This is a genomic window from Streptomyces sp. NPDC036822 (assembly GCF_055609145.1).
This window is the reverse complement of record NZ_JBVJPY010000012.1, coordinates 1-57,017: the sequence shown is the minus strand read 5'-3', so window position 1 is coordinate 57,017 and position 57,017 is coordinate 1. Positions and strand designations below refer to the sequence as shown.

Below are 57,017 nucleotides of genomic sequence, written 5' to 3'. Positions count from 1 at the left end.
GCTCGCACCCGCCTCGACGCTCAAGATGCTCTTCGCGGACACGCTCCTGCCGAAGTTCCCGAGCACGTCGAGCCACACCGTCCTGCCCACCGATCTGGCGGGCATCGGCGCCGGCTCCAGCCTCGTGGGCGTCAAGGAGAAGCAGACCTACACGGTCCACGACCTGTGGCTGGGCGTCTTCCTTCGCTCGGGCAACGACGCCGTGCGGGTCCTGAGCGCGATGAACAACGGCATCCCGCAGACCGTGCGGGACATGAACGACCGCGCCGCCGAGCTCCAGGCCCTCGACACCACCGTCGTCTCCCCCGACGGCTACGACGCCCCGGGCCAGCTCTCCTCCGCGTACGACCTCACCCTGATCGCCCGCAGCGGCATGCAGAAGCCCGCGTTCCGCGAGTACGCCGCGACGGCCCGCGCGAAGTTCCCGGGCGAGCTGAAGCCGGGCAAGAAGCGGGAGACCTTCGAGATCCAGAACACCAACCGGCTGCTCACCGGCGACTTCGGCGTCCCGCCGTACCAGGGCATCGCCGGGGTGAAGAACGGCAACACCACGCACGCCGGCGCCACCTTCACCGGCGTTGCGGAACGCAACGGCAAAGTGCTGCTCGTGACGGTGATGAACCCGTCCTCGAAGGAGCAGCACGCCGTCTACAAGGAGACCGCCCGCCTGCTGGACTGGGGCTTCGCGGCGTCCGGCAAGGTGACGCCGGTGGGCGAACTGGTCCCGCCGAAGTCCGCCCGTACCGACACCGGAACGGTCGAGGACATCGACACCGGCTCGGACGCGACGCACGGCACGCCGCCTCCGGGCGGGGTCGGAAAGGCCGCCGTGGCCGAGAAGACCGGCGGGGTCGGAACGGCCCTCGCGGTGGCCGGCAGCGCCCTGGCGCTGCTCGTGGGCGCGGTCTTCCTCGTCAACCGTCGCTGGCCGGTGCCGGAGCTGGTCGGTCGCCGTTCCGCTCCTCGGGACGAGGACGCGACCCCGGAGCCGACTCCGGATCCGGAGCCGATCCCGTAGCCGTCCAGGCCGCGCAGAACAGCAGGAGCTTCGCGGTGAAGTTGATCCACAGCAGCAGGGCGACCGGAACGCCGAACGCGCCGTACATCGACTTCCCCGCGACGCCGCTCATGTAGCCGCCGAGCAGCAGTTTCAGCAGCTCGAAGCCGATCGCGCCGATCACCGCGGCCACCACCAGGCGGCGGCGCGGCGGCTCGACGCCCGGCAGCAGGGTCAGCACGTACAGCAGGATGAGGAAGTCGGCGACGGCGGCGACGGCGACCGCGGCCGTCTGGAGCAGCACGCCGCCCACCCCGCCGCCGGAGATCCCGAGCTGCTCCGCGCTCCAGCCGACGGCGGTGGAGCCGAGCGAGGAGGCCGCGAGGGAGCTGAGTCCCACCCCGCCGAGGCCGAGCAGGACGACGGCGTCCTTGGCCTTCCGCGCGAACGGGTTGCCCTCGTCCTCGTCGTCCCTGCCCCACACCGCGCGCAGGCAGTCCCGCATCGAGCCGACCCAGCCGATGCCGGTGAACAGCAGCAGCGCGCCGGCCACCAGGCCGATCGTCCCGGCGTTGTCGACCAGCGCGTCGATGTTCAGCTGCTCGGAGATGCCCGGGACCTGTTCGGAGATCTTCGCCTCGATCGTGTCGAGCTGCTCGTCGCTGAGCAGCGCGGCGCCGATCGCCGCGCCGACGGTGATCAGCGGGAAGAGGGCGAGGAAACTGATGAAGGTGACGGCGGCGGCGAGCCGCGTCCAGTGGGCCGCGTCGAGGGTCTCGTACGAACGCCAGGCGTGCGTCCGCATGAGCCGGGTCGCCCAGGGGCCGATGACGGGGAGTTTGGTCAGCCAGTCCATGCCGTACGCCTACCCCCTGTTCGGCCGTCGGGCCGGGCGACGCGCGTCCTGGTTTCGCCGGACTCCCGGGGAGGGGGCGGAGAGACCGGCCGGGGGCCGAAGCGGGCGCGCGGGCAGGCGCCGGGGCCGGGCCCGAGGACCGGTCACAGGTCGGTGACCGCCATCCCGTACATCGCCGCCCACGCCAGGCCGATGACCGCGAGCGGCCGGTCGCGCAGCACCACGTCCTCGGGGGCGCCCGCCGCGCCCCGGTCGGCGAAGACGGCGTAGCGCAGCACCGCGAGGATGAAGGCGATCATGGAGAGCTGGCGCCAGGGCAGGAGCGAGCCGTTGGCGACGCCGCCGCTCTCCAGTGCCCAGAGGCAGTAGCCGAGCACGGCGACCCCGGCCGCCAGCTGCCAGACGAAGCGCAGGTAGCCGGTCGTGTACTGGGTGAGCAGCGCCCGGGTCGCCCCTCGGGCGCTCTCCATCTGCACGGCCTCGGAGTACCGCTTTGCGGCGACCATGAACAGCGCGCCGAAGCCGGTGGTGATGAGGAACCAGCGGGAGAGCGGGATGCCGAGCGCGACGCCGCCGATCATGGCCCGCATCAGGAAGCCGGTGGTGACGACGGCCAGGTCGACGACGAGGACGTGCTTCAGCCGGAGGCAGTACGCGCACTGCATGACGAGGTACGCGATGAGCAGCGCGGCGGTCATGGGGTTGCACAGGGCGGCGCTCGCGAGAGCGGCCCCGAGCCCGAGCGCGCCTCCGGCGGTGTACGCGAGCGGTACGGGGACGAGTCCGACGGCCACGGGGCGGCGGCACTTGACGGGGTGCGCGCGGTCGGCGTCGGCGTCGCGGGCGTCGTTGACCAGGTAGACGGCGGACGCGGCGGCCGTGAAGAGGCCGAAGACGAGGGCGAGCCGGGCGGCGGTGTGCCAGGAGACGAGCTGCCCGGCGGCGACGGGCGCGGCGACGACGAGGAGGTTCTTGACCCACTGCCGGGGGCGGGCGGTCCGCAGCAGCCCGAGCGGGACGGCGAGCGCCCGCGGGCCTTCGGCGTACCTCCGGTGCCGTACGACGGCGGGCTTGTCGAGCAGGGCGGCTCCGGCTCCGCCGGTGTGTTCCGTCACGGTGTCCGCCGGGCGGCGGCGTGACGCGGACCTGTGAGGCCGGCCACGGGGGCGTGGCGCGTGGCGGCTGGGCCGGCGGCCCGGCGCTCCGCGAGGCCGTCCACCGTCCCGTGGCGCGAGCCCGCGGGGCCGTCCGCGGTGGTGGTGGCCGCGGTGGCCAGCCAGCGGCGGCCGGCCGTCGCCGTCGCCGCGCCCAGCAGGGCGCCCGCCGCCACGTCCGTCGGGTAGTGGACGCCGACGACCAGGCGGGACAGACACATCGCGGCGGCCGCCGGGACCAGCAGACGCCGGGCCGGTGGGCGCAGGGCGCCGAGGGCGACGGCCGCGGCGGCGGCCGAGGTCGCGTGGGAGCTGGGGAAGGAGTGCCGGCCCGCCGTGCGGACGAGCGGCGCGTACGCCTCCGCTCCGGGCCGCGGCCGGCGTACCACCCGCTTGACGCCCATGCTGGCCAGATGGGCCGCGCCGATCAGTGCCGTACCGCGCAGCCAGGCGGCCCGGCGCTCCCGGTCCGCGGCCGCGCCGGCGAGCCCGGCGGCGAGCCACAGCACGCCGTGCTCGCCGGCGGACGACAGCGCGCGGGCGGCCGTCGCCACCGGCGCGCGCCGCCCGCAGCCGCGCAGGACGGCCAGGAGTCTCCTCTCGGCCCCGGCCCAGTCCGCGTATCGCATCGAACTCCGCCTCCCCGGTCGTCGGTCAACCAGGGGCGACTCTGGCCCGGCCCGCGGCCGACCGCACGGCAATCTTTCCTGACACTCCTTTAATCACCCATTCGGCGAACCGAAGGGCAAACCAGGCATAAGCGATAGTCGGGGCGATACGGTCGCCGCATGGTTGCCGAGACCGACACCGAGACCCTGCCGGACGACGCCGAGCCCCTGACCGGCTGGGGCCGTACCGCGCCCACCCTCGCGCGCGTGTACCGGCCGCGCACCCCCGAGGAGGCGTCCGCCGCCGTCCGCGCCTGCGGTGCCCGTGGCTCCATCGCCCGCGGTCTGGGCCGCGCGTACGGCGACGCCGCCCAGAACGCCGGCGGCTCGGTCCTCGACATGACCGGGCTGGCCCGCGTCCGTACCGTCGACGCCGCCGGCGGCCTCGTCGTCTGCGACGCCGGTGTCAGCCTGCACCGCCTGATGGAGGTGCTGCTGCCGCTGGGCTGGTTCGTCCCCGTCACCCCCGGGACCCGTTACGTCACCGTCGGCGGCGCGATCGGCGCCGACATCCACGGCAAGAACCACCACGTCTCCGGCTCCTTCACCCGCCATGTGGTCTCGCTCGAACTCCTCACCGCCGACGGGGAGATCCGTACCGTCGTCCCCGGCACCGACCTCTTCGACGCCACCGCCGGCGGCATGGGCCTGACCGGGGTGATCCTCTCCGCGACCCTCCGGCTCCTCCCCGTCGAGACCACGCTCATGGCCGTCGACACCGAACGCGCCACCGATCTCGACGACCTGATGGCCCGGCTCACCGCCGACGACCACCGCTACCGCTACTCCGTCGCCTGGATCGACCTGCTCGCGCGCGGCGCCGCGACCGGCCGCTCCGTCCTCACCCGGGGCGACCACGCCCCGTACACCGCGCTGCCGCGCCGCGCCCGGCGCGCGCCCCTGGTCTTCCGGCCCGGCCGGCTCCCGGCGGCGCCCGCGTACGTCCCCGAAGGCGTCCTCGGCCACACCACCGTCGGCCTCTTCAACGAGCTCTGGTACCGCCGGGCCCCCCGCCGCCGGACCGGCGAGCTCCAGCGGCTCTCCGCCTTCTTCCACCCCCTGGACGGCGTCCCGCACTGGAACCGGATCTACGGCCGCGGCGGCTTCGTCCAGTACCAGTTCGTCGTCGGGTACGGGCACGAGGAGACACTGCGCCGGATCGTGCGGCGGATCGCCCGCCGGGGCTGCCCGTCCTTCCTCGCCGTACTGAAACGCTTCGGCGAGGGCGACCCCGGGTGGCTGTCGTTCCCGATGCCCGGCTGGACCCTCGCGCTCGACATCCCGACCGGGCTCTCCGGGCTCGGCGCCTTCCTCGACGAGCTGGACGAGGAGGTCGCGCACGCCGGCGGCCGGGTCTACCTCGCCAAGGACTCCCGGCTGCGGCCGGACGTGCTGCACACGATGTACCCACGGCTCGCCGACTTCCAGGATCTTCGCGCGCGGATCGATCCCCGCTCCGTCTTCACCTCGGACCTCTCCCGCCGTCTCGCCCTGTGACGGTCACCCCGCCGCCGGGGTCCGGGGGCCGTCCCCCGGGCCACGCGGCACCTCGGACCCGTCCCGTCGTCCCGCCCCCTGAGGAGCTTGATCGCCATGAAGGACGCCTTCGGCACCCCGCAGTCCCTGCTCGTACTCGGCGGCACGTCCGAGATCGCTCTCGCCACCGCCCGCCGGCTGATCGCCCGCCGCACCAGGACCGTCTGGCTGGCCGGGCGGCCCTCCCCCGCCCTGACGGCCGCCGCCGCGTCGCTGCGCGCGCTGGGCGCGGACGTCCGCACCGTGCCCTTCGACGCCCTCGACACCGAGTCGCACGAGGAACGGCTCGGCAAGATCTTCACCGAGGGCGACATCGACATGGTGCTGCTCGCCTTCGGCGTCCTCGGCGACCAGGCCCGTGACGAGTCCGACCCGCTCGCGGCCGTCCGGGTCGCCCAGACCAACTACACGGGCGCGGTCTCCGCCGGTCTGGTCTGCGCACGGGCCCTGCAGTCCCAGGGCCACGGCTCGCTGGTCGTGCTGTCGTCGGTGGCGGGCGAGCGCGCCCGGCGCGCGAACTTCATCTACGGATCGTCCAAGGCCGGTCTCGACGCGTTCGCGCAGGGGCTCGGGGACGCGCTGTACGGGACCGGGGTGCACGTGATGGTCGTCCGGCCCGGGTTCGTCCGCTCGAAGATGACGGCGGGCCTTGAGGAGGCGCCGCTGGCGACCACTCCGGAGGCGGTGGCGACGGCGATCGAGCTGGGCCTGCGGCGCCGCTCGGAGACGGTGTGGGTGCCCGGGGCCCTGCGGGTGGTGATGTCGGCGCTGCGGCACGTCCCGCGGCCGCTGTTCCGGCGGCTGCCGATGTAGCGCGGAAGGACCGCCCCCGGCCGGCGCGGACGGGGGACGGGCTGCCGTCAGCCGGCCGCCGGCGTGGGGGTGTCCAGCGGGGAGCCCTGGGCCGGGACGGCGGAGGCGGGCCGGCCGCCGAAGCCGTACTCGTGGAGCTTGCGCCACACGCCGTCCGCGCCCTGCTCGTAGAGCGCGAAGGAGGAGCACGTCCACGCCGCCTCGAAGTCGGCCAGCTCCGCGTACGCCCGGTCCATCGCCTCCTCGGAGATGCCGTGCGCCACCGTGACGTGCGGGTGGTACGGGAACTGCAGCTCGCGCACCAGCGGGCCGGACGCGTCCCGGACCCGCTGCTGGAGCCAGGCACAGGCCGAGACGCCCTCGGCCAGCTGGACGTAGACCACCGGGGACAGCGGGCGGAACGTGCCCGTCCCGCCGAGCCGCATCGGGAAGGGCCGGACGCCTGCGGCGACCTCGGTGAGGTGCGCCTCGACGGCGGGGAGCCGGGAGGAGTCCACCTCGGTCGGCGGGAGGAGGGTGACGTGCGTCGGGATGCCGTGCGCGGCGGGATCCCCGAAGCCCGCGCGCAGCTCCTGGAGCAGGCTGCCGAAGGGCTCCGGGACCGCGATCGAAACGCCGAGCGTTACGGTCCCCACGTCGTCTCTCCTCAATCGTCCGTGACGATGGTGCAGTCGCCAGTGTGCGGCCTGCACCACCTCTGTGGCCAGGGTCCCCGGACCCGGTCCTCGGTCAGTGCTTGGCGGGCAGGAAACCCATCCGCTCGTACGTCCGGGCCAGGGTCTCGGCGGCGACCGCGCGGGCCTTCTCCGCGCCCTTGGCCAGGATGGAGTCCAGCGTCTCCGGGTCGTCCAGGTATTCCTGCGTACGGGTCCGGAACGGCGTGACGAAGTCCACCATGACCTCGGCCAGGTCGGTCTTCAGCGCGCCGTACATCTTGCCCTCGTACCCCTGTTCCAGCTCCGGCACCGGCGTCCCGGTCAGGGTCGAGAGGATCGTGAGGAGGTTGGAGACGCCCGGCTTCCCCGCGGGGTCGAAGCGGATCACCGTGTCGGTGTCCGTGACCGCGCTCTTGACCTTCTTCGCCGTCGTCTTCGGGTCGTCGAGGAGGTTGATCAGGCCCTTCGGCGTCGAGGCCGACTTGCTCATCTTGATCGCCGGGTCCTGCAGATCGAAGATCTTCGCCGTCTCCTTGAGGATGTACGGCGCCGGGATCGTGAACGTCTCGCCGAAGCGGCCGTTGAAGCGCTCCGCCAGGTCGCGCGTGAGCTCGATGTGCTGGCGCTGGTCCTCGCCGACCGGGACCTGGTGGGCCTGGTAGAGCAGGATGTCGGCGACCTGGAGGATCGGGTACGTGAAGAGGCCGACGGTGGCCCGGTCGGCGCCCTGCTTGGCGGACTTGTCCTTGAACTGCGTCATGCGGGAGGCCTCGCCGAAGCCGGTGAGGCAGTTCATGACCCAGCCGAGCTGGGCGTGCTCGGGGACGTGGCTCTGGACGAAGAGCGTGCAGCGCTCGGGGTCGAGCCCGGCGGCCAGGAGCTGGGCGACGGCGAGCCGGGTGTTCGCGCGCAGCTCGGCGGGGTCCTGCGGGACCGTGATCGCGTGCAGGTCCACCACCATGTAGAACGCGTCGTGGGACTCCTGCAGCGCGACCCACTGACGCACCGCACCGAGGTAGTTGCCGAGGTGGAACGAGCCTGCGGTGGGCTGGATTCCGGAGAGCACACGGGGAGGAACAGAGGCCATGCCCCACATTCTCTCAGGTGTCGGAACCGATCCCGGACTACCGGTGCGCCAAAGCCGCGAGGACGAGGACCGGGGCCGATGAGAGCTTGGACACACCCCCCGCGCCCCGGTCCCGCCGGCCCCGCCGTGCCGCTGTCCGGGGCCGGCGGGCGAGGGGTCCCGCCGGCCGGCCCCGGCGGCGGTCAGACCGGCAGGCCGGGGGCGGGGTGGGCCGCCATCAGCTCGGCGACCTCGGCCCTGATCGTCCGCAGGGCGTCCTCGTCACCCTTGCCCGCCGCCGCGACCCCGCGGTCGATCCACTCGGCGACCCGCGCCATGTGCTCCGTCCCGAGGCCCCGGGAGGTGAGGGAAGGAGTACCGATGCGGACACCGGAGGGGTCGAAGGGCTTCCTGGGGTCGTAGGGGACGGTGTTGTAGTTGACGACGATCCCCGCCCGGTCCAGGGCCTTGGCGGCGACCTTGCCCGAGACGTCCTTGGGGGTCAGGTCCATCAGGATCAGGTGGTTGTCGGTGCCGCCGGAGACCAGGTCGAAGCCCCGGGCGAGCAGCGCCTCGGCGAGGGCGCGGGCGTTGGCGACGACCGCGTGGGCGTAGTCGCGGAAGGAGGGCTGCGCGGCCTCGCGCAGCGCGACGGCGATGGCGGCGGTGGTCTGGTTGTGCGGGCCGCCCTGGAGGCCGGGGAAGACGGCCTTGTCGAGGGCCCTGGCGTGCTCCTCGCGGGACATCAGCATGGCGCCGCGCGGGCCGCGCAGCGTCTTGTGGGTGGTCGTGGAGATCACGTCGACGTGCGGCACCGGGGACGGGTGCGCGCCGCCCGCGATCAGGCCGGCGATGTGGGCGACGTCGGCGACGAGGACGGCGCCGGCCTCGCGGGCGATCTCGCCGAAGGCGGCGAAGTCGATGGTGCGGGGCAGCGCCGTGCCGCCGCAGAAGATCACCTTGGGGTGCTCCTTGAGGGCGAGCTCGCGGACCTCGTCGAAGTCGATGAGTCCGGTGTCCTGGCGTACGCCGTACTGCACGCCGCGGAACCACTTGCCGGTCGCGGAGACGCCCCAGCCGTGGGTGAGGTGGCCGCCCATCGGCAGGGCCATGCCCATGACGGTGTCGCCGGGTTCGGCGAAGGCGAGGTAGACGGCGAGGTTGGCCGGGGAGCCGGAGTAGGGCTGCACGTTGGCGTGCTCGACGCCGAAGACGGCCTTGGCGCGCTCGACGGCGAGGGTCTCGACCTGGTCGATGTTCTGCTGGCCCTCGTAGTAGCGGCGGCCGGGATAGCCCTCGCTGTACTTGTTCTGCAGGACGGTGCCCGACGCTTCGAGCACGGCCCGGGAGACGTAGTTCTCACTGGGGATGAGCCGCAGGGTCTCGGCCTGGAGCCGCTCCTCGGCGCCGACGAGCGCGGCGAGTTCGGGGTCGGCGGCGGCGAGAGCGGGGTGCGGGGAGTGGTCGGTCATGGCGTTCCTCCGGGCGTTCGGTGGTCCCGGGGTACGGCTCAGTCCTGCTGGGCGGCACCACACGGGAGGTTCGGTTCCCGAAGATGCCCAGGCGGGCGGCATCTCGTGTGTCTGCCGCGCGCGGCTCCCCCGGGGTCGCTTCCCCGTACGCCAGTCGCCGCGCGTGTCGTCAGCGTAGCGGGCGCGCCGTCGCCGAGGTTTCCTCGTCCGGCATCCGAGCGACGATAAGAAAGGGGGCCACACCCACCCCCGGGCCGCAGGACGAACGGAGACCCCGTGTCGAGGACGCAAGACGCGATCGCTGCCGCGGAGGCGCGCAGCGCGCACAACTACCACCCCCTGCCCATCGTCGTCGCCTCGGCGGACGGGGCCTGGATGACCGACGTGGAGGGACGCCGCTATCTCGACATGCTCGCCGGGTACTCGGCGCTGAACTTCGGGCACGGCAACCGGCGGCTGATCGACGCCGCGCGGGCCCAGCTGGAGCGGGTGACGCTCACGTCCCGGGCGTTCCACCACGACCGGTTCGCGGAGTTCTGTACGCGGCTGGCCGAGCTGTGCGGCAAGGAGATGGTCCTGCCGATGAACACGGGCGCGGAGGCGGTCGAGACGGCCGTGAAGACCGCGCGGAAGTGGGGGTACGAGGTCAAGGGCGTGCCGGACGGGCACGCGAAGATCGTGGTCGCGGCGAACAACTTCCACGGCCGGACGACAACAATCGTGAGCTTCTCGACGGATCACGAGGCGCGGGACCACTACGGCCCCTACACCCCGGGATTCGAGATCGTCCCGTACGGCGACCTCACGGCGCTGGAGAGCGCGGTCACCGAGAACACCGTCGCCGTGCTCCTGGAGCCGATCCAGGGCGAGGCGGGGGTGCTGGTGCCCCCGGCGGGGTATCTGCGCGGGGTGCGGGAGTTGACCCGGGCGCGGAACGTCCTGTTCATGGCGGACGAGATCCAGTCCGGGCTCGGCAGGACCGGGAAGACCTTCGCCTGCGAGCACGAGGGCGTGGTGCCGGACGTGTACCTCCTGGGCAAGGCGCTCGGCGGCGGCGTCGTGCCGGTCTCGGCGGTGGTGGCGGACCGCTCGGTGCTCGGGGTGTTCCGGCCGGGTGAGCACGGCTCGACGTTCGGCGGCAATCCGCTGGCCTGCGCGGTGGCCCTGGAGGTGATCGCGATGCTGCGGACCGGTGAGTACCAGCAGCGCGCGGCCGAGCTGGGCGAGCACCTCCACGCCGAGCTGGGTCTGCTGGTGGGCGGCGGGTCGGTGGACGCGGTGCGCGGGCGCGGGCTGTGGGCGGGGGTGGACGTCACCCCGTCCCTGGGCACGGGCCGGGAGATCTCCGAGAAGCTGATGGACCGGGGTGTGCTGGTGAAGGACACCCACGGGTCGACGATCCGGATCGCTCCCCCGCTGGTGATCAGCAAGGAGGACCTGGACTGGGGCCTGGAGCAGCTGCGGGCGGTGCTGTCGGGCTGAGGCGGACAGGGACGACACCGGGGCGCGACGGCCGTCGCCACGCGCCCCGGCGGGTCGCTCCGTCACTGGCCATTCCGTCGCTCCGGCGCTCCGGCGCTCCGGCGACGGAATCTCAGGTCACAGGATGACGTGCGGCAGGAAGCGGGCGTACTCGTCCGTCACCAGGCCCGCCGACTCGCGGATGCCGAGCCCCGCCGACTCGTCCTCGACGACCCACGCCCCGAGCACGACCCGGTTGCCGTCGAAGTCGGGCAGCGGGGCCAGTTCCTGGTAGCAGCAGGGCTCCTCGCGTACGACGGCCGGGGCGCCGGGCTCGTGGATCGTGACGCCCGCGCCCTCCCGGCCGAGGAGCGGCTTGGCGACGTAGCCGCCGCGCCCGGCCAGCTCCCGGGGGCCGTCGAGGTAGGCCGGCAGCAGGTTCGGGTGCCCCGGGTACAGCTCCCACAACACCGCGAGCAGCGCCTTGTTGGACAGCAGCATCTTCCAGACGGGCTCGATCCAGCAGGTGGTGCCGGTGCCGCCGCCGTTGTCGAGGGTGTCGAGGACGTACGGGCCGAAGCGGTCGGTGGTCAGCCACTCCCACGGATAGAGCTTGAAGCAGCTGCGGATGAAGCGGAGCCGGTCGTCGACGAAGCGGCCCGACAGGCGGTCCCAGCCGATGCGTTCGACCGAGAGGGCCTCCGTGTCGAGTCCGGCCTGCTGGGCGGTCTCGCGCAGGTACGCGACCGTCATCAGGTCCTCGCCCAGCTCGTCACCGTCGGAGTGGACGAAGTGGACCGGGCTGCCGGGCGGCAGCAGGGGTGCCTGTCGCTTCCAGGCGTCGACGAGCCGCTCGTGGAGGGAGTTCCACTGGTCGGCGCCGGGGAAGCGCTCCTCCATCCAGAACCACTGCGGGCTCGCGGCCTCGACCAGGGAGGTGGGGGTGTCGGCGTTGTACTCCAGCATCTTGGCCGGACCCGTGCCGTCGTAGCGCAGGTCGAACCGGCCGTACAGGGAAGGCTGTTCGGCACGGCGGCGCCAGGACTCGGCGACGAGGGCGACCAGGCGCGGATCGGTCATCCCCAGATCGGCGAAACGGTTCTTCTCGACGATGTGGGCCGCCGCCGCCAGGCACATCGCGTGCAGCTCCTCGACGACCTCCTCCAGGGCCTCGACCTCGGGGAGGGTGAAGGAGTAATACGCGCTCTCGTCCCAGTAGGGGCGCAGGGAGCCGTCGGGGTAGCGGGTCAGGGGGTAGACGAGCCCCTGCTCCTCCACGGTCTCCTGCCAGCCGGGCCGGGGCTCGATCGTGTGCCGTTCCACGGGGCCGGTCAGCCGCCGCCCGAGCCGGAGCAGCCGAAGCCGCCGGTGTCGACGGCGGTCTTGTCGAAGCTGCCGCCGCTGACCTTGTTGTCACTGACGCTGCCGCCGTAGTAGTACGAGCCGCGGGTGGTGCTCCCGCTGCCTCCGCACTCGTAGCTGGGCAGCTTCTCCCGGGTCAGCGGGTCCACACACCGCTTGTCCGGTTCCGATCCACAGGAGGTGATCGTCGCCGCGAGCACCCCCATACCGCCGAGCACCACGGTGCTCGACCTCAGCCTGCGCATGTCCGTCCTCCCCGTCGCGTGGTCGCGACCGCACAGTCTAGGGCGTGGCCGAAACCCTCCACACCCGCTCCACCCACCCCCTACGACACCTCCTACGGCTTGTCCGTGATGTCCCGCCCGGGCAGCACCCGGCACAGCGCCGCCAGCGAGCCCGCCCAACCGCTGTCCGGCGGGGTCGCGTAGCCCACGACCAGGCCGTCCAGGGCGGGGGCGACCGCGGGGTGGCGGAAGCGGTCGAGGCCCAGGAGGGCCAGGCCCTGCCAGGCGGCGGAGCGCAGGACGTCGGACTCGGTGCCCGGGGGGAGTTCGAGGACCGCGTGGAGGCCGGCCGCGATGCCGCTCACCCGCGTGACCGGGGAGTGCGCGGCCACCGCCTCCACCAGCTGGTCGCGCCGCCGCCGGTAGCGCAGCCGCATCGCCCGGACATGGCGGTCGTACGCCCCCGAGCCCAGGAACTCCGCGAAGGTCAGCTGCTCCAGCGCGCTGGACATCCAGTCCACCGTCCCCTTGGCGGCCACCACCTCGTCGACCAGGCCCACCGGCAGCACCATCCAGGCCAGGCGCAGCCCCGGCGCGAGGGACTTGCTCGCCGTTCCCATGTAGACGACCCGCTCGGGGTCCAGGCCCTGGAGGGCGCCGACGGGCTGGCGGTCGTAGCGGAACTCGCCGTCGTAGTCGTCCTCCAGGACGAGACCGCCCGACGCCCGCGCCCAGTCGACGACGGCCGCCCGCCGGTCGGGGTGGAGCGCGCCGCCGAGCGGGAACTGGTGGGCGGCGGTCAGCAGGACCGCCCCGACGTCCTCCATCGCCGCCAGCCCCTCGGTCCTGGTGCCCCGCTCGTCGAAGGACAGGGGCGCGAGCCGCAGCCCCGCGCCGGTCAGCAGGTCCGTGTGCACGCCGAGTCCGTACGACTCGACCGCGACCTCCCGTACCCGCCGCGCCCGCAGCACCTGCCCGACGAGCATCAGCCCGTGCGCGAACCCGGAGCAGAGCACGATCCGTTCGGGCCGCGCGTACACTCCCCGGGCCCGGGCGAGGTAGTCGGCGAGCACGGTGCGCAGCTCGATCCGTCCGCGCGGGTCGCCGTAGCCGAACGCCTCGTGCGGCGCGGCCGTCAGCGCCCGCCGGGACGCCTTCAGCCACTCGGCGCGGGGGAAGGAGGCCAGGTCGGGCACGCCGGGCTTCAGGTCGTACGCCGGCCGGGCGGTGGGCGGGCGTGCGGTGGCGGTCCGGCCCCCGGCCGGGGGGCGCGTGCCGGTCCCGGCCGGCCGGCGCGGCACGGCACGGCGGGCGACCCTCGTGCCGGATCCCTGCCGGGCGGTGAGCCAGCCCTCGGCGACGAGTTCGGCGTACGCGTCGGCGACGGTGTTGCGGGCCACGCCGAGGTCGGTCGCGAGCGAACGCGACGAGGGCAGCCGTACGCCCTCCGCCAGACGGCCGCTGCGGATCGCCTCCCGCAGGGCGTCCATCAGCCCCGTGCGCAGCGTCGCGCCCCGGAGTTCCAGATGGAGGTCGACACCGAAAGTGGCCCGGTCGTTCGCCATGGAAATGGACCATACTCCCCGGCCACCCGGCTCGTACGGTGGGCGGCATGACCACGATGTCGCACGACTCCGCGCAGACCGAGTACGCCCACGAGCACGCTCCCCGGCTCTCGCTCGCCGAGCGGGCCCCGGAGTTCCACAAGGCGATGGTGCGCCTCGACGCCGTCGCCGCGAAGGGCGTCGACCCCGTCCTCTTCCATCTGATCAAGATCCGCGCCTCGCAGATCAACCACTGCGCGTTCTGCGTCGACATGCACTCCAAGGACGCCCTCGCCGCGGGCGAGTCGGTCGAGCGGATCGTCCAGCTGCCGGCCTGGGAGGAGTCGCGCCACTTCTACACCGAGCGCGAACTCGCCGCGCTCGCGCTGACCGAGGCCGTCACCGTCCTCACCGACGGCTTCGTGCCCGACGAGGTGTACGCGCGGGCCGCGGCCCGGTTCGACGAGACCGAACTCGCCGGGATCATCGCGGCGATCACCGTCATCAACGCCTGGAACCGGATCGGTGTGACCACCCGTATGACGCCCGGTCACTACACCCCGGGGCAGTACGGGAAGTGAGGGCGGGCGCCGGGGCGGCGCGAACGGCACGGCGCCCCCGGCCGTGAGGGCCGGGGGCGCCGTGGTGTCGCGAGGGGTGAGCCGTGGCTCAGATGAGGCCCAGCTCGCGCACCGCGTCGCGCTCCTCGGCCAGCTCCTGGACCGAGGCGTCGATGCGGGTGCGGGAGAACTCGTTGACGTCCAGGCCCTGGACGATCTCGTACGAGCCGTTCGCGCAGGTGACGGGGAAGGAGGAGATGAGGCCCTCCGGGACGCCGTAGGAGCCGTCCGACGGGATACCCATGGAGGTCCAGTCGCCCGCGGCGGTGCCGTTGACCCAGGTGTGGACGTGGTCGATGGCGGCGTTGGCGGCCGAGGCGGCCGAGGACGCGCCACGGGCCTCGATGATCGCGGCGCCGCGCTTGGCGACGGTCGGGATGAAGGTGTCGGCCAGCCACTGCTCGTCGTTCACGACCTCGGCGGCGTTCTTGCCGGCGATCTCCGCGTGGAAGATGTCCGGGTACTGGGTCGCCGAGTGGTTGCCCCAGATGGTGAGGCGCTTGATGTCCTCGACGGACGCGCCGGTCTTCGCCGCCAGCTGCGAGAGCGCGCGGTTGTGGTCCAGGCGGGTCATCGCGGTGAAGCGCTCGGCCGGGACGTCCGGGGCGGCGGCCTGGGCGATCAGGGCGTTGGTGTTGGCCGGGTTGCCGACGACGAGGACCTTGATGTCGTCCGCGGCGTGGTCGTTGATGGCCTTGCCCTGCGGCTTGAAGATGCCGCCGTTGGCGGCGAGCAGGTCGCCGCGCTCCATGCCCTTGGTGCGCGGGCGGGCGCCGACGAGCAGGGCGACGTTCGCGCCCTCGAAGCCCTGGTTCGGGTCGTCGAAGATGTCGATGCCCTTGAGCAGCGGGAAGGCACAGTCGTCGAGCTCCATGGCGGTGCCCTCGGCGGCCTTGACGCCCTGCGGAATCTCGAGGAGGCGCAGCTTGACCGGCACGTCCGCGCCGAGCAGGTGGCCGGAGGCGATGCGGAAGAGCAGCGCGTAGCCGATCTGGCCGGCCGCGCCGGTCACGGTGACATTCACGGGAGTGCGGGTCATGGCGATCTCCGTAAGACAGCTGGCGGTGGGGGTCCCTGCCCCTGGGGTCGGATACCCCTCCTGATCGATCGATGTCTCGACGTGAAGAGATATCCAGCGGTCAGGCTATCCGACCCGGGCCCCGGCCAACCCCCAACCCCTTGTGGTCCGGCTCACTGCCACCCGAACTGACTGCGTACGCACGGCCGACGGCCCGCGGAGGGCCGGTGCCCGTCTGGTGCCCGGCTTGCGGAGGGCTCGTGCCCGCGCTGTCCGGTTCATGCGTCGATCCGGTTCACGAGCTCATGCGGTTCGCGTACCGGACGTACCGGAATGGTCACCTCCATGCCACAGGGACCTGGCGGCCCTTGAAGCCCTCTTGGCACGTACATGACCCTTGATCGCAGACGGCGCCCGTCCTCCCTCGGGGGAGAGGACGGGCGCCGTCGCGTTTGCTTCCGATGCTCCTAGGTGATCGTGAGGCCGGCGGCCCTAGGTGATCGTGAGGTGGAGGACGTCCTCCAGGAACGGGATCCGCAGCCAGGGGCCCGGCTGCGCCATGAGCGCCAGCAGCACGATGAGGGTGCCCATCAGTCCGTACGTGACCATGTCGGTGAAACGCGAGCGGACGGCGAGCATCCCGACGGAGGGCAGCGCGCGACGCAGGGCAGCGCCCGTCAGCAGGGCGACCCCGACGAGGACGGTGCCCACCCGGAACGACTGCGGGAACAGGTCGGTCCCGACGACAAGCAGGCCGAGCGCGGCGAGGCCCAGGACCGAGAGCAGCGGCCACTGACGGGCCGGCGCGGGCGCGTCACCGGGCGCGGCGCGGCCGCCGCCCTCGGGGCGGGCGGTGTCGGTGGTCATGGCCGGCGGCCGCCGGGTCCTGCCCGCGGCGGGGACGCCCTCCGCGCCCTCGCCGGGGGTGGCCGTCTCCGGCGCTGCGGCCGTCTCGGTCGCGCCGGCCCCGGGGGCGGCCGTCTCCGGGCTCCCCGGGGAGGCGACGGCCGGGCTCTCGGAGGCGGCCGTCTCCGGCCCCGCTGGAGCCTTCGGGTCCGCGTCCCCGGGAGGGGCCGTCTCCTCGTCACCGTGCCCCGACTGATCCGGTGTGCCGGGCGCGTCCGCGCCCTGGGCGCCTGCCGGCCCGGACCGTGCGTCGGCACCCCGGTCCGGCCCGGACGGCCCGGCCACGCCCTGGGCGTCCGGCGCACCCTGGACGCCCGGCGCGGACGGCGCCGTCGTGGAGCCGTCCGGGCCGGTGGAGGCGTGCTCCGGGTCCGGGGCCGGGGGCCCGTCCTGGGCGGGGGTCCGGGCGGTCATCGTCAGAGCGCCGCGGCCGCGCGCTCGGCGGCCTCGACGACGTTGACCAGGAGCAGCGCCCGGGTCATCGGGCCCACGCCGCCGGGGTTCGGGGAGATCCAGGCGGCGACCTCGGCCACACCCGGGTGCACGTCGCCGACGATCTTCCCCTCGCCGTCGCGGGACACGCCGACGTCCAGGACGGCCGCGCCCGGCTTCACGTCCTCCGGCCGGATCAGGTGCCCCACACCGGCGGCGGCGATCACGATGTCGGCCCGCCGCAGGTGCGCGGCGAGGTCCTTGGTGCCGGTGTGGCACTGCGTCACGGTCGCGTTCTCCGAGCGGCGGGTCAGCAGCAGCGGCATCGGGCGCCCGATGGTGACCCCGCGCCCGACGACCACGACCTCGGCGCCCTTGATCTCCACGCCGTGGCTGCGCAGCAGCGTGAGGATGCCGTTCGGGGTGCACGGCAGCGGCGCGGGCTCGTTCAGGACGAGGCGGCCGAGGTTCATCGGGTGCAGACCGTCCGCGTCCTTCGCCGGGTCCATCAGCTCCAGGACGCGGTTCTCGTCGATGCCCTTGGGCAGCGGGAGCTGGACGATGTAGCCCGTGCACTCCGGGTCGTCGTTGAGCTCCCGTACGACCGCCTCGATCTCCTCCTGGGTGGCGGTGGCGGGCAGTTCGCGCTGGATGGAGGCGATGCCGACCTGCGCGCAGTCGCGGTGCTTGCCCGCGACGTACTTCTGGCTGCCCGGGTCGTCGCCGACCAGGATGGTGCCGAGTCCGGGAGTGACCCCCTTCTCCTTCAGCACCGCCACACGGGCGGTCAGATCGGACTTGATCGCGGCTGCGGTGGCCTTGCCATCGAGAATCTGGGCGCTCATGCGGCCATCCTCCCGGATGACCCCCGCCTTCTTCCAATTCGCCCCTGACGGGCCCCGCCGCCCCGCCTCCCGTAACGGATCTTGAGGTTGCATTCGCACAACTCCCGTGCAATCCGACTGGACAAAAAGTCGACGTTGCGACAACGATGATCCGCGCAGTGCCGCGGCAGCGCAGGGGGGCGGACCGCTCAGCTTTGTGATGTTCCTCCGCTCGGACCGCACCGTCCCCGCATCACCCCCACGGAGGAACCCCGTCATGAGCTTCGGCGACCCGAACAACCCGTACGGCCAGCAGCCCCAGCAGCCGCCCCAGGGCCAGCCGGGCTACGGCTACCCGCAGCAGGCCCCGCAGGGCGTTCCGCCGCAGGGTGTGCCGCCGCAGTACGGCTACCCGCAGCAGCCCGCCCAGCCGTCGCCGTACGGCGCGTACCCGCAGGCTCCGCAGATGTCGCAGGCTCCGATGGGCTACGGCGGCATGCCGCCGCTGGCGCACTGGGGCTGGCGCGTGCTGTCCCGGCTCATCGACAGCGCCGTCCTGCTCGGACCCTTCTACCTCGTGACCGGCATCGGTGCCGCGATGGGCGGCGGCGAGTCCAGCGGCCTGGCCACGGTCCTCGGGCTGATCTCGTTCGTCTACCTGATCGGCATGTTCTTCTTCCAGATCTACAAGGAAGGCTCCACGGGCCAGACGATCGGCAAGCGCGCCGTCGGCACCCGTACGCTGCGCGAGGCCGACGGCCGTCCGCTCGGCTTCGGCATGGCGTTCGTCCGGCAGCTGGCGCACTTCCTCGACGGCATCGCCTGCTACATCGGCTACCTGTGGCCGATCTGGGACGCGAAGAAGCAGACCTTCGCCGACAAGGTGTGCAGCACGGTGGTCATCAAGGAGAACGGCTGACAGCCGCCGCTCCCGACGACGGAAGGGCCCCCGGTTCGACGAACCGGGGGCCCTTCCTCGTTCTTCCGCCGCTTCTTCACCGTTCCTCGTCGCAAACCTGACGAAGGGGGCTCAGGTCCGACGCAGCACCACGAACCGTCCCGCCTGGAACGACACCTCGTAGCGCGCCCCCGGATGGAGCGAGGACGCCAGGCCGACCGGGTCCGACACCGGCTGCGACCAGCCCGAGTCGAGGTCGAAGGCGAGGTAGTCGGGGGTGACCCCCTGCGCACCGCCGACCCAGTAGACCGTGTGGTCCCCGGTGAGATGCGCCATCAGCGGCACGTTGGTCTCCACGCTCGACCCCTCGGGCACCGCGTCCACCGCCTTGCGGGCCTCCGTCGTCCGGGTGTCCGTGCGGTACGTCTCCGGGCGCAGCAGCTCCCGCAGCGGCAGGTCGAGGGCGAGCACGATCGAGACGGCCGTGACGACGGGGACGACGACCCTGCCGTACGAGACGAGCCAGCCGCGCGGCGAGCTGCGGACGGCCCGGACGGCGTCGACCAGGGCGAGGAAGACGATGGGCATCAGGATGGCGCTGTAGTGCCAGAGCATCCCCCAGTGGTTCGGGTCCTGGGAGAGGAAGCGCCAGCCGAGCGTGGGCAGCACCAGCAGCATCAGCGGGGAGCGCAGGGCGAGGAAGCCCGTGATGCCGACGAGGAAGAAGAGCATCTCCCACTTCTCGCCGGCGCCGAGGGACGTGAGGAGCGCCTGCGCGAAGGAGACGTCCGCGCCCTCGCTGGACTTCTCGATCTTGGCCCAGTAGTCGTACTGGCCGACGCGGCTCGCGGCGGGGATCAGGACCAGTACCGTCAGGGCGAAGGCGGCGACGCCGAAACCGGCCAGGGCGGCGCCGAGCCGGCGGCCGCCGCGCAGGAAGAGGACCGCGCCGACCATGGCGACGGTGAGCCCCATATCCTCCTTGACCAGGACCAGCGGGGCGGACCAGGCGACGGCGGCGGTCCACCGCCCGAGGAGCAGGGCCCGGCAGGTCAGGGCGAGCAGCGGGACGGCGAAGGCGATCTCGTGGAAGTCGGACTTGACCGCTTCCTGCAGACCCCAGGAGAGGCCGCAGGCGACGGTGAGGCCGATGCCGGCGGCACGGCTGCCGAGCACCTCCTGGGCGGTGCGGCCCACGATCGCGGCGGAGGCGGCGAAGAGCGCGGCCTGGGCGAGGAGGAGCGCGAGGGGGGAGGACCAGATCCAGTACAGGGGCGCCAGGAGGGCGGTGACCGGACTGAAGTGGTCCCCGAGTATGAGGAAGCCGGGGCCCTTGATGTCGACTATGGGCGCGCGGAACTCGGCGTAGGCGCGGACGGACTGCTCGAAGATCCCGAGGTCCCACGAGGGCGTGCGGAACCGCTCGTACTGCACCCAGGAGTAGAGGAAGTAGAGGGCGCACAGCACTCCGGCGAGGAGCGCGTACGGGCGGATCGGGACCCCGGGGGCGGGGGCGGGGGGCCCGGCGCCGGTCTCCGGCGCGGACGTCTCCGGGGCGGTGGTCTCCGCCACAGCCCCGTTCCGTACATCCAACACCGCGCCCCCTGAACCAGCCGCCGACAAAAGAGCAACCCATTAGACCAGAGACCCACCGGGGGCGGAATCGCCGAGCGCACACGGGCCGCGACCCGTACGGCGGACGGCCCGCCCGGTACCGAGGGGTACCGGGCGGGCCGTCCGTGGCATGGCGGTGGCAGGGGCCCCGTCAGTGGAAGAAGTGGCGCGTGCCGGTGAAGTACATCGTCACGCCCGCCTTCCGCGCGGCCTCGATCACCAGCTCGTCGCGGACCGACCCGCCCGGCTGCACGACCGCCTTGACGCCCGCCTCCGTGAGGATCTCCAGGCCGTCGGGGAAGGGGAAGAACGCGTCCGAGGCTGCGTACGCGCCGCGCGCCCGCTCCTCGCCCGCGCGCTCGACCGCGAGCTTCGCGGAGTCGACGCGGTTGACCTGGCCCATGCCGACGCCGACCGAGGCGCCGTCCTTGGCGAGGAGGATCGCGTTGGACTTGACCGCGCGGCACGCCTTCCAGGCGAACGCCAGCTCGGCGAGCTCCTCCGCGGAGAGCGCCTCGCCGGTCGCCAGCGTCCAGTTCTCCGGCTTGTCGCCGTCGGCCTGGAGGCGGTCGGTGACCTGCAGCAGCGCGCCGCCGTCGATCGGCTTGACCTCGACCGGAGCGGCCGGGGCGCCCTCGGCGCGCAGGACGCGGATGTTCTTCTTCTTGGCCAGCACCTCGACGGCGCCGTCCTCGTAGCCGGGGGCGACGATGACCTCGGTGAAGATCTCGGCGACCTGCTCGGCCATCGCCACGGAGACCGGACGGTTCACTGCGATCACGCCGCCGAACGCCGACAGCGGGTCGCAGGCGTGGGCCTTGCGGTGGGCCTCGGCGACGTCGGCGCCGATCGCGATGCCGCACGGGTTGGCGTGCTTGATGATCGCGACGCAGGGCTCGGAGTGGTCGTACGCGGCCCGGCGCGCGGCATCGGTGTCCGTGTAGTTGTTGTACGACATCTCCTTGCCGTGCAGCTGCTCGGCCTGGGCGAGGCCGCCGGTGCCGTCGACGTAGAGCGCGGCGCCCTGGTGCGGGTTCTCGCCGTAGCGCAGCACGTTGTTCCGCTCGTACGTGGCCCCCAGGAAGTCGGGGAAACCGCTGTCGTCGGCAGCGGCGTACTCGTCGGCGAACCAGGAGGCGACGGCCACGTCGTACGCGGCGGTGTGCTGGAAGGCCCTGGCGGCGAACAGCTTGCGCAGGCCCAGCGTGGTGCCCCCGGTCTCCTTGACCGCGAGGAGGACCGCGTCGTACGCGCCCGGGTCGGTGACGACCAGCACCGACGGGTGGTTCTTGGCGGCCGCGCGGACCATCGAGGGGCCACCGATGTCGATCTGCTCGACGCACTCGTCGGGGGTGGCGCCGGAGGCGACGGTCTCCTTGAACGGGTACAGGTTCACGACGACCAGGTCGAAGGGCTCGACGCCCAGCTCGGCGAGCTGGTTGCGGTGGCCCTCCAGGCGCAGGTCGGCGAGGATGCCGGCGTGCACGCGCGGGTGCAGCGTCTTGACGCGGCCGTCCAGGCACTCGGGGAAGCCGGTGAGCTCCTCGACCTTGGTGACCGGGATGCCGGCGGCGGCGATCTTGGCGGCGGTGGAACCGGTGGAGACGAGGGCGACACCCGCCTCGTGCAGGCCGCGGGCCAGCTTCTCCAGGCCGGTCTTGTCGTAGACGCTGACGAGTGCGCGGCGGATGGGGCGCGTCGTACCTTCGGCGGTCACGGGATTGTTACCTTTCGTCCCTCAATGCGGTAGCCGTGCCGGGCCAGACGCCCCACGACCTCGACGAGCAGCGAACGCTCGACTTCCTTGATCCGCTCATGGAGAGCGGCTTCATCGTCCTCGTCCCGGACTTCGACCACGCCCTGGGCGATGATCGGGCCGGTGTCGACACCGTCGTCGACGAAGTGAACGGTGCATCCGGTGACCTTCGCGCCGTACGCGAGGGCGTCCCGCACCCCGTGGGCACCGGGAAAGCTGGGGAGGAGCGCCGGGTGGGTGTTGACGACCCGGCCGCCGAAGCGGGCGAGGAACTCCTTGCCGACGATCTTCATGAAACCGGCCGAGACGACGAGATCGGGCGCGTACGCGGCGGTGGCCTCGGTGAGCGCGCGGTCCCACTCGTCCCGGGAGGCGTGGTCCTTGACCCGGCAGACGAACGTGGGCAGCCCGGCGCGCTCGGCGCGTTCCAGACCCGCGATGCCGTCACGGTCGGCGCCCACGGCCACGATCTCGGCGCCGTACCCCTCGGGGTCGGCGGCGATGGCGTCGAGCAGGGCCTGGAGGTTGGTGCCGGACCCGGAGACCAGGACGACGAGACGGGCGGCGGCCACTGAGTCACTCTTTCCGTGGTGTTTGTACGGTCGTACGAACGAATCGTGGCCCTCGATACGGGGAACCCTACGAACGGCCCGACCGTCAGCAACGATACCGGCACACCGGACGGCCCCCACGGGACGGGGGCGTGGCCGCGGGGTAGCGTCAGGGTTCGACGCCAGATGAGACACCCGTTGAGACAGCACGTGAGACCGCAGTTGCGACGACAGAGGGAAGACGTTCAGCAGATGCCGGAACGCCAGTCCACGGACGACAACAATCCGTTCGCGCCGCCGCCCGAGGGGCAGCCGGACCAGCCGTGGCAGCCGCGGCGGCCGGAGGGCTCGGACGACGACTCGTCGTCCGAGTCGTCCGGATCCTCCTCAGGCCGCTGGAGCAGCCGCCAGCCCGGCCGCTCCACCGACGGCTGGGGCCGCCGCCCCGAGCGCCCGTCGGGCGAGGGCGGCCCCGACCAGGGCAAGGGTCCCGGCATGAAGTGGGACCCGACGGATCCGGCGCAGCGGAGGGCGCGGTACGCGCTCCTCGCGGGTATGTGGGCGTTCTTCTTCGCGATCTTCGAGATCCGGGAGCTCGCCCTGCTCCTGGGCGCGCTGGCCCTGTACTGGGCCGTCAGCGCCCTGCGCACCAAGCCGAAGGCCGCGACGGGCGGCCCGTCCTCCCCGGCGGCCGCCTCCGTCGTGCGGGGGGCCACCGCGGCTCCGGGCGCCGACGACGGCGCCGGCGCGGCCGGTGGCCCTGGCGCGAGCGGCGCGGGAGCCCGGCCGGGACCCGCCAGGGCCCAGCGCACCGCCGCGATCAGCGGCCTGGTCGCGGGAGTGCTGTCCCTGCTGATCGTCGCGGGCGGCTTCACCCTCCAGCTCGTCTACCGCGACTTCTACACCTGCGCCGACGACGCCTTGACCAAGTCGGGCCAGCTCGCCTGCAACGACCTGCTGCCGGAACCGCTGCGCGACGTCTTCGGCGTGCGCGAGTAGCCACCGCCGGAGCCGGACTGCCGTACCGCGCCACCGAGCCTCTCCCCGACCGCCGGTCGGGGGGAGGCTCGGTGCGTACGGCGGTGCGTACGGCGGTGCGTACGGCGGTGCGTACGGCTGGGTGTTTTCGGCTCGGCGGGGCGGGGTGCGTCACGGGTCCGTGCGCTCGGCGGGGCGGGGCGCGGTGGGCGGCGGGGCGGGGTGCGTCACGGGTCCGTGCGCTCGGCGGGGCAGGGCGGGGTGCGTCACGGGTCCGTGCGCTCGGCGGGGCGGGGTGCGTCACGGGTCCGTGCGCTCGGCGGGGCGGGGCGCGGTGGGCGGCGGGGGGACGGCGGGCTCGACAGGGCCGACGGGCTCGGTCGGCACCGGCCGCGAGGCCGGTGGCGCGGCGGGCGCCGGGGGCGACGGCGGCGGGAAGGGCGGCAGCGGGGGCAAGGGCTGCGGCAGGCGCGCTGTCGGCGGCAGGGCCGGGGCCGGCTCCCAGGCCGCCGTGAGGAAGTCGTACGCGTCGAAGCCGAGGTCGTCCTCGTCCTCCGCCGGCCCGGCGAGCGGGTCGGCGAGCGGGTCGGCGTCCAGGACGTCCGGTGCCGCGGCGGTCGCGGACGTGCCGGACACCGGCGCCGCGACGGGCAGGGGTACGGGAACGGGCGGCGACTTCAGACCGCGCCGCGCCCAGGCCCGTACCGCCAACGCCGTCGGCAGGCCCAGCGCCGTGCTCCACAGCACCGCCGCGGCCCCCGTCTGCCACCACACCGGGCCGAACGCCGACAGCCGGCCGGACCCCAGCGGGCCGCCGGCGGCCGCCGCGAGCAGCGCCATCGCCGCCCCACACGCCCCGGCGGCGGCCAGCGCCGTCAGCACCGTCTCCCGGACCGTCCACAGCCGCGCGTTCCGCCCCGCGCACCACCCCAGCGCGAGCGCCGCCACCAGGGGGACGGCCGCCACGGCGCGGTGCTGCCAGCCACCGGGGCCCTCGGCGGGCAGCGCGGCGAGCAGGGGAAAGGCCGGAACGGCCGCGTCCGCGGTGAACCCGAGCGGGGTCGCCACGGCGCCCGTACCGAGCGCGAAGCCGGGTCCCAGAGCGTAGGAGGCGGCCCAGACGGCGGCGTTCGGGGCCAGCGCGACGGTGAGGAGCAGGAGACCGGACCGGCCCGACCACTCCCCCGCCAGCCCCGCGAAGGAAGCCTGCGCCTCGGCCCCGTGCCGGCCCAGCGAGACACCGGCCAGCACGGCGCCGCCCCCGAGCAGGGTCACCACCGCGAGCCCGGCCGACCGCAGTGCGACGGCCGCCTGCTCCCCCTGGGGCAGAGGCCGCCCGATCGCCGTCCAGACCCCGAGGCCGGCCGCCGAAGCCACCACGGCAGGCAGCCACAGCGCGGTCGCGACCGGGTCGGCCGGCAGCGGGCCGCTCGCGGCATAGACCGCGACACACGCCGCGACCAGCAGGTATCCGGAGCAGACAGCGGTCACCGCCCCGCCGGTGGACGGTTTCGGACGGCCTTCGTCCGGCTCCAGCGTGTCCCGGGCCGCGCGGTGCGCCAGCCATCCCGGGAGGATCATGAGCAGCAGGGGCGAGAGGCCCAGGGGTGCGGGCACCCCCGAGAGCGTCTCGGTGCGCACCAGGTCGGCGCCGTGGGCCAGCAGCCAGAGGCCCGCGGCCGTGTGCAGCGCTCCGCCGGGGCCGCTGTCCGGGTACGGGGAGCCGATCCAGGCCGCCGTGACCAGGACCGCCAGGCCGCCGAGTCCGAGCACCGCTGCCGTTCCGCCCCGTACGAAGGCGGCGACCAGCACGGTGGAACGGCCCCGCGGGAGGACCAGCGGCTCGGTGGTCGGCGGTGCGGGAGGGTGCTCGGTCACAGGGGTCACGGGCCCATGCTGCCAACGACACGCGCTTTTCCGACGTAACAGGCAAACAGCCGTTGTGTCGCTCAATATACGTTTATGTACTTTTCCGCCCACAGAAGCTCTGCGGGAGGTCGACACCGATGAGTCCGACGAGTCGGGGGACCGCCGATTCCTCGCCCCTCGTGCTGCCGCCCCCCAAGGAGCGGCGCAGACTTCGCGAGGCCCTGGCCCTGAGCGAGGACCAGCTCGCGGAAACCATGGGCGTCACGCGGGCCACCGTGCGGTCCTGGGAGACGGGACGGACCGAGCCGCGGGGTCGGAAGCGGGAGGCGTACATGAAGCTCCTCGGCGCGTACGAGGAAGAGCCCGAGCCCTCCCGGGCGGAGTCCGTGCCGGAGCCGGAGGCGCGCGGGAGAAGCGCCCCGCCCGCCCGGCCTCAGGCGGCGGTGAGGCGCGCGGGCAAGCCTCCGAAGACCGCAGGGCCCCTCTCCCCGGCGACCGCAGAGCACGAGGCACGGCCTGAGCGCTCCACACCGAGGCCGGCGCCGGCCGATCGCCGTTCGACGGTGGTCGATCCCGGGTCGACGATGGCAAGCGCCGAACCGGGGGCGGCCGATTCCGGACCGACGGTGGCAGGCGCCGAACCGGGGGCGGCCGACGTCGAACCGGCGGCGGCCGACGTCGAACCGGCGGCGGCTGATTCCGGACCGGTGGTGCCTGGCCGCGCCCCGGCGGTGGCGGCCGAACCCGGATCTGAACCGGCGGTCGCGGCGCGAGTGGCCGAGGCACTGCCCTCCCCCGGCACTGCCCCTCCCGGGGCCGCTCCCGCTGCCGCGTCCACGTCCGCATACGACGCCGAGACCGCCCGTGTCACCGAGACGGACACCGACGCCGAGGCGGAGTCCGCGGCCCCGCGCTTCTCCCTCACGCCGGAGGAGGCCTTCGACGCGCTGTACGCCTACGCCGCCCCCGGCCTCGTCCACCAGACCTACCTGCTGACCGGCCGGCGCCGGCTCTCACGGGAGTCGGTCGAGCGCGCCTTCCACCACGCCTGGCAGCACTGGCCCGAGGTCGCCGTCGACCGCGACCCGGTGGGATGGGTGCGGGTGGTCGCGTACGAGTACGCGCTCTCACCCTGGCACCGGCTGCGCCGCAGGCACCGGCACCCCGACAGCCCGCCCACGGAGGCGGGGCGGCGGGCGCTGCTCACGGTGCTGCTCGACCTGCCGCCGTCGTACCGTCGCACCGTCCTGCTCTACGACGGGCTCGGGCTCGACCTGCCCGACACGGCCGCCGAGACCGAGGCGAGCACCCCCGCGGCCGCCAACCGGCTGCTGCACGCCCGTACCGTCATCGGACAGCGGCTCCCCGAACTCGCCGACCCCGACGTCCTCCACCGCCGGCTGAGCGCGCTCGTCGCGGAGGCGCCGACGGCGACGCTCCCGTCGGCGAAGACCGTACGCGCCAGGGGCGAGTGGCGCGTACGGCTGTGGACCCGGACGGCGTTGAGCGTGACGACGGTGCTCGTCGGGGCGACGGCGTTCACGGCCGCCACCGCGCCGACCCATTACATGCCGACGCACGCCCCCGGCGAGAGGGTCGACGGTGTCCCGGTCAGCGGCGGCTCGCCGCGACTCACCCCCCGGGACCGGCAGCTGCGGGAGATGCTGCGCGAGCGGCCCCACTCCGGCCCGGAACGGCTGGTCCCGGACACGCACTGACCGCCCGCGGGAAAGTGCTCCCGCACGCGAGTGGGCCCCGCCCCCGCCCGGTTTCCCGGGAGGGGCGGGGCCCACTCCTGTGCGAACGCGTCAGGCGACGGTTCAGCCCGCGAGGATGGCGCGCGCCAGCTTGGCCGTCTCGGTCGGCGTCTTGCCGACCTTGACGCCGGCGGCCTCGAGGGCCTCCTTCTTCGCCTGGGCCGTGCCGGAGGAGCCGGAGACGATGGCACCGGCGTGGCCCATGGTCTTGCCCTCGGGCGCGGTGAAGCCCGCGACGTAGCCGACGACCGGCTTGGTGACGTTCTTCGCGATGAAGTCGGCCGCCCGCTCCTCGGCGTCGCCGCCGATCTCGCCGATCATGACGATCAGGTCGGTGTCGGGGTCCGCCTCGAACGCCGCGAGGGCGTCGATGTGCGTCGTGCCGATGACCGGGTCGCCACCGATGCCGACGGCGGACGAGAAGCCGATGTCACGCAGCTCGTACATCATCTGGTACGTCAGCGTGCCGGACTTCGAGACCAGGCCGATGCGGCCCGGCTTCGTGATGTCGCCCGGGATGATGCCGGCGTTGGACTGGCCGGGGGTGATGAGACCCGGGCAGTTCGGGCCGATGATCCGGGTCTTGTTGCCCTTCGACTGCGCGTACGCCCAGAAGGCGGCGGAGTCGTGGACGGCGATGCCCTCGGTGATGACGACGGCCAGCGGGATCTCGGCGTCGATCGCCTCGACCACGGCGGCCTTGGCGAAGGCCGGCGGGACGAAGAGGACCGAGACGTTGGCGCCGGTCTCCTTCATCGCCTCGGCGACGGAGCCGAAGACCGGGACCTCGGTGCCGTCGAAGTCGACGGTCGTGCCGGCCTTGCGCGGGTTGACGCCACCGACGATGTTGGTGCCGTCACCCAGCATGAGCTTGGTGTGCTTCATGCCCGTGGCACCGGTCATGCCCTGGACGATGACCTTGCTGTCCTTGGTGAGGAAGATAGCCATGGTGTGCTTGACCTCGTCCCTTACTTCGCAGCCGCGAGCTCGGCGGCCTTGTCGGCCGCGCCGTCCATGGTGTCCACGCGCTGCACGAGCGGGTGGTTCGCGTCCGACAGGATCTTGCGACCCAGCTCCGCGTTGTTGCCGTCGAGGCGCACGACCAGCGGCTTGGTGACCTCTTCGCCCTTGCTCTTCAGGAGCTCCAGGGCCTGGACGATGCCGTTGGCGACCTCGTCGCAGGCGGTGATGCCACCGAAGACGTTGACGAACACGGACTTGACGTCCGGGTCGCCCAGGATGATCTCCAGGCCGTTCGCCATGACCTCGGCGGAGGCGCCGCCGCCGATGTCGAGGAAGTTGGCCGGCTTCACGCCGCCGTGGTTCTCACCGGCGTACGCGACGACGTCCAGGGTCGACATGACCAGGCCCGCGCCGTTGCCGATGATGCCGACCTCGCCGTCGAGCTTGACGTAGTTGAGGTTCTTGGCCTTGGCGGCAGCCTCGAGCGGGTTGGCTGCGGCCTTGTCCTCGAGCGCCTCGTGCTCGGGCTGACGGAAGTCGGCGTTCTCGTCGAGAGACACCTTGCCGTCCAGGGCCAGGATGTCGCCGGAGGCGACCTTGGCCAGCGGGTTGACCTCGACGAGGAGCGCGTCCTCGGCGACGAAGGTCTCCCACAGGGTCACGAGGACCTCGGCGACCTTCTCGGCCACCTCGGCCGGGAACTTCGCCAGGGCCACGATCTCGCGGGCCTTCTCGATGGTGACACCGGTGTTGGAGTCGACCGGGACCTTCGCGAGGGCCTCGGGGGTCTTCTCCGCGACCTCCTCGATGTCCATGCCGCCCTGCACCGAGGCCATGGCCAGGAAGGTGCGGTTGGTGCGGTCGAGGAGGTACGAGACGTAGTACTCCTCGAGGATTTCCGGAGCGGTCTCCGCGATCATCACCTTGTGGACCGTGTGGCCCTTGATGTCCATCCCGAGGATGTCCGTCGCGCGGGCGACGGCCTCGTCCGGGGTGGCGGCCAGCTTCACGCCGCCGGCCTTGCCGCGGCCGCCGACCTTCACCTGCGCCTTGACGACCGACTTGCCGCCAAGACGCTCGGTGGCCTCGCGCGCCGCCTCAGGCGTGTCGATGACTTCACCGGCCAGCACCGGTACACCGTGCTTGGCGAAGAGGTCCCTCGCCTGGTACTCGAACAGGTCCACGCGCGTCCGTCCCTTTTCTGATGATCGCGGTTCGTTGTCTGCGTGGGCGTGCCGCGAAGGGCAACGTGACTGCGCTGTCACAAGGGAGGCGTACACGGTGTCCGTGGACGCGGCATGTCCGTCTCGCAGGTTATCCCCGAGGGACGTGGGTCCCTAAATCGCAGATCACACCGGAGCGGTGATACGGGTCACAGAACGTAGGGGGTGGGGGGCGGTCCGTAGGGGTACGGGCGGGGGCCCGGGGGGCCCAAGAGGCAGGCAGGGCCCGGGCTTCCCCGGCCTCACGACGCGCCCGCCCGCGGGGTGAGGGCCCTGCGGGAGGCCGTGTGATATGGGCCTCAGTGCGGCGCGCGGTGTCCGGCCGAACGGCGGCACGGCGACGGAATCCGCGGACCGGACGCGCGGGCCGGCGACGGATTCCGCAGGGCCGGACGGCCGATGCGGTGACGGGTCCGCAGCATGTCGCACGCCGGTGCGGCGAAGGATTCCGTAGCGGGCTACCGCGGGGCCGCCGTGTCCGGCCGGGGCAGGGGGCGCTTCTCGATCGCCGCCGCCATCACCTTGGGGAAGAGGTCCGGGGTGCAGGCGAAGGCGGGGGCGCCGAGGGCCGCGAGGGCGGCCGCGTGCTCGCGGTCGTAGGCCGGGGCCCCCTCGTCGGAGAGCGCGAGCAGGGCGACGAACTGGACCCCGGCGGCCTTCATCGCCGCCACCCGCTTGAGCATCTCGTCGCGGATGCCCCCTTCGTACAGATCGCTGATGAGGACGACGACGGTGTCGGCGGGCCGGGTGATCCGCGACTGGCAGTAGGCGAGGGCCCGGTTGATGTCGGTGCCGCCGCCGAGCTGGGTGCCGAACAGGACGTCGACCGGGTCGTCGAGCCGGTCGGTCAGGTCGACCACCGCCGTGTCGAAGACGACGAGCCGGGTCGTGAGGGACCGCATCGAGGCGAGGACGGCGCCGAACACCGACGCGTACACGACGGACGCCGCCATCGAGCCCGACTGGTCGATGCAGAGCACGACGTCCTTCTTCACCGTCCGCGCGGCCCGGCCGTAGCCGATGAGCCGCTCGGGGACGACCGTGCGGTGCTCCGGCAGGTAGTTCTTGAGGTTGGCGCGGATGGTGCGGTCCCAGTCGATGTCCCGGTGCCGGGGCCTGCTGATGCGGGCCGACCGGTCGAGGGCGCCGGTGAGGGTGGCGCGGGTGCGGGTGGCGAGGCGCTTCTCCACGTCCTCGACGACCTTGCGGACGACCGCGCGCGCGGTCTCCTTGGTCGTCTCGAGCATGGCCTTGTGGAGGGAGAGCAGGGTGCCGACGAGATGGACGTCGGCCTCGACGGCCTCCAGCATCTCGGGCTCCATGAGGAGGGTGGCCAGGCCGAGGCGGTCGATGGCGTCGCGCTGCATGACCTGCACGACGGAGCTGGGGAAGTACGTACGGATGTCGCCGAGCCAGCGGGCCACGGAGGGGGCGGAACCGCCGAGGCCGGCGCCGCGGTCCCGTCCGCCGGAGGGGCGCGGGCCCTGCCCGTAGAGCGCTGTCAGGGCACCGTCCATCGCCGCGTCCGTGCCGGCCGGGGAGTGGCCGGTGCCGTCGGCCTCGCCGCCGCCCAGGACCATGCGCCAGCGGCGCAGCCGCTCGTCGTGTCCGGCCGCGTTCATCGGCCCACCTCCACAGCGGTCGTGACGGGTTCGGTTCGGGGCGGGCCGGCTTCCGCGCCGAGCAGGAGCCGCAGGACGGGGAGCACGCCGTCGGCCCGCTCCTCGTCGAGGCCGGTGGCGAAGCCGGGGGTCGTGGTGTCCTGGCGGGTCGCGGCGGTGGACGGGCCGCGCTCGACCAGCTCGCCGAGCGTGCGCCGGACGCCCGGTTCGTAGGCGGAGAAGGTGCGGCGCAGCAGGGGCAGGACGTCGGTGAAGGCGTCCGCCGTGACGCCGGTGAGCCAGGTGTCGACCAGGGCGAGGAGCCGCCGGTCGTGGACGAGGAGCATGCCTCCGCCGGAGGCGCCGCCGACGAAGCCCTCAATCCAGGCGGCCGCGTCGGCGGGCGGGGTGCCGGGCGAGAGGGCGAGGCCCATGAGCCGCGCTGCCTCGTCCTCGTCGAGCCGGCCTTCGTCGAGGAGCAGCCGGGCGGCTCTGCCGCGGATCGCGCCGGGCACGGTGTCGCGGCCGGCGAGTCCGCGCAGCATCCCGGTCCACCGGTCGGTCAGCTCGGCGTGGTCCGGGAGCAGGGGGAGGGCGCCGTGGACCGCGTCGAGGTGGCCGCGCATCTCGGCGGCGGCGTCGGGGCCCAGGCCGGTGCAGGCCGGGGGCATCCCGACGCGGATCCGCTCGGCGAGCCCGGCAGCGACCTCGCCGAGCGCGGCGGTGTCCGTGGCGCGTACGTCTCCGTATCTCAGCGAGCGGGCGAGCGCGGGCAGGGCCTGGGCGAGGTGGCCGACGTCGGTGTCGAGGGCCGCCCGGTCGGCGAGCGCCGCCATGACCGTGGGGAGGGCCTCGCCGAGGCCTGCGAGCAGGCAGCGCTCGGCGAGGTCGGTGACGTCGGCGAGGGCGGTGGCCTCCAGGGCGCGGCTCTCGGCCTTGGCCGTGGCGGCGGCGGCGACCGTGGTGCCCCAGACGCCCGCCTCGGCGACCTGGACGTGGAGTTCGGGCTGCCAGCGCAGCCGCCAGCTCTCCCGGAAGGTGCCGGTGCTGCCGCGGCCGGCGACCCGTTCGCCCCAGCGGACGCCGAGCAGCGTGAGCCGGTGCAGCAGCCGGCTGCGGGCGGCGTCGTTCTCCTTGCGCAGGTCCAGCTCCAGCTCTCGCTCCAGCGCCTCGGGTTTGAGCCGCAGGCCGCGCTGGAGCCGGGCGAGGTCCCGCTGGAGCGGTACGGCGGGAGCGTCGGCCGGGACCTCGCCGAGGACGTCGCCGACGACGAGGCGGTCGCGGATCAGGTCGAGGGGGACGTCGGAGCCGTCGCACATCACGGCCCGCACGGCGTCGGTGGTCTCGCCGAGCCCGGCCAGGGGCCGGCCGCGCATCGCCGCGAGGGTCTGCGCGAGCCGTACGGCCTCGATGACGTGGGCGGAGGACACGAACCGGTCCTCGTCCCTGAGCAGACCGGCGACCTTGGTCATCCAGCGCTCGACCGGCCGGTCGGGGGCCGAGAAGAGGTGGGCGTACCAGCCGGGCGAGTCGATGCCCGCGCCGTATCCGGAGCGGCGGGCGAGCCGGCGGTGGGTCCAGGGCACCCAGGTCGTCTCGGTCCTGACCTTGGGCAGGCCCTTGAGCAGGACGCGGTCGGCGGTGGCGGTGGTCTTCCGGGTGAGCGCGGGGACGTGCCAGGCGCCGCAGACGACGGCGACCTCGTCGCCGTACTCCTTGCGGGCGTCCCGCAACCGGAGCCGCATGTACGCCTCGCGTACCTGGTCACGGGGATGGCCTCCGTGTCCGTACGCCTCCCGCAGCGCCCCCATCGCCTCGGCGAGCGCGGCGAAGGGGGCCATCGGGTCGTCGGGGGCGCTGTCGGCGGGGGCGGCGGGAGCGTTGTCGGCGGGGTGGATGGGGGCGGCGGGGCAGGCGGGGACAGCGGTGTCGGCGCGGGCGGGGACGGTCGCCGGGACAGTGGTGTCGGCGCGGGCGGGAGCGGCGGCACGGTGTTCGACCACGTCCTCCCACCAGCGCTCGGGGTCGTCGTACCCGGCGGCCTCGGCGAGTTCGGCGATCGGGTCGATCCGCACCTGCTGGTCGGCCTCGTCACCGTCCCCCTCGCCGTCGCCCCAGGTGGGGTCGGCGGCCAGGGTGTGGGCGGCGGGCAGGTCGATGAACCGGACGGCGGCGCCGTGGGCCAGCGCCCAGCGGATCGCCACCCACTCGGGCGAGAACTCCGCCAGCGGCCAGAACGCGGCGCGGCCGGGATCGTCCACGGCGTGGGCGAGCAGGGCGACGGGCGGGTGCATGGACGCGTCGGCGGCCAGCGCGAGCAGCCCGTCCGCCTCGGGCGGGCCCTCGACCAGGACGGCGGCGGGCCGCTCCGCGTCGAGCACGGCGCGCACCGCCCGCGCGGAGCCGGGCCCGTGATGCCTCACCCCGAGGACGAGCGGCCCGCGCCCTCCGGCCCTTTCCGGACGCCCCGCGCTCCCCGTCCCCTGCCGGGCGCGTGCCGGGGACGTCGCGGGGGCCGTCATGCGCTCACCTCGCGGCAGGCGCGGTAGAAGTCCTTCCAGCCGTCCCGCTCCCGCACGACCGTCTCCAGGTACTCCTGCCAGATGACGCGGTCCGCCGCGGGGTCGCGGACGACGGCTCCGAGGATGCCGGCGGCGATGTCGCCGGGGCGCAGGACGCCGTCGCCGAAGTGGGCGGCCAGGGCGAGACCTCCGGTGACGACGGAGATCGCCTCGGCCGTCGACAGGGTTCCCGAGGGGGACTTGAGCTTCGTCCGGCCGTCGGTGGTGACTCCGTCGCGCAGCTCGCGGAAGACGGTCACGACCCGGCGGATCTCCTCGACGCCCTCGGGGACGGCGGGCAGGTCGAGGGAGCGTCCGATCTGGTCGACGCGGCGCGAGACGATGTCGACCTCGGCGTCCGGGGTGGCGGGCAGCGGCAGCACGACCGTGTTGAAGCGGCGGCGCAGCGCGCTGGAGAGGTCGTTGACGCCCCGGTCGCGGTCGTTGGCGGTGGCGATCAGGTTGAAGCCGCGGACGGCCTGCGTCTCCTGCCCCAACTCCGGGATGGGCAGGGTCTTCTCGGACAGGATCGTGATGAGCGTGTCCTGCACGTCGGCGGGGATGCGGGTGAGCTCCTCGACGCGGGCGGTCAGCCCTTCGGACATCGCGCGCATGACGGGGCTGGGCACGAGCGCGTCCCGGCTCGGTCCGTGGGCGAGCAGCCGGGCGTAGTTCCAGCCGTAGCGGATCGCCTCCTCGGGCGTGCCCGCGGTGCCCTGGACGAGGAGGGTGGAGTCCCCGCTGACGGCGGCGGCGAGGTGCTCGGACACCCAGGTCTTGGCGGTTCCCGGCACGCCGAGCAGGAGCAGGGCGCGGTCGGTGGCGAGTGTGGTGACGGCGACCTCGACGATCCGGCGCGGCCCTACGTACTTGGGCGTGATCACCGTCCCGTCGGGGAGCGTGCCGCCGAGGAGATAGGTGGCGACGGCCCAGGGCGAGAGCTGCCAGCGGACGGGCCTCGGACGGTCGTCGGCGGCGGCGAGCGCCTTGAGTTCGTCGGCGAAGGCGTGCTCGGCGTGCGGCCGCAGGACTTCGGCGCCGGTGTCCGGCACGGCGCTCGTGATGGTTTCGGGCACGGTCATGGATCCCCCTCCAGATCGTTCGACCTGATGTGGGATCCACCGTGCACCATGCCACTGACAATCCGCCGTCGCCGCAGCTCGGAGCGGTAAGTCCGGTGATTCCGGGCGGAGTCAGCCGGCGATCGGGGAGACCGCGACGCAGCCGCCGGTCAGCGCCGCCTGGCCCTTGGCCTCCTTGATGACCTTGCCCTCGTGCACGACCTTGCAGGTGAGGTCGGCCGGATTGAGCGCGACCGGCATCACGGCGGGCGGCATGACGCCCTTCAGCGTCACCGTCTTCTTCCACGGCGTGGCCGGCTTCTTCTCCGACTCCATCTTGGGTTCCATGGCCGTGCCGCCGCCCGCGTGGTACTCGATCGACTCGATGCCGGTGCCGGTACCTCGTAGGTGACTTCGAACGACTCGTTCACGGCCTTGTCGACCTGGTCGGCCGCCGCGGAGCAGGCGCCGAGGCCGAAGGCGAGGCCGGTGACGGCGAGCGCCGAGACGGCGGTACGGATGGTGCGCTTCATCACGGTGTCCCCCTGAACTGCCGCGGTGACGCGGGGCGGTGAGGCCGGTTCTCCGGCCTCCTCCCTCGCAGGAAATGGTAAAGAGAAGGTAAAGTCAAGCGGCTTCCTGGTCGGTCCGGAGCAGCGAAACCGCAGGCCGGGGCCGTTGTCAGTGGCGCCCCCTAACGTCAGGGACATGGACACACAGGGGGTGCGCTGGACGGCGGATCAGGTGCTGGCTCTGGCTCCTGACGACGCCTCGCGCAGAGCGGGGAACAAGCTGGGCACGGCGGGTCCGTGGTCCGGCACGGGCAGCGGTGAGGGCGCGGTGTGGGGGCTGTGCCGGGGCAGCGGCAGCACGCCGTACCGCACGGTGGTCGACACAAGGGGGCCGGCGTACACCTGCAGTTGCCCCAGCCGGAAGTTCCCGTGCAAGCACGCACTGGGCCTGCTGCTGCTCTGGGCATCGGACGGCACGGCCGGCGCCGCCGAGGCCCCCGACTGGGCCGCCCCGTGGCTCCGGAACCGGCGCGAGCGCCAGGAGGCCGGCCGGGCGGCGGCCCCGGCCGCGCCCGCCGATCCCGAGGCCGCGCGCCGCCGTGCCGAGCGGCGCGCGGCGCGGATCACCGCAGGAGCCGAGGAGTTGGAGCAGCGGCTGGCCGATCTGCTGCGCGGTGGCCTGGCGACGGCGGAGCGGTCCGGGTACGCCCTGTGGGAGGAGACGGCGGCCCGCATGGTCGACGCCCAGGCGCCGGGACTCGCCGGCCGGGTGCGGGAGTTGGGCGCCCTGCCGGGCTCAGGCCCCGGCTGGCCGGTGCGACTCCTGGAGGAGTGCGCGCTCACCCATCTCCTCGGCAGGGCCTGGCTCGGCGTGGACCGGCTCCCCGGTCCACTCGCGGCGACCGTCCGCACCCGCGTCGGCCTCACGACACCCACACGGGGCCCGGAGATGCGGGATCACTGGCTGGTCCTCGCCCAGAGCGACACCTCCGACGGCAAACTGACGACTCGCCGGATCTGGCTCCACGGCCGGCAGAGCGGGCGCACGGCGCTCCTGCTCTCCTTCGGCGCGGCGGGACGGGCACCCCAGCTCTCCCTCCCCGTCGGCTCCGTCCTCGACGCCGCCCTCGCGCTGCACGAGGGTGCAGGCGCCGTGCGGGCCGAGTGGGTCGAGCAGTTCGCCGCTCCCGCACCGCTCGACGTCCCGCCGCCGGGCGGCACCGTCGCCGACGCCCTCACGGCGTACGGCCTCGCCCTGCGGGAGGACCCCTGGCTCGACTCCTGGCCGGTGACCCTGACCGACGTCGTGCCGATACCGACGGAGTGCGGCTGGCAGCTCGCCGACCGGGGCAGCGCGAGCGGCGACGGAGAGGCGGTGCCGGTGAGCGCCGCCGCGCTCGCCCGACCGGGTCTCTGGCGCCTTGCGGCACTGTCCGGCGGCCGGCCGGTACGCGTCTTCGGCGAGTGCGGGCATCGCGGGTTCACCCCGCTCGCCGCCTGGTCGGCGGAGTCCCCAGGCGAGACGGTCCCACTCCACTGACGCCCCGCGCACCCCTTGGCTCGCTCATCCGGCCCGGCTCGCGCACGCGCCTACTCGGCGGACCCGTCGGCGCCCCGCACCAGGCCTGGCCCGGCACGACCCGACCCGACCCGAGCCGACACCGACACCGACACCGAGTCAAGCCCCGACCCCGACTCCGACGACAGCCTGGAGGACTCCGATGGACGCCTGGGAAGAGCTCGTCACCTCGGCGCTGCTCGGCACCGACCGGCGGCCGCCCGCAGCTTCCGCCACCGCGCGGGCGGGGGTGACGGCGGCGAGCGGCGACGCTCCGGTCGCCCTGCTCGACGCCGCGGCCGTGCACACCGTGCGGCGCAGGGCCGGACTGCGCCCCGGACCCGCCGCACCGGCTCCCGAGCCCGCACCCGAAGACCCCCGCCGCCCGCTGCCCGAGGCGGCCCGCCACCGCCTCGGCCGGCTGCTCGCGGACCGTGCGGCCCCCGCCCCGTCCGGAGGACGCCGCGGGGCCGCGCCCGACCTCGCCGAGCTGCTCCCCCAGTGGCTCGCCGCCGCCAACGAACGCGGTTTCGCGGCACCCGCGTCCTCCCTGCCCGCCCTGCTCGACGCCGCCCGCGCCCGGACCGACCTGCGCCCGCAGGCGCTCGCGCTGGCCGGCCCGCGGGGGCTGTGGCTCGCCCGGCTCAATCCGGAGTGGAAGTTCGCCCTGCGCGGCACGGCCGGCAGCGCCTCTCTCCCCGGCGCCCGGAACCCGGAGGAGGTGGCGAAGCTGTGGTCGGAGGGCCTGTTCGCGGAGCGTGTCGCCCTGCTCGGAGCCCTCCGGGCCGAGGACCCGGCAGCCGCCCTCTCCCTGCTCGCCTCCACATGGCAGGCGGAGCGGGCCGAGGACCGGCTGATGTTCCTGGACTCGCTGCGGGCCGGGCTGTCGGGCGCAGACGAGGAGTTCTTGGAGGCCGCGCTGTCGGACCGCAGCCGCAACGTCCGCTCCACCGCCGCCGAACTCCTCTCGGCGCTCCCGGAATCGGCGCTCGCGGGCCGCATGGCGCGGCGCGCCGCCTCCTGCGTCAGTCTGGACCGTACGGAAGGGGCCGAGACGATCGTGGTCGAGGCACCGCACGAGTGCGACGACGGCATGCGGCGGGACGGCCTGGTGCCCACCCCGCCCACGGGCCGCGGCGAGCGGTCCTGGTGGCTGGGCCAACTGGTGGAGGCGGCGCCCCTGGCCTGCTGGCCGGCCCGGTTCGGCGGACGCCTTCCCGAGGAGATCGCCGCCCTGCCGGTCACCGACGACTGGCGGAACGAGCTACACGCCGCCTGGTGCCGGGCCGCCGTACGACAGCGGGACCCGGCCTGGTCGAGGGCCCTGCTCGGCCCCCCGTCGGCCCCGCCCGCGACGGGCCCGGGCACCTCGTCCCTCGCCGAACGCGCCCAGCTGCTCTCGACGCTCCCGGAGGAGGAGCGGGCCCGCTGGGTCGCCTCCTTCATCGCGGCCCACGGCCTGTCCGAGGCCTTCCAGCTCCTCGGCGTCTGCGAGGTGCCCTGGGCGGAGCCGCTGGGGGGAGCGGTGATCGACGCCCTGGACATCGCCCGGGAGGCGGGCAGCTATCCGTGGAGCTTCAGCGGAGTGATGGGCCTGGCCGAGCGCTGCCTCTCACCGGCCGCGGCCCCCCAGCTGGATTCCCTGACTGCCCTCCCGAACGAGGCGGAGGACGCCTCCCCCGGGGCGGGCAGCTACTGGTCCGAAGCCTTCCAGCGCCTGGTGTCGACCCTGCGCCTGCGCGCCGAGATGCTCGCGGAACTGGAGGTGGAGCCGCAGGCCCGGCCGGAGCCGCAGGCGGCGGATCCGAAGGGCTGACCGCCGGGCGCCCGCCTCCCGCGACGGCAAGGGCGGAGCGCGACCGGCCGGAGGCGACCATAAGTCACCGCGGGCGGCCGAAGGCGCCCGCGCGCCGCCACCTGTGCGACGTCGGCGGCACGTCACCAGGCCGCACGAAACCGGCCGCGGAACCTCCCACGCCCGTGGCCCGTGGCACGGACGGCGCTTCGTCGCTTCCGCGCTTCGGCACACGGACGAGCACCAGGCACCAGGCACCAGGCACCAAGCAGTCGGCCGCCAAGCGGCCGCTGCTCGCGTCGACCGCCCGCTCACCGCCGCTCCCGCACTGCGCCGCGCCGGCGCTCTCCGTCGTTCCGGCGGTTACGCGGCGACGCGGACGTTCGCGTTCACCCAGGTGACGATGGACGCGGTCGTCGCACCCGGCGTGAAGATCTCCGCGACGCCCTTCTCCTTCAGCGGCGCGATGTCCGCCTCGGGGATGATCCCGCCGCCGAAGACCTTGATGTCCTCCGCGTCGCGCTCCCGCAGGAGCTCCAGGACCTTCACGAAGAGCGTGTTGTGCGCGCCCGAGAGGATCGACAGGCCGATGGCGTCGGCGTCCTCCTGGATCGCCGTGTCCACGATCTGCTCGGGCGTCTGGTGCAGCCCGGTGTAGATGACCTCCATACCGGCGTCCCGCAGCGCCCTCGCGATGACCTTGGCCCCGCGATCGTGGCCGTCGAGGCCCGGCTTGGCCACCACCACGCGGATCGGACCGGTCACACCCATCACTGCCTCCACATGCGACCCCCGCGCCTGATTGCCGGGGAGGTGAACGAACGTTATCGCCAGCATCCCGCAAGGGACCGTTTCGCGGTGGACAGCGAGGGGGAAATCACACGTGGGGCGTGTTCGTCCCGCGCCGGACCCTCCCCGGGGCCCGTCCCCGGGGCCCGTCCCCGGGGCCCGCGGGCCGCAGACCGGGTGGAGGTCGCCGATGGTGTTCACCAAGCTCACCAAGGTCACGACCGCACTGAAGGCCAACGCCCTGGAGCTGGCGATCCTCACCGGACACATGATGCTCTACCCCTCCGGAATCGTCCGTGAGCGCACCGTCACCACCCCTGCCTCCGGACCGGCCTCCGGCCGTCGCCCGGTCGTCCTCCTCCACGGCTTCGTCGACAACCGCTCGGTCTTCGTCCTGCTGCGCCGCTGCCTCACCCGGCACGGCCGTGACTGTCTCGACTCGCTCAACTACTCCCCGCTCACGTGCGACCTGCGCACCGCCGCGGTCCTGCTCGGCCGGCGTGTCGAGGAGCTGTGCGCCCGCACCGGTCACGAGCGCGTCGATCTCGTGGGGCACAGCCTCGGCGGCCTGATCGCTCGTTATTACGTACAGCGCCTCGGCGGTGACGCGCGGGTGCGGACGCTGGTCATGCTCGGCACCCCCCACGCCGGCACCACCGCCATACCCTGGGCCGGGGCCCACCCGCTCGTCCGCCAGATGCGCCCCGGATCCGACGTGCTGCGGGAGCTGGCAGGCCCCGCGCCCTCCTGCCGGACCCGCTTCGTCAGCTTCTGGAGCGACCTGGACCAGGTGATGGTCCCGGTCGAGACGGCACGTCTCGACCACCCCGACCTTCTGGTGCACAACGTGCAGGTGAGCGGAATCGGCCACCTGGCCCTGCCGGTGCACCCCACGGTCGCCTCCGGCATCGTGCGCGTCCTCGACGCCGAGGAGCTGGAGACCGGCGCACCGGAGGCCGGCGACCCCGGAGCCGCGTCCGTCGCTTGACGGCGACACGAGCGATCACCTCCGGACGCCTGACAGGCCGCCAGAAGGCACTCATTCTTCGAACGTTCCTCGAACACAGAGCCAAAGCTCTCCCCGAGACCGCCGAAACACGGCCGATTGCCCGTTTCCTGCGAGACCAAAACCCTCCGAAGATTGTCGGCTGCGCATACCGCCGGGTACAGTCGCGCCACTGCTTACCCCCGGGACACCCCTCATCGGGCCCGACCCGGACTGGTCCTGCCGCCGAGGCGAGAGAGAAGTTGGTGAACGACCAGCACCCCCACGCCGGATACGTCGGAGACGACATGCACAGCACCGGCAGCTTCGCCACCGACCCCCTGTTCGGCGCCCTCCCGGGGGGGTACGACGCGGATCACAGCGGTCAGTACGACACCACGCAGTGGAACGGCAGCCACCAGTGGGACGCCGGCGCGTACGACGCCTACGTCACGCAGCAGCCGATGACGCAGCAGTACGACACCACCGGCCAGTGGGACGCGAGCGCCTGGAACGAGGCGCAGCAGACCGGTCAGTACCAGACCGCCCCCCTCGCCTCGTACGACACCACCGGCCAGTGGACGACTCCCGCCTTCGAGACGGGTACGTACGACGCCACCGCCTGGAACCACGCCGCCGCGCCGGAGCAGGAGCACCTCCACACGGAGCCGGTCGTTCCGCAGCAGTACACCCCCGAGTACGACTTCCTCCCCGACCATCACGGTGCCGAGCACGGTGGCGGGCACGGCGACCACGTCGTGGAGCACGCCGCGGGGACTGACGCCGCGCACGCGGTCGAGCACGGGGCCGAGCACACCGCGCAGTTCGAGGCCGTCCTGCCCGACGAGCACCCGTACGACTACGGCTACGAGAGCCCGGCGGAGCACGCGTACGAGCCCGAGGAACCGGGCCCGGCCTCGGAGATCCTCACGGAGGCGGCCCCCGTCACGGCCCGTCCCGTGCGCCGCTCCTCCGGTGGCAGCCGCGGCCGTCGCCGTACGCCCGCCAAGCGCTCCGCCCTTCTGACCGTCGCCGTCCCGTCCGCCTGCGTCATGGGAGTCGCCGGAATCGCCGCCGCCTCGGTCGGCGGCCTCACCGAAGCAGGCGCCGAGACCAAGGACGACGTGGCCGTCGCCGCGGCCGACCCGTCGTCGGTGAAGCCGGTCGCCGCCAACAACAAGCTCGACACGCAGCTCGCGGCGCTCAGCGCCGACGCCCGCGACTTCGGCGACCGCGCCAGCCGCACCCAGGAGCGCATCGACCTCAAGCTTCGCCAGGAAGCGGAGAAGAAGAAGCGTGAGGAGGAGGCGGCCCGCAAGGAGGCGCTGCGTCCGAAGTTCATGCTCCCGGTGAAGCTGCACCAGCTCAGCGCCCATTACGGACAGGCCGGCGTGAACTGGATGTCCGTGCACACCGGCATCGACTTCCCGGTCCAGTACGGCACGAAGGTGATGGCCGCGACCGACGGCACCGTCCGCACCCAGTGGAACAGCGCCTACGGCAACATGGCGATCGTGACCGCCGAGGACGGCACCGAGACCTGGTACTGCCACCTGAGCAGCACCAAGATCCGCTCCGGCAAGGTCAAGGCCGGCGACGTGATCGCCTACTCCGGCAACTCTGGCAACTCCACCGGCCCCCACCTCCACTTCGAGGTGCGGCCGAACGGCGGGGCCGCGATCGACCCGGAGTCGTGGCTGCGCAGCCACGGCCTCAGCCCGACCGGCTGACCCGGCCGAGCACCACGCCTCACACGCGCCACGCCTTACACGCCAGCGCGCAGACGCACCACGTCACGCCCTACGCGTCGCGCACCACGCGACGACGCCCCACGCCCCACGCGAAAGGGCCCCGGCCGAAGCCGGGGCCCTTTTCCGTGCGGGGCCCTCTTCCGTGCGTCCGTCCGCGGGTCAGAGCTTCTCGACCGGCGCGTACCGCAGGAGCAGCCGCTTCGGCTTCTCGTCGCCGAAGTCGATCGTCGCCTGGGCGTCCCCGCCGACGCCCGTCACCTGCATGACCGTGCCCAGGCCGAACTGGTCGTGGGTGACCCGGTCGCCGACCTGGAGCGTGATCACCGGCTTCTCGCCGGCGCGGCGCGTGGCGAAGCCCGAGGGGCCCGAGCGCGAGCGCGAGGAGGAGAGCTGGGAGGTGATCCCGGAGGTCGGACCGGCGGGCTTGACCATGGGGCCGGTGCGCTTCCACTCCAGGTACGTCGCCGGGATCTCCTCCAGGAAGCGCGAGGCAGGGTTGTACGAGGGCTGGCCCCAGGCGCTGCGCATCGAGGAGCGGGTCAGATAGAGCCGTTCGCGGGCGCGCGTGATGCCCACGTACGCCAGGCGCCGCTCCTCCTCCAGCTCCTTGGCCTGGCCGAGCGCGCGCATGTGCGGGAAGACGCCGTCCTCCATGCCGGTCAGGAAGACCACCGGGAACTCCAGGCCCTTGGCGGTGTGCAGCGTCATCAGCGTGATGACGCCGGACCCCTCCTCGTCCTCGTCGGGGATCTGGTCGGAGTCGGCGACGAGCGCGACCTTCTCCAGGAACTCGGCGAGGGTCGCGGGCTCCTCGCCGCGCTCCTGCTCGAACTCCAGGGCCACGGCGGCGAGTTCCTGGAGGTTCTCGATCCGGGTCTCGTCCTGCGGGTCGGTGGAGGCCTGGAGCTCGGCGAGATAGCCGGTCCGCTCCAGTACGGCCTCGAGGACGACGGCGGGGCCGGCCCCCGAGTCGACGATGGTGCGGAGCTCCTCCATGAGGGCGTTGAAGCGCTTCACGGCGTTGGCCGAGCGGGCCGCCATGCCGTACGCCTCGTCGACCCGCTTCAGCGCCTGCGGGAAGGTGATCTTCTCGCGGAGGGAGAGGGCGTCGATCATGGCCTCGGCGCGCTCGCCGATGCCCCGCTTGGGGACGTTGAGGATGCGGCGCAGCGGAACGTTGTCCTCGGGGTTGGCGAGGACGCGCAGGTAGGCGAGGACGTCGCGGACCTCCTTGCGCTCGTAGAAGCGCACGCCGCCGACGACCTTGTAGGGCAGGCCGACGCGGATGAAGATCTCCTCGAAGACACGGGACTGGGCGTTCGTGCGGTAGAAGACGGCGACGTCGCCGGCCTTCGCCTCGCCCGCGTCCGTCAGCCGGTCGATCTCGTCCGCGACGAACTGCGCCTCGTCGTGCTCGGTGTCGGCGACGTAGCCGGTGATCTGCGCGCCCGCGCCCGCGTTGGTCCAGAGGTTCTTGGGGCGGCGGGACTCGTTGCGCTCGATGACGGCGTTGGCGGCGGAGAGGATGGTCTGCGTGGAGCGGTAGTTCTGCTCGAGCAGGATCGTCGTCGCGTTGGGGTAGTCCTCCTCGAACTGGAGGATGTTGCGGATGGTCGCGCCGCGGAAGGCGTAGATCGACTGGTCCGCGTCACCGACGACGCACAGCTCGGCCGGGTCCAGGTCTTCGTAGCCCGTGCCGACCAGCTCCCGTACGAGGGTGTACTGGGCGTGGTTGGTGTCCTGGTACTCGTCGACGAGGACGTGGCGGAAGCGGCGGCGGTAGTGCTCGGCGACATCCGGGAACGCCTGGAGCAGATGGACCGTCGTCATGATGATGTCGTCGAAGTCCAGGGCGTTGGCCTCGCGCAGCCGCGCCTGGTACATCCGGTACGCCTCGGCGAGCGTCTTCTCGAAGCCGTCGGCGGCCTGGTCGGCGAAGGCCTCCTCGTCGATCAGCTCGTTCTTGAGGTTCGAGACCTTGGCGCTGAAGGACTTCGGCGGGAACTTCTTGGGGTCGAGGTCCAGGTCGCGGCAGACCAGCGCCATCAGGCGCTTGGAGTCGGCGGCGTCGTAGATCGAGAACGAGGACGTGAAGCCGAGCTTCTTCGACTCGCGGCGCAGGATGCGGACGCACGCGCTGTGGAACGTCATCACCCACATGGCGTTGGCGCGCGGGCCGACGAGCTGCTCGACGCGCTCCTTCATCTCGCCGGCGGCCTTGTTGGTGAAGGTGATCGCCAGTATCTGGCCGGGGTGGACGTGGCGGGTGCCCAGGAGGTGGGCGATGCGATGGGTGAGCACCCGGGTCTTGCCGGAGCCGGCTCCGGCGACGATGAGCAGCGGGGTGTCGGTGTGCACGACGGCGGCGCGCTGCTGTTCGTTCAGCCCTTCCAGGAGCGCGGCGGCGTCCACGACGGGGCGCGGGGCTCCGTCGCGGTAGTACGCGTCCCGGGGCGCGGGCGCGTCGAACCTGCCCCCGAAGAGGTCGTGCGGGACCTCCTCCGCGGCCGGAGCGCCGTGCTCGTGGTCCTCGGGAGGGGGCGGGGGCTCCTCCGGGGAGTGGTTCCGGAGGCCCGCCAGGAAACTGTCGTCAAAGAGGCTGCTCATCGCCTAACGAGTCTAGGCCGCCCCACCGACAACCCACCCCCACCTCCCGAAGTGACCATATTTTTACGGAGGGTGACAGTCCACTTCAGGTCACGAAAATGTATCGGGCATATCGAACATCGGACTTCCCAGCCGCCCCACGGGTTGGCTAGCGTGCTCGCCCAAGCAGCCCGTCCCCTCCGAACGGCGAATCACGCCGAGCGGGCGGCCCACGCCGCATCCGGCCCTGCCGCGAGGCAGTCGTGCCCTCACGCCTCGGCGTCCACGGAAGGAGATGCCGGTCTTGGCGTCCCATCGCAAGCCGCGCAGCACCCGTACGCATTCCCCCGCCGTCGGGGTCACGACGGCCGCGATCGCCTCGGTCACCCTGCTGTCCACGCAGAGTGCCGGCGCGGCGCCCGCTCCGCCGAAGCCGACGGTGGAGGAGATCCAGAAGAAGGTCGACGACCTCTACCGGCAGGCCGGCACGGCGACCCAGGAGTACAACCGGGCCAAGGAGTCCACCGACCGGCAGCGGCGCAACGTCGACGGGATCCTCGACGACATGGCCCGCAGGACGGAGTCGATCAACGAGTCGCGGCGGACCCTCGGCTCGTACGCGGCGGCGCAGTACCGGGCCGGGGCGGTCGGACCGACGGCGGCGCTGATCTTCGCCGACAGCCCGCAGTCGTACTTCGAGCAGACCCACATCATGGACCGGCTCTCCGAGCGGCAGCGCAGCGCGGTGGCGGACTACGAGGGCAAGCGGGCCGCCGCGGCGAAGCAGCGCGCGGAGGCGACGAAGAGCCTGCAGAGCCTCACCGAGTCACAGGCGGCGCTGCGCACCAGCAAGCAGACGGTCCAGGGGAAGCTGGCGCAGGCGCGCACCCTCCTGGCCCGGCTGACCGCCGAGGAGAAGGCCCGGCTCGCGGAGCTGGAGCGCAAGCGGGAGGCGGAGGCCCGGCGCAAGGCGCAGGAGCGGGCCGAGGCGGAGGCGGCGAGGGCGAAGGCCGAGGCCGAACGGCGCCGGCAGGAGGAGGCGAGCCGGGAACAGCGGCCCGAGTCGCCGGTCACCCCGCCGCCCACCGGCGGCTCCACGTACGCCGCCAAGGCGGCGAAGGCGCTGGAGTTCGCCCGGGACCAGATCGGCAAGCCGTACGTCTGGGGGGCGACGGGCCCGAGTTCGTACGACTGCTCCGGGCTCACGCAGGCCGCGTGGAAGTCGGCGGGCGTCGACCTGCCGCGCACCACCTGGGACCAGGTGAAGGTGGGCACCCGGGTCGCCACGGACGACCTGCTGCCGGGGGACCTCGTCTTCTTCTACGACGACATCAGCCACGTCGGCCTCTACATCGGCGGCGGCAAGATGATCCACGCGCCGAAGCCGGGCGCCAACGTCCGCGAGGAGTCGATCTACTACATGCCGATCTACGGGAGCGTGCGTCCGGCGTGACGCCCCGCCTCCGGGGGGGCGGGCCGGACGGCGCGCCCCCGCGGGCCGGACCTTCGGATGGGCCCGACGGAGAGATCCGGGGCCCTGACGCTCACATCCGGGAGGCCCGACGGAGAGTCCGAGGGCCCTGGCGATCAGGTCCGGAGGGCTCGACGGAGAGACCCGAGGGCCCCGACGATCAGGTCCAGAGCGTCGCGATGAAGATGTTCGCGATCGTCAGGCCGCCGACGGCGCCGAAGAGGCCCTTGTCGACCTTCTCCTCGTCCCGCTTCACGTATACGAGGGCGAGGATCACGACGAGGACGGCCAGCTTGATGCCGATCTTCACGTTGTTGACGGTCTGGTCGTCCGCCTGGTTGAGGCCGACCAGCGCGATGCCCGTGACCAGCATGGTCAGCGCGCCGTGCAGCATCGCGGGGCTGAAGCGGGCCGTACCCGCGCCCATCGCCTTCATCTGCGTCAGGAACCCGCCGAGCAGGGAACCGATGCCGATGATGTGCAGGGCGACGAAGACATTGATGAGTACGTCCATGGGGCGGAGCCTAACCGGGCCCATAGCACCCTCCTCCGGCCGGGTCCGCCCTCTCCCGCACATCGGTCAGGCCGACACAGGAAAGCGGGCTCCACGCGTCACCTCTCCCGGACGCGAACGGTCCCGAAGGGACAATTGGCGCCAATAGCGGTCAACTCCCCGCCGCCCCGTGACGCCCAGGTTTAGCGTCCTCCCCCAGGTGGCCGGCTTCCCACCACCGCCGGGTCTCCCGGCGACAGTCGGCCGCCCCCGCCGAGAAAAACCGGCGGCGGCCCGTCTCCCCTGTGCGGACCGTCGCCGGCCCCGGCGGTCATCGGCCCCCGCAGGGAGAGGATGTGACCCGCCCTCGTGGCAGCGCACCGGAAGCCCAGGCAGTTCCCCTTCGGCGGTCAGGCGGTACGGACCGCCGCCACCCTGGCCCTCGCCTCCGCGGCGACGGCGACCGTGTTCGAGGGCGCCGGGCACGCCGAGCCCCGGCCGACCCCCGCCCAGGTGAAGGCGAAGGTGGACCGGCTGTACCAGGAGGCCGAGGTGGCCACCGAGAAGTACAACGGCGCGAAGGAGAAGGCCACCGAGGCGCGGCGCGCGCTGAACCGGCTGCGCGACGAGGCGGCCCGCCGGACCGACCGGCTCAACACCCTGCGGGGCGGTCTCGGTTCCTTCGCCACCGCCCAGTACCGCTCCGGGGGACTCGACCCCGCCGTGCGCCTGGCCCTCACCTCCGACCCCGACGAGTACCTGGAGCGTGCCGCGTTCGCCGAGAAGGAGGGGGACCGGCGGGCCGCCGCCGTCACCTCCGTACGCCGTGAACAGGCCGGCATCGGACAGCTGCGCGCCGAGTCGACCCGGCGGCTGGCGGAGCTCCGGGGGCACGAGGCCGATCTGCGCCGGCAGAAGACGGCGGTGCAGGGCAGACTCGACGAGGCCCGGGCGCTGCTGGCCCGGCTGACCGCCGAGGAACGGGCACGGTACGAAGCGGCCTCGGCGGGCCGTGGCGCCGCGGATCCCGCCGCGGCCGCCCCCCGCGCCGACCGGGGCTCCCTGCCACGCGGACCGGTGGCCGCCCCGAACGCCCGCGCCGCCGAGGCCATCGCCTTCGCCCGGGACCAGATCGGCAAGCCGTACGTGTGGGGCGCGACGGGGCCTTCGGCGTACGACTGCTCCGGCCTCACGCAGGCGTCCTGGCGAGCGGCGGGAGTCTCCCTGCCGCGCACGACCTACACGCAGATCAACGCCGGTCGCCGGGTCTCCCGCTCGGAGCTGGCTCCGGGCGACCTGGTGTTCTTCTACTCCGGCATCAGCCATGTCGGTCTCTACATCGGCGGCGGGCAGATGATCCACGCTCCCCGCCCGGGCGCACCGGTGCGGGTCGCGCCGATCGACGAGATGCCCTTCGCCGGTGCCACCCGCGTCGGCTGACCCCGGCGTGCGGGGCCGGGCGGGCCGGCCCCGACGGGGGGGCCGGGCGGGCGGGCCTGGGCATTGCGGGGCCCAGCGCGCGGGTCCCGGCAGGGGCGACCCTGCCCCGGGCGGGCCGACGCCTCGCCGCCCTCGGGTCCTCTGACCGCCTGGTCTGACCGCCGGGCCGGCCCGGCGGTCAGACCAGGCGGCGGGCGGTCGCCCAGCGGGTCAGCTCGTGCCGGTTGGAGAGCTGGAGCTTGCGCAGCACCGCGGAGACATGGGACTCGACCGTCTTCACCGAGATGTAGAGCTGCTTGGCGATCTCCTTGTAGGCGTATCCCCGCGCGATCAGCCGCAGCACCTCCCGCTCCCGCTGGGTGAGGCGGTCCAGGTCCTCGTCGACCGGCGGGGCGTCCGTGGAGGCGAAGGCGTCCAGGACGAAGCCGGCCAGGCGGGGGGAGAACACCGCGTCGCCGTCCTGGACCCGGAAGATCGAGTCGACCAGGTCCGTGCCGGTGATCGTCTTGGTGACGTAGCCACGGGCACCGCCACGGATCACCCCGATGACGTCCTCCGCCGCGTCGGAGACCGAGAGGGCCAGGAAGCGGACCGGGTTCTGCGGCGCGGACAGCAAGCCGGCGCAACGGCGCAGCACCTCGACCCCGCCGCCCCCGGGCAGGTGCACGTCGAGCAGCACCACCTCGGGGCGGGTCGCGGTGATCACCGTGACGGCCTGGTCCACGTCGGCGGCCTCGCCGACCACCTCGACGCCGGTGACGTCCGTCCGGCCGATCTCGGCCTGAACGCCCGTGCGGAACATCCGGTGGTCGTCGACGAGGACGACCCGCACCCGGCGCTCCGTGGCCTCCGAAGCCGTCGTCCCGGTCCCGGTCTCGTCGCTCATGCGTCCGCCCTCTCCATCTCAAGCTCCACTTCGGTGCCCCCGCCCGGAACGGACCGCAGCCGGGCCGAACCGCCGTTGCGCTGCATCCGGCCGATGATCGATTCTCGTACGCCCATCCGGTCGCCGGGGACGGAGTCCAGGTCGAAGCCCGGCCCCCGGTCGCGGACGGAGACGAACACCGTGCGTCCCTCCACCTCGGCGTAGACCTGCACCGCCCCGCCTCCGCCACCGTACTTGGCGGCGTTGACCATCGCCTCGCGTGCGGCCTGCATCTGTGCGGCCAGCTTCTCGTCGAGCGGGCAGTCGCCCACGACCACGACCTCCAGCGGGACGCCGTGCATGTCCTCCACCTCGGCGGCGGCCTTCTTCACCGCCTCGGCGAGGGTGTCCGGCTCCTCGTCCTCGTCCTTGCCCGTGCCCTCCGGCTTGTAGAGCCAGTTCCGCAGCTCCCGCTCCTGCGCGCGGGCCAGGCGCCGCACCTCCCCCGGCTCCTCCGCGTTGCGCTGGATCAGGGTGAGGGTGTGCAGGACGGAGTCGTGGACATGGGCGGCGACCTCGGCGCGCTCCTGGGCGCGGATGCGCATGGTCCGTTCCTCGTTGAGGTCCTGGGACATGCGGACCAGCCACGGACCGGCGAGGAGGGCGATGCCGGTGAGCACCGCTATGGCGGCCGTGAACGCCGTGCCGAGCTGGGCGGCGGAGCCTCGGACGACCATGAAGGCGGTCAGGCCGAGCCCGACCAGGGCGACACCGGCGAAGCCGCGGGCGAGCTGGAGGGTGCGCCGGCGGCGGCCTGGCTCGGTCCAGCTGGCGCGGCGGGCGTTGTCCGCCTGCCGCCAGACGAGGACGACTCCGACGCCGATCAGCAGCGTCGGCCAGACGTACCGGTCGGCCCGGTTGCCGAAGTCGATGTTGCCGACGAAGACGGCGGCACCGACCGCCAGCGCGATCAAGGCGAAGACCTGTCCGCGGTCCGGCTTGCGCAGCCGCCGGCGGCCGTCCTCGGTCGTCTCGAACACGGGCCGGGGCGCGGCCCGTCCGCCGACGCCCAGCGGGACGACGATCCAGAAGACCGCGTACAGCAGGGCCCCGAGCCCGTCGGCGAGGAGCAGCGCCACGAACACGGCGCGGACCCAGACGACGGGCAGCCCGAGGTGTCCCGCGAGGCCGCGGGCGACACCGCCGAGCCACCGCCCGTCGGCGCTCCGGTAGAGCTTGCGCACGGGCGGTTCGTCGGTGTCTGCGACGCGGGCGGATGCTGGCATGCGTCGATCGTCACACGCGGGCACGGGCCGGTACATCAGGGGCGGCCCTGAGAATCCCCCTAGGTGAGCGAACACCTCGGTCGTGTCCCCGGGTGGCTCTCGGGGTGGGGAGTCGGGCGAATATCAGGGTCGGGCCAGGGTCGTGCCCGGTGCCGCCGGGGGTCACCGGCCGTCACCATGGAGGCATGACGAGTTCGACGCCTTCCTCGCACGAGGCCCCGCCGCCGATGGTGGCTCCCGCCGTCGCGCCTCTGCGCCGCTCGGCGCGGCACAAGGTCGTGGGCGGTGTGTGCGGGGGCCTGGGGCGGCACTTCGATCTCGACCCGGTGATCTTCCGGATCGCGCTCGGGGTGCTGTCGGTGACCGGCGGCGTCGGGCTGATCTTCTACGGCTTCGCCTGGCTGCTGATCCCGCAGGCGGGCGAGGAGGAGAACGAAGGCCGCAAGCTGCTGTCCGGCCGGGTCGAGGGGGCGTCCCTCTCCGCCGTCCTGATGGCGATGGTCGGCTGCGGGATCTTCCTGTCGATGCTGCACAACGGCGGGACGATCGCGTTCGCGATGCTGCTGTCCACGGCGGTGAGCGGCGCGGCGGTCTGGTCGCAGCGCCGCCGCCAGGCGCTCGCGGGCGGTGACGCGGAGAGCCGGCTGGTCGCCGCGACGGCGGCGGCGGTCGCCGAGGCGCCGCCGGAGACCAAGGCACCGCCGCTCGTCGAGTTCTCGTCGTGGTGGAAGGACCCGATCGTCAAGGACGGCTCGACCGGCCCCATCGCGATCGGATACCTCTGGGGTCCGCACGGGGCGGACGCGGACGGCCTGGTGAACGGCGAGCGGGTGACCCCGGGCAGTCAGTGGGGCGGCTGGGTGCCGGAGCCCGGCGGGCCGGTAGCCGCCGCGCCCGCGGCCCGGCGTGGTCCCCGTTCCATCGGCGGACTGGTCTTCCTCCTCACCCTGCTCGCGGGCGGTCTGGGCACCGGCCTGTCCTGGGACACCCATCCGGTGGGCACGAGCCTCCAGATCGGCCTGGTGGCCGCCCTGGCGGTGCTGGGTCTCGGCCTGGTGCTCAGCAGCTTCCTCGGCCGGACCGGCTTCGGCACGGTCTTCGTGACCGTGGTGACGGCCGGCCTGCTCGCGGTGGCGGCGGCGCTGCCGAAGGAGATCTCCACGGACTGGGTCCGCACGACGTGGAGACCGGCATCGGTCGCCGCCGTGGAGCCGCGCTACGAACTGGGTTCGGGCGTCGGCACGCTCGACCTCTCGCGGCTGGCGGTCCCCGCCGGCACGACGGTCGGGACCGCCGTGGACGTCGGGGCGGGCAAGGTGGAGGTGGTCGTCCCCGCGAACGTGACGGTAAGGCTGCGGGCCCAGGTCGGGCTCGGGGACGTGCGGCTGCCCCAGCAGCACCCCGGGGACATCGACATCGCGCCGGACCGCGACGAGACCCGTACGCTCACCCCGCCGGCGGGCACCGTCCCGGGCGGAACGCTCGACCTCTCGCTGGAGGTCGGTCTCGGACAGGTGGAGGTCACCCGTGCTGCTTCATGAGTTCCGACCGGGCCGGCTCGTCGTCGGGGCGACCGCGCTCGCCCTGGCGGTCCTCTACGCGGGCGACGCCGCCGACGCGTGGGTGACGCCCTGGTACGCCGTGGTCCCGGTACTCTGCGGCGGTCTCGGCGTCGCCTCGCTGGTGACCTGGGTCGCCTACCGCCTCCGCCGTCGTTCGGCGAGGAGCGCGTCGAGCGAGAACAGGGAGGCCCCGGCGAGCACGAGCGGCAGCCAGGACATGAGATAGGCGAGGTCGTTGCCGTAGTAGTACGGCTGGGTCTGCCAGCTGACCGTCAGCCACAGGCTGAGCGAGATCAGCGCCCCGCCGAGGGCGGCGAGCCGGGCGAAGAGCCCCACCAGGGTCCCGATGCCGACGGCCAGCTCGCCGAGGGCGATGGCGTAGCCGAAGCCGACGGGGTTCTTCAGCGCCAGGTCGACGAGGGCGGGGACGGCGGAGCCGTCCCGTACGGCCCGCATCATCTCGCCGATCGAGCCGGTGCCCGTGCCGGCCATGAAGGTGGAGTCGGTGAGCTTGTCGAGCCCGGCGTAGACGAAGGTGACGCCGAGGAAGAGCCGCAGCGGCAGCAGCGCGTACCGCGAGGCGGTCTCCTTCCAGCCGGGCGCCCCGCCGGCTCCCCGACCCTCCCCGCCCCCGCCGTGTCCACGGCCACCCGTGCCCGCACCGGGGCCGTACGGCCCGTTCGCCCGCCGCATTCGTGTCATCGCCGGCCTGCCTCTCCGCGCCCGTGTCCGGGGAATCGATTGTCCTCGGACGTCCCGCTTCTGGATACGCGGGGGACACGGCGGTGGTTCAGAGGGGCCCGGTCGGCTCAGTCGACGACGTCGATGGTGACCCGGTTGGACTCCGCGCCGGAGGCGGTCACGACCCACACCTCGACCCGTCCCGGCTCGACGTCCGCCGGGAGGGGGACGGTGAGGGACGAGTCCGTCGGGTTGGCGAAGCCGCCGGGGACCGGGACGAGCGGGACACGGGCGTGGACCGCGCCGATCCGCACGACGAGGCGGGTGAGCGGGTCGGGGCCGTCCGCGCCCGGCGGGACGAAGCCGGCGCCGCGGATCTCGATGTCGTCGCCGGTACGGATCGGCGCGTCCAGGTCGCCCGGCTCGCGGGACCTGACGACCGAGAGGATCGCGGGCCGCCCGCCCTCCAGGCACTTCCCCGCGAGATAGCAGGCCGCTGAGACGGCGACGAGAAGCGCCGCCGACCAGGGTGGTCCGGGCAGCCGGTCGGGCTCGTCCGCCAGCCGCACCGCGCACAGGACGAGGACGACGCCGGAGACCAGGACGTACTGCAGGTCGGTGAGGCAGGCGCGGCCGTCGTCGTCGGCGACGATGTCGACGGCGCGGGGCCGGTCGGCGCGGACCTTCTGCAGCCGCAGACCCAGGACCCGCCCCCACACGATCCGGCGGACGGCCACGGCGACCGCCGACGTCAGGGCGAAGACGGTCAGCAGGCCGGCGGCGCGCGCTGCCCCGAGACCGATCCGGTCCGCGCCGGTGACCAGGCGGAACGTCACGAAGAGCAGGGCGTAGAGGGTGAGGAGGAGCCATCCGGCCGCGACGGTTCGGGAGGTGGAGAGCCGGTTGTCCTCGCCGATCAGCGGCGCGAGGACCCCGCCGCGCGTCCAGTGGGCGTGCGCCGCGCCGGTGAGGAGCGCGGCGAGGACGAGCGCCGCGCCCAGGGCCGCCGTGCGCGGACCGGTCCACCCGGTGCCGAGCGCGGTGAGCGCCTGACCGAGGAGCAGGGCGAGGACCGCGCCCCAGACCGCGCCGAACGTGGCCCGCCGCACGCGCCGGAGCCATGCCTCGCTCGCCGCTCGGCCGCGCGCGGCGACGGTACGGGCGGACTGGCCGAGTTCGTCGGAGACCCACTGGCGGGAGGCCACCGGCGAATGGGCGACGGCGGCCGGCACACCGTGTCCCGCCGCGAGTTCGTCGCGCAGCGCGAGGAAGGCGGCGACGGCGCGCCGGTGCCCCGTCCGTCCGCCGCACGCGCATGGCGCGGGGTCACCGCACAGCGTCGGCTCCTGGCACCGTCTCGCCTCTCGCACCGCCACGGCGCTCACTTCCCGATCCGTCAACTCACCGTTGGTTCTTCGGAATTGTGTCGCACTCGCGGGCGATCCACGTGCTTCGAGCGCCCCGCGCGGGAGTGATGGACCCGTCATCACATTGACGTACGGGCACCTTCTACGACGTTCTGCGTATGGGGCCGGGATGTTCTACGACAGGAGTTCGGGCTCCGAGCGGCTGATCGTGCGCCACAGCGGCTGGTAGTTGATCCACGCGGCGAGGTCGGTCCCGAGTCGCTCGCGGGTGGCCAGCGCCTCCCGGTGGCCGATCGGCACGGGTTTGCCGGCGGCCCGCGCGGTCAGCTGCACCCGGGCGCAGCGCTCCATCGTGATGAACCACCAGGCGGCCGCGTCGACCGTGGTGCCGACGGTCAGCAGGCCGTGGTTGCGCAGCACGAGCGCCTTGTACGGGCCCAGGGCGGTCGCGATCCGCCGCCCCTCCTCGGGGTCCACGGCGACCCCCGTGTAGGCGTCGTAGAGAGCGTGGTCCTGGTAGAAGCCGCAGGCCTCCTGGGTGATCGGTTCGATCAGCTCGCCCAGGGCGGCGAGGGCGCGGCCGTGGAGGGAGTGGGTGTGCGCGACGGCGACGGTCTCGGGCCGGGCCCGGTGGATCGCGGCGTGGACGGCGAAGGCGGCCTGGTTGACGTGGTGGCCGCCGCGGAGGACCCGGCCGTCGCCGTCGACCAGGATCAGTTCGCTCGCGGTGGTCTCGCCGAGGGGCATCCCGAAGGGGTTGACCCAGTAGCAGTCGGGGAACTCCGGGTCCCGTGCGGTGATGTGCCCGGAGACGCCCTCCTCGTACCCCAGCCGGCCGAAGAGCCGGAGCGCGCCCGCGAGTCGCTGCCTGCGGTGGGCGCGCTCCTCGGCCGGCGTGGCGTGGACGGGCGGCATGGCGAAGCGGAGCTGCTCGACGGGCACGGGGGCGGGTGTCTCGCTCATGCGCGGGAAGGTAACGCCGGGCCTCGCAACTCACCAGAGCCCGCGCACGACGAAACCGCCGCCCCTCGCGGTGGGGGCGGCGGCTTCACCGTCGTACGGGAGGGACCTCTGCGGGGACTACTCCCACTCGATGGTGCCCGGCGGCTTGCTGGTGACGTCGAGCACCACGCGGTTCACGTCGGCCACCTCGTTGGTGATCCGGGTGGAGATGCGCGCGAGCACGTCGTACGGCATGCGGGTCCAGTCGGCCGTCATGGCGTCCTCGGACGAGACGGGGCGCAGGACGATCGGGTGGCCGTAGGTGCGGCCGTCGCCCTGCACGCCCACGGAGCGCACGTCGGCGAGCAGGACCACCGGGCACTGCCAGATGTCGCGGTCGAGACCGGCGGCCGTGAGCTCCTCGCGGGCGATGGCGTCGGCCTCGCGCAGCAGGTCCAGGCGCTCCTTGGTGACCTCGCCGACGATCCGGATGCCGAGGCCGGGGCCCGGGAAGGGCTGGCGCTGGACGATCTCCTCCGGCAGGCCGAGCTCCTGGCCGACCATGCGGACCTCGTCCTTGAAGAGCTGGCGCAGCGGCTCGACGAGCTCGAACTCCAGGTCCTCGGGGAGGCCGCCGACGTTGTGGTGCGACTTGATGTTCGCGGTGCCGGTACCGCCCCCGGACTCGACGATGTCGGGGTAGAGCGTGCCCTGGACGAGGAAGGCGACGTCCTCGCCGGCGCCCGCCGACTCGGCGACGATCTCGGCCTGCGCCTGCTCGAAGACGCGGATGAACTCACGCCCGATGATCTTCCGCTTCTCCTCGGGGTCGGAGACCCCGGCGAGCGCGGCGAGGAAACGCTCCTGCGCGTCGACGACCTTGAGGTTGACGCCGGTCGAGGCGACGAAGTCCTTCTCGACCTGCTCGGTCTCGTTCTTCCGCATCAGGCCGTGGTCGACGTACACGCAGGTGAGCTGCGAGCCGATGGCCTTCTGCACGAGCGCCGCGGCCACGGCGGAGTCGACACCGCCGGACAGACCGCAGATGGCGCGCTTGTCGCCGACCTGCTCGCGGATGGCCGCGACCTGTTCCTCGATGACGTTGCCGGTGGTCCAGTTCGGCTCGATGCCGGCGCCCCGGTAGAGGAAGTGCTCCAGGATCTGCTGGCCGTGCGTGGAGTGCAGCACCTCGGGGTGGTACTGGACGCCGTACAGCTTCTTCTCGTCGTTCTCGAAGGCGGCGACCGGCACGACGTCCGTGGACGCGGTGACCGAGAAGCCCTCGGGAGCGGCGGAGCAGGCGTCGCCGTGGGACATCCACACCGACTGCTCGGTGGGGGTGCCCTCGAACAGCGTCGAGCCGGCCTTGGAGACGTGCAGCGGCGTCCGGCCGTACTCACGGGCGCCCGTGTTGTCGACGGTGCCGCCGAGGGTCGTCGCCATCAGCTGGAAGCCGTAGCACATGCCGAAGACGGGGACGCCGGCCTCGAAGAGGGCGCGGTCGAGGCGCGGGGCGCCCTCCGCGTACACGGAGGACGGGCCGCCGGAGAGGATGATCGCCTTGGGGTTCTTGGCCAGCATCTCGGCCACCGGCATGGTGGACGGGACGATCTCGCTGTAGACCCGGGCCTCACGGACGCGGCGGGCGATGAGCTGGGCGTACTGGGCGCCGAAGTCGACAACGAGGACTACGTCCGGGTTGGAGACGTCGGGCGCGGCAGCGGGAGTCGCTGATGACACTACGGCGGCCTTCCGGCGGTAGGAGAAGGTCCCCCGAGACGGGGGTCTATGTGTCGATTCTACCGGCGCGCCGATGTCGCTTTTCGTCTCACCATCCGAACGCGGGTTGGCCCCGGTCCGGAGGCGGGGTCCATACTGTCGCCATGCGCAAGCTCCCGACCTTCGTCTTTACCTATGGCACCGGCCCGTCCGGCTGCCATGGTCGTGCTGCTTGAGCAACTGACAAGCGACTTCCCAGGCGCCCCGGGCCGACAAGGCCCGGGGCGCTCTGTCGTTTCCGGGCCGTGCCGCTCCGGGGCCCCGGTATCGAACCCCCGATCACGAGGAGCCCCGGCCATGACCACGACGACCCACACCGAGAAGACCCGCACCGAGAAGACCGGCGCCCGCACCGACGAGGCGGCGGCGCTCATCGGCGGCGCCCGCGAGCGCATCGACGCGCTCGACGACCGGATCATCGGCCTGATCCAGGAACGGATGGCGGTCTCGGCCGTGATCCAGGAGGCCCGGATCGGCTCGGGCGGCCGCCGGGTGAATCTCGCGCGCGAGATGGAGGTGCTGGGCCACTACAGGGACGCGCTGGGCAAGCCGGGCACCGCTCTCGCGATGACCATGCTGGAACTGTGCCGGGGCCGCGTTTGACGCGGGGCGAGTGAGGCGAAGGGCGCGCGGGTGTCGAAAGGGAGAACGCGCACAGGCCGCGAGGAACGAGCGGCCGAGCACGGCCGACCGTCGACACCCGCACAAAGCGCC

Annotated in this window: 45 protein-coding genes, 2 pseudogenes and 1 riboswitch (1 of these 48 running past the window's edge); of the genes and pseudogenes, 16 read left to right on the top strand and 31 right to left on the bottom strand. The window is 73.2% G+C overall.

Annotation, left to right across the window (positions count from 1 at the left end):
* Nucleotides 1–1,018, top strand: partial view of a D-alanyl-D-alanine carboxypeptidase family protein gene (locus ACZ68P_RS25115; protein WP_471009843.1) — the 3' portion only. 302 nt of this gene lie to the left of the window's left edge; only the last 1,018 of its 1,320 coding nucleotides appear in the window; its start codon lies beyond the left edge, outside the window; its stop codon occupies nt 1,016–1,018.
* Here ACZ68P_RS25115 and ACZ68P_RS25110 read toward each other — a convergent pair.
* The 3 genes and pseudogenes from ACZ68P_RS25110 to ACZ68P_RS25100 all read right to left on the bottom strand — a co-directional run.
* Nucleotides 915–1,853: a YihY/virulence factor BrkB family protein gene (locus ACZ68P_RS25110; protein ID WP_471009841.1), complete on the bottom strand. Its 939-nt coding sequence runs from the start codon at nt 1,851–1,853 to the stop codon at nt 915–917. The two genes, ACZ68P_RS25115 and ACZ68P_RS25110, sit on opposite strands and share 104 nt — an antisense overlap.
* A 143-nt stretch (nt 1,854–1,996) precedes the next feature.
* Nucleotides 1,997–2,935, bottom strand: coding sequence for a decaprenyl-phosphate phosphoribosyltransferase (locus tag ACZ68P_RS25105; protein ID WP_471010151.1), 939 nt, complete (start codon nt 2,933–2,935; stop codon nt 1,997–1,999).
* A gap of 179 nt (nt 2,936–3,114) precedes the next feature.
* Nucleotides 3,115–3,636 (bottom strand): annotated as a pseudogene (locus ACZ68P_RS25100) (phosphatase PAP2 family protein); the annotation flags it as partial.
* 159 nt (nt 3,637–3,795) lie between these two features.
* On the opposite strand from ACZ68P_RS25100, the gene ACZ68P_RS25095 reads away from it, so the two are divergent.
* Together ACZ68P_RS25095 and ACZ68P_RS25090 are read left to right on the top strand one after the other, a co-directional pair.
* Complete coding sequence (locus tag ACZ68P_RS25095; RefSeq protein ID WP_471009838.1) at nt 3,796–5,172, top strand: FAD-binding protein; 1,377 nt, start codon at nt 3,796–3,798, stop codon at nt 5,170–5,172.
* Between the two features lie 96 nt (nt 5,173–5,268).
* The gene (locus tag ACZ68P_RS25090) at nt 5,269–6,024 is read left to right on the top strand and encodes a decaprenylphospho-beta-D-erythro-pentofuranosid-2-ulose 2-reductase (protein WP_471009836.1); all 756 of its coding nucleotides are present in this window, start codon (nt 5,269–5,271) and stop codon (nt 6,022–6,024) included.
* A 47-nt stretch (nt 6,025–6,071) separates the two neighbouring features.
* Here the strand turns inward: ACZ68P_RS25090 and ACZ68P_RS25085 are convergent, their stop codons facing one another.
* The 3 genes from ACZ68P_RS25085 to ACZ68P_RS25075 all read right to left on the bottom strand — a co-directional run bounded on the left by ACZ68P_RS25085 (nt 6,072) and on the right by ACZ68P_RS25075 (nt 9,218).
* Nucleotides 6,072–6,659: a 2'-5' RNA ligase family protein gene (locus ACZ68P_RS25085; protein ID WP_471009834.1), complete on the bottom strand. Its 588-nt coding sequence runs from the start codon at nt 6,657–6,659 to the stop codon at nt 6,072–6,074.
* A gap of 94 nt (nt 6,660–6,753) precedes the next feature.
* Complete coding sequence (gene trpS / locus ACZ68P_RS25080; protein WP_471009832.1) at nt 6,754–7,767, bottom strand: tryptophan--tRNA ligase; 1,014 nt, start codon at nt 7,765–7,767, stop codon at nt 6,754–6,756.
* 182 nt (nt 7,768–7,949) lie between these two features.
* Nucleotides 7,950–9,218 carry a serine hydroxymethyltransferase gene (locus ACZ68P_RS25075; RefSeq protein WP_471009830.1) on the bottom strand — a complete coding sequence of 423 codons (1,269 nt, stop codon included), beginning with the start codon at nt 9,216–9,218 and terminating at the stop codon, nt 7,950–7,952.
* 78 nt (nt 9,219–9,296) lie between these two features.
* Nucleotides 9,297–9,386, bottom strand: a riboswitch (ZMP/ZTP riboswitch).
* Nucleotides 9,387–9,494: 108 nt separating this feature from the next.
* Here ACZ68P_RS25075 and rocD point away from each other — a divergent pair.
* Nucleotides 9,495–10,700, top strand: a complete 1,206-nt coding sequence (gene rocD, locus ACZ68P_RS25070; RefSeq protein WP_471009828.1) for an ornithine--oxo-acid transaminase — start codon at nt 9,495–9,497, stop codon at nt 10,698–10,700.
* A 117-nt stretch (nt 10,701–10,817) separates the two neighbouring features.
* Here the strand turns inward: rocD and ACZ68P_RS25065 are convergent, their stop codons facing one another.
* The 3 genes from ACZ68P_RS25065 to pdxR all read right to left on the bottom strand — a co-directional run bounded on the left by ACZ68P_RS25065 (nt 10,818) and on the right by pdxR (nt 13,830).
* Nucleotides 10,818–12,002, bottom strand: a complete 1,185-nt coding sequence (locus ACZ68P_RS25065) for a glutathionylspermidine synthase family protein (protein ID WP_471009826.1) — start codon at nt 12,000–12,002, stop codon at nt 10,818–10,820.
* A gap of 8 nt (nt 12,003–12,010) precedes the next feature.
* Complete coding sequence (locus ACZ68P_RS25060) at nt 12,011–12,286, bottom strand: hypothetical protein (RefSeq protein ID WP_471009823.1); 276 nt, start codon at nt 12,284–12,286, stop codon at nt 12,011–12,013.
* 92 nt (nt 12,287–12,378) lie between these two features.
* Entirely contained in the window at nt 12,379–13,830 is a 1,452-nt protein-coding gene (gene pdxR, locus ACZ68P_RS25055) for a MocR-like pyridoxine biosynthesis transcription factor PdxR (protein ID WP_471009820.1), read from the bottom strand.
* A 47-nt stretch (nt 13,831–13,877) separates the two neighbouring features.
* On the opposite strand from pdxR, the gene ACZ68P_RS25050 reads away from it, so the two are divergent.
* A complete protein-coding gene (locus ACZ68P_RS25050) occupies nt 13,878–14,390 on the top strand; it encodes a carboxymuconolactone decarboxylase family protein (RefSeq protein ID WP_471009818.1) in 513 nt (170 codons plus the stop codon).
* Nucleotides 14,391–14,478: 88 nt separating this feature from the next.
* Here ACZ68P_RS25050 and ACZ68P_RS25045 read toward each other — a convergent pair whose 3' ends face one another.
* From ACZ68P_RS25045 to ACZ68P_RS25035, 3 genes are all read right to left on the bottom strand, one after another.
* A complete protein-coding gene (locus ACZ68P_RS25045) occupies nt 14,479–15,468 on the bottom strand; it encodes a malate dehydrogenase (RefSeq protein WP_471009816.1) in 990 nt (329 codons plus the stop codon).
* Between the two features lie 471 nt (nt 15,469–15,939).
* Entirely contained in the window at nt 15,940–16,767 is an 828-nt protein-coding gene (locus ACZ68P_RS25040; protein ID WP_471009814.1) for a DUF3017 domain-containing protein, read from the bottom strand.
* Nucleotides 16,768–16,769: 2 nt separating this feature from the next.
* A complete protein-coding gene (locus ACZ68P_RS25035) occupies nt 16,770–17,630 on the bottom strand; it encodes a bifunctional methylenetetrahydrofolate dehydrogenase/methenyltetrahydrofolate cyclohydrolase (protein WP_365720410.1) in 861 nt (286 codons plus the stop codon).
* Between the two features lie 256 nt (nt 17,631–17,886).
* Here ACZ68P_RS25035 and ACZ68P_RS25030 point away from each other — a divergent pair, with 256 nt between their 5' ends.
* On the top strand, nt 17,887–18,528 hold the full coding sequence (locus tag ACZ68P_RS25030; RefSeq protein WP_471009811.1) for an RDD family protein: 642 nt from the start codon (nt 17,887–17,889) through the stop codon (nt 18,526–18,528).
* Between the two features lie 111 nt (nt 18,529–18,639).
* Here ACZ68P_RS25030 and ACZ68P_RS25025 read toward each other — a convergent pair whose 3' ends face one another.
* The 3 genes from ACZ68P_RS25025 to purN all read right to left on the bottom strand — a co-directional run bounded on the left by ACZ68P_RS25025 (nt 18,640) and on the right by purN (nt 22,449).
* Nucleotides 18,640–20,079, bottom strand: a complete 1,440-nt coding sequence (locus tag ACZ68P_RS25025; RefSeq protein WP_471009809.1) for a DUF2079 domain-containing protein — start codon at nt 20,077–20,079, stop codon at nt 18,640–18,642.
* A gap of 193 nt (nt 20,080–20,272) precedes the next feature.
* Nucleotides 20,273–21,838: a bifunctional phosphoribosylaminoimidazolecarboxamide formyltransferase/IMP cyclohydrolase gene (gene purH, locus ACZ68P_RS25020; RefSeq protein ID WP_471009808.1), complete on the bottom strand. Its 1,566-nt coding sequence runs from the start codon at nt 21,836–21,838 to the stop codon at nt 20,273–20,275.
* Nucleotides 21,835–22,449: a phosphoribosylglycinamide formyltransferase gene (gene purN, locus ACZ68P_RS25015; RefSeq protein WP_471009806.1), complete on the bottom strand. Its 615-nt coding sequence runs from the start codon at nt 22,447–22,449 to the stop codon at nt 21,835–21,837. Before purN ends, purH begins: the two co-directional genes overlap by 4 nt.
* A gap of 231 nt (nt 22,450–22,680) precedes the next feature.
* Between purN and ACZ68P_RS25010 the strand changes: the two genes are divergently transcribed.
* Nucleotides 22,681–23,427 carry a hypothetical protein gene (locus ACZ68P_RS25010; protein WP_471009805.1) on the top strand — a complete coding sequence of 249 codons (747 nt, stop codon included), beginning with the start codon at nt 22,681–22,683 and terminating at the stop codon, nt 23,425–23,427.
* A 279-nt stretch (nt 23,428–23,706) separates the two neighbouring features.
* On the opposite strand, the gene ACZ68P_RS25005 is transcribed toward ACZ68P_RS25010, so the two are convergent.
* Nucleotides 23,707–25,293: a cell division protein PerM gene (locus tag ACZ68P_RS25005; protein WP_471009803.1), complete on the bottom strand. Its 1,587-nt coding sequence runs from the start codon at nt 25,291–25,293 to the stop codon at nt 23,707–23,709.
* 119 nt (nt 25,294–25,412) lie between these two features.
* Between ACZ68P_RS25005 and ACZ68P_RS25000 the strand changes: the two genes are divergently transcribed.
* On the top strand, nt 25,413–26,993 hold the full coding sequence (locus ACZ68P_RS25000; RefSeq protein ID WP_471009801.1) for a helix-turn-helix domain-containing protein: 1,581 nt from the start codon (nt 25,413–25,415) through the stop codon (nt 26,991–26,993).
* Nucleotides 26,994–27,095: 102 nt separating this feature from the next.
* Here ACZ68P_RS25000 and sucD read toward each other — a convergent pair whose 3' ends face one another.
* The 6 genes and pseudogenes from sucD to ACZ68P_RS24970 form a co-directional block, all read right to left on the bottom strand.
* Nucleotides 27,096–27,980 carry a succinate--CoA ligase subunit alpha gene (gene sucD, locus ACZ68P_RS24995; RefSeq protein ID WP_365718639.1) on the bottom strand — a complete coding sequence of 295 codons (885 nt, stop codon included), beginning with the start codon at nt 27,978–27,980 and terminating at the stop codon, nt 27,096–27,098.
* A 20-nt stretch (nt 27,981–28,000) separates the two neighbouring features.
* Complete coding sequence (gene sucC, locus ACZ68P_RS24990) at nt 28,001–29,179, bottom strand: ADP-forming succinate--CoA ligase subunit beta (protein WP_471009799.1); 1,179 nt, start codon at nt 29,177–29,179, stop codon at nt 28,001–28,003.
* Between the two features lie 497 nt (nt 29,180–29,676).
* Nucleotides 29,677–30,840: a VWA domain-containing protein gene (locus ACZ68P_RS24985; protein ID WP_471009798.1), complete on the bottom strand. Its 1,164-nt coding sequence runs from the start codon at nt 30,838–30,840 to the stop codon at nt 29,677–29,679.
* Nucleotides 30,837–33,341, bottom strand: a complete 2,505-nt coding sequence (locus ACZ68P_RS24980) for a DUF5682 family protein (RefSeq protein WP_471009796.1) — start codon at nt 33,339–33,341, stop codon at nt 30,837–30,839. Before ACZ68P_RS24980 ends, ACZ68P_RS24985 begins: the two co-directional genes overlap by 4 nt.
* On the bottom strand, nt 33,338–34,462 hold the full coding sequence (locus tag ACZ68P_RS24975; protein WP_471009794.1) for an ATP-binding protein: 1,125 nt from the start codon (nt 34,460–34,462) through the stop codon (nt 33,338–33,340). The genes ACZ68P_RS24980 and ACZ68P_RS24975 overlap by 4 nt, the downstream gene beginning before the upstream one ends.
* 111 nt (nt 34,463–34,573) lie before the next feature.
* A pseudogene (locus ACZ68P_RS24970) lies at nt 34,574–34,974 on the bottom strand (hypothetical protein).
* Nucleotides 34,975–35,149: 175 nt separating this feature from the next.
* Here ACZ68P_RS24970 and ACZ68P_RS24965 point away from each other — a divergent pair.
* Together ACZ68P_RS24965 and ACZ68P_RS24960 are read left to right on the top strand one after the other, a co-directional pair.
* Nucleotides 35,150–36,493, top strand: a complete 1,344-nt coding sequence (locus tag ACZ68P_RS24965; protein ID WP_471009791.1) for an SWIM zinc finger family protein — start codon at nt 35,150–35,152, stop codon at nt 36,491–36,493.
* Between the two features lie 181 nt (nt 36,494–36,674).
* The gene (locus ACZ68P_RS24960; RefSeq protein ID WP_471009788.1) at nt 36,675–38,327 is read left to right on the top strand and encodes a DUF5691 domain-containing protein; all 1,653 of its coding nucleotides are present in this window, start codon (nt 36,675–36,677) and stop codon (nt 38,325–38,327) included.
* 342 nt (nt 38,328–38,669) lie between these two features.
* Here ACZ68P_RS24960 and ACZ68P_RS24955 read toward each other — a convergent pair whose 3' ends face one another.
* Entirely contained in the window at nt 38,670–39,077 is a 408-nt protein-coding gene (locus ACZ68P_RS24955) for a cobalamin B12-binding domain-containing protein (protein ID WP_365718623.1), read from the bottom strand.
* A 208-nt stretch (nt 39,078–39,285) separates the two neighbouring features.
* Here ACZ68P_RS24955 and ACZ68P_RS24950 point away from each other — a divergent pair, with 208 nt between their 5' ends.
* Both ACZ68P_RS24950 and ACZ68P_RS24945 read left to right on the top strand, forming a co-directional pair.
* Nucleotides 39,286–40,083 carry an esterase/lipase family protein gene (locus ACZ68P_RS24950; protein WP_471009784.1) on the top strand — a complete coding sequence of 266 codons (798 nt, stop codon included), beginning with the start codon at nt 39,286–39,288 and terminating at the stop codon, nt 40,081–40,083.
* Nucleotides 40,084–40,346: 263 nt separating this feature from the next.
* Nucleotides 40,347–41,810: a M23 family metallopeptidase gene (locus ACZ68P_RS24945; RefSeq protein WP_471009782.1), complete on the top strand. Its 1,464-nt coding sequence runs from the start codon at nt 40,347–40,349 to the stop codon at nt 41,808–41,810.
* 180 nt (nt 41,811–41,990) lie between these two features.
* On the opposite strand, the gene pcrA is transcribed toward ACZ68P_RS24945, so the two are convergent.
* Nucleotides 41,991–44,438, bottom strand: a complete 2,448-nt coding sequence (gene pcrA, locus ACZ68P_RS24940; RefSeq protein ID WP_471009780.1) for a DNA helicase PcrA — start codon at nt 44,436–44,438, stop codon at nt 41,991–41,993.
* A gap of 274 nt (nt 44,439–44,712) precedes the next feature.
* Between pcrA and ACZ68P_RS24935 the strand changes: the two genes are divergently transcribed.
* Complete coding sequence (locus ACZ68P_RS24935) at nt 44,713–45,870, top strand: C40 family peptidase (protein WP_471009777.1); 1,158 nt, start codon at nt 44,713–44,715, stop codon at nt 45,868–45,870.
* A 178-nt stretch (nt 45,871–46,048) separates the two neighbouring features.
* Here the strand turns inward: ACZ68P_RS24935 and ACZ68P_RS24930 are convergent, their stop codons facing one another.
* The gene (locus ACZ68P_RS24930; RefSeq protein ID WP_471009775.1) at nt 46,049–46,402 is read right to left on the bottom strand and encodes a hypothetical protein; all 354 of its coding nucleotides are present in this window, start codon (nt 46,400–46,402) and stop codon (nt 46,049–46,051) included.
* Nucleotides 46,403–46,750: 348 nt separating this feature from the next.
* Between ACZ68P_RS24930 and ACZ68P_RS24925 the strand changes: the two genes are divergently transcribed.
* Nucleotides 46,751–47,821 (top strand): C40 family peptidase, encoded by a 1,071-nt coding sequence (locus ACZ68P_RS24925; RefSeq protein WP_471009773.1) that lies wholly within the window; start codon nt 46,751–46,753, stop codon nt 47,819–47,821.
* A gap of 178 nt (nt 47,822–47,999) precedes the next feature.
* On the opposite strand, the gene ACZ68P_RS24920 is transcribed toward ACZ68P_RS24925, so the two are convergent.
* On the bottom strand, nt 48,000–48,707 hold the full coding sequence (locus ACZ68P_RS24920) for a LuxR C-terminal-related transcriptional regulator (protein WP_471009772.1): 708 nt from the start codon (nt 48,705–48,707) through the stop codon (nt 48,000–48,002).
* Complete coding sequence (locus ACZ68P_RS24915; RefSeq protein WP_471009770.1) at nt 48,704–49,972, bottom strand: PspC domain-containing protein; 1,269 nt, start codon at nt 49,970–49,972, stop codon at nt 48,704–48,706. Before ACZ68P_RS24915 ends, ACZ68P_RS24920 begins: the two co-directional genes overlap by 4 nt.
* A gap of 185 nt (nt 49,973–50,157) precedes the next feature.
* Between ACZ68P_RS24915 and ACZ68P_RS24910 the strand changes: the two genes are divergently transcribed.
* On the top strand, nt 50,158–51,513 hold the full coding sequence (locus ACZ68P_RS24910) for a PspC domain-containing protein (protein WP_471009769.1): 1,356 nt from the start codon (nt 50,158–50,160) through the stop codon (nt 51,511–51,513).
* A gap of 156 nt (nt 51,514–51,669) precedes the next feature.
* Here ACZ68P_RS24910 and ACZ68P_RS24905 read toward each other — a convergent pair whose 3' ends face one another.
* The 4 genes from ACZ68P_RS24905 to guaA all read right to left on the bottom strand — a co-directional run bounded on the left by ACZ68P_RS24905 (nt 51,670) and on the right by guaA (nt 56,264).
* Nucleotides 51,670–52,227 carry a DoxX family protein gene (locus ACZ68P_RS24905; protein ID WP_471010149.1) on the bottom strand — a complete coding sequence of 186 codons (558 nt, stop codon included), beginning with the start codon at nt 52,225–52,227 and terminating at the stop codon, nt 51,670–51,672.
* A 116-nt stretch (nt 52,228–52,343) separates the two neighbouring features.
* Nucleotides 52,344–53,600 carry a hypothetical protein gene (locus ACZ68P_RS24900; RefSeq protein WP_471009765.1) on the bottom strand — a complete coding sequence of 419 codons (1,257 nt, stop codon included), beginning with the start codon at nt 53,598–53,600 and terminating at the stop codon, nt 52,344–52,346.
* 156 nt (nt 53,601–53,756) lie between these two features.
* A complete protein-coding gene (locus ACZ68P_RS24895; RefSeq protein WP_471009763.1) occupies nt 53,757–54,545 on the bottom strand; it encodes a class II aldolase/adducin family protein in 789 nt (262 codons plus the stop codon).
* A 117-nt stretch (nt 54,546–54,662) separates the two neighbouring features.
* Nucleotides 54,663–56,264, bottom strand: a complete 1,602-nt coding sequence (guaA, locus tag ACZ68P_RS24890; protein ID WP_471009760.1) for a glutamine-hydrolyzing GMP synthase — start codon at nt 56,262–56,264, stop codon at nt 54,663–54,665.
* Nucleotides 56,265–56,600: 336 nt separating this feature from the next.
* Between guaA and ACZ68P_RS24885 the strand changes: the two genes are divergently transcribed.
* Nucleotides 56,601–56,906 (top strand): chorismate mutase, encoded by a 306-nt coding sequence (locus ACZ68P_RS24885; RefSeq protein WP_471009757.1) that lies wholly within the window; start codon nt 56,601–56,603, stop codon nt 56,904–56,906.
* Nucleotides 56,907–57,017: the final 111 nt, after the last annotated feature.

Coding starts and splice junctions, on each gene's coding strand:
- ACZ68P_RS25030 (WP_471009811.1), top strand. CDS start 17,887: ATGAGCTTCGGCGACCCGAACAACCCGTACGGCCAGCAGCCCCAGCAG.
- ACZ68P_RS24985 (WP_471009798.1), bottom strand. CDS start 30,840: ATGAACGCGGCCGGACACGACGAGCGGCTGCGCCGCTGGCGCATGGTC.
- ACZ68P_RS24950 (WP_471009784.1), top strand. CDS start 39,286: ATGGTGTTCACCAAGCTCACCAAGGTCACGACCGCACTGAAGGCCAAC.
- pcrA (WP_471009780.1), bottom strand. CDS start 44,438: ATGAGCAGCCTCTTTGACGACAGTTTCCTGGCGGGCCTCCGGAACCAC.
- sucD (WP_365718639.1), bottom strand. CDS start 27,980: ATGGCTATCTTCCTCACCAAGGACAGCAAGGTCATCGTCCAGGGCATG.
- ACZ68P_RS24905 (WP_471010149.1), bottom strand. CDS start 52,227: ATGCGGCGGGCGAACGGGCCGTACGGCCCCGGTGCGGGCACGGGTGGC.
- ACZ68P_RS24910 (WP_471009769.1), top strand. CDS start 50,158: ATGACGAGTTCGACGCCTTCCTCGCACGAGGCCCCGCCGCCGATGGTG.
- ACZ68P_RS25095 (WP_471009838.1), top strand. CDS start 3,796: ATGGTTGCCGAGACCGACACCGAGACCCTGCCGGACGACGCCGAGCCC.
- ACZ68P_RS25010 (WP_471009805.1), top strand. CDS start 22,681: ATGCCGGAACGCCAGTCCACGGACGACAACAATCCGTTCGCGCCGCCG.
- ACZ68P_RS25060 (WP_471009823.1), bottom strand. CDS start 12,286: ATGCGCAGGCTGAGGTCGAGCACCGTGGTGCTCGGCGGTATGGGGGTG.
- trpS (WP_471009832.1), bottom strand. CDS start 7,767: ATGGCCTCTGTTCCTCCCCGTGTGCTCTCCGGAATCCAGCCCACCGCA.
- ACZ68P_RS25110 (WP_471009841.1), bottom strand. CDS start 1,853: ATGGACTGGCTGACCAAACTCCCCGTCATCGGCCCCTGGGCGACCCGG.
- ACZ68P_RS24930 (WP_471009775.1), bottom strand. CDS start 46,402: ATGGACGTACTCATCAATGTCTTCGTCGCCCTGCACATCATCGGCATC.
- ACZ68P_RS24960 (WP_471009788.1), top strand. CDS start 36,675: ATGGACGCCTGGGAAGAGCTCGTCACCTCGGCGCTGCTCGGCACCGAC.
- ACZ68P_RS24920 (WP_471009772.1), bottom strand. CDS start 48,707: ATGAGCGACGAGACCGGGACCGGGACGACGGCTTCGGAGGCCACGGAG.
- ACZ68P_RS24965 (WP_471009791.1), top strand. CDS start 35,150: ATGGACACACAGGGGGTGCGCTGGACGGCGGATCAGGTGCTGGCTCTG.
- ACZ68P_RS24955 (WP_365718623.1), bottom strand. CDS start 39,077: ATGGGTGTGACCGGTCCGATCCGCGTGGTGGTGGCCAAGCCGGGCCTC.
- ACZ68P_RS24980 (WP_471009796.1), bottom strand. CDS start 33,341: ATGACGGCCCCCGCGACGTCCCCGGCACGCGCCCGGCAGGGGACGGGG.
- ACZ68P_RS24975 (WP_471009794.1), bottom strand. CDS start 34,462: ATGACCGTGCCCGAAACCATCACGAGCGCCGTGCCGGACACCGGCGCC.
- ACZ68P_RS25045 (WP_471009816.1), bottom strand. CDS start 15,468: ATGACCCGCACTCCCGTGAATGTCACCGTGACCGGCGCGGCCGGCCAG.
- ACZ68P_RS24895 (WP_471009763.1), bottom strand. CDS start 54,545: ATGAGCGAGACACCCGCCCCCGTGCCCGTCGAGCAGCTCCGCTTCGCC.
- ACZ68P_RS25000 (WP_471009801.1), top strand. CDS start 25,413: ATGAGTCCGACGAGTCGGGGGACCGCCGATTCCTCGCCCCTCGTGCTG.
- ACZ68P_RS25075 (WP_471009830.1), bottom strand. CDS start 9,218: ATGACCGACCACTCCCCGCACCCCGCTCTCGCCGCCGCCGACCCCGAA.
- ACZ68P_RS24885 (WP_471009757.1), top strand. CDS start 56,601: ATGACCACGACGACCCACACCGAGAAGACCCGCACCGAGAAGACCGGC.
- ACZ68P_RS25035 (WP_365720410.1), bottom strand. CDS start 17,630: ATGAGCGCCCAGATTCTCGATGGCAAGGCCACCGCAGCCGCGATCAAG.
- ACZ68P_RS24915 (WP_471009770.1), bottom strand. CDS start 49,972: ATGCCAGCATCCGCCCGCGTCGCAGACACCGACGAACCGCCCGTGCGC.
- ACZ68P_RS24935 (WP_471009777.1), top strand. CDS start 44,713: ATGCCGGTCTTGGCGTCCCATCGCAAGCCGCGCAGCACCCGTACGCAT.
- ACZ68P_RS25090 (WP_471009836.1), top strand. CDS start 5,269: ATGAAGGACGCCTTCGGCACCCCGCAGTCCCTGCTCGTACTCGGCGGC.
- pdxR (WP_471009820.1), bottom strand. CDS start 13,830: ATGGCGAACGACCGGGCCACTTTCGGTGTCGACCTCCATCTGGAACTC.
- ACZ68P_RS25050 (WP_471009818.1), top strand. CDS start 13,878: ATGACCACGATGTCGCACGACTCCGCGCAGACCGAGTACGCCCACGAG.
- ACZ68P_RS25040 (WP_471009814.1), bottom strand. CDS start 16,767: ATGACCGCCCGGACCCCCGCCCAGGACGGGCCCCCGGCCCCGGACCCG.